This is a genomic window from Streptococcus porcinus, from assembly GCF_900475415.1.
Taxonomy (GTDB): Bacteria; Bacillota; Bacilli; order Lactobacillales; family Streptococcaceae; genus Streptococcus; species Streptococcus porcinus.
Genome location: NZ_LS483388.1, coordinates 420,001 through 477,671, shown reverse-complemented (window position 1 = coordinate 477,671; position 57,671 = coordinate 420,001). Strand labels below are relative to the sequence as shown.

Genomic DNA, 57,671 nt, shown 5'->3' with positions numbered 1-57,671 from the left:
TTCTAAAAAGTTATAAACCCCATATCGCATCGCTTTCTTAGCGTTTTGAAAATCACTAAAAGATGATAAGACAAGCTTTTGATAAGGTGTCTTTTGGGTCGCTTCAAACATATCAAAGGCCGTTTTTCTAGGCATCATGATATCCGTTAGAACTATATCAGGTTGATACTGTTCAATCGCCTCTATTCCCTCTTGACCATCACGGACACAAGCAAGCAAATCAATCCCCATTTGTTTATAATCAATGACTTGACTCAACCACTTCCTAATTAGATGCTCATCTTCGACAATAATCATTCGTAACATGCTTGCTTCCTTTCAAATTGTAGTAAAATACCGTTCAACATATCGACTTGGCAAAGCTGGATAGTCGTGCTTGGATAGAACATGGCTAAGCGACTGTAAGAATTCACTAATCCGTGTTCCGTATGACCAGCTTTTAAATAACGAGCAAAGTTATCTTTAAAGGATTGACTAAAACCTGGACCATTATCTAAAACATAAATCTGGATGTGTTTGTCTATCATTTTAAGATCTACCCTAAGGGTTAAATCATGCCGATATTGCATGCCATATTTAATGGCATTCTCAACCAAAGGTAATAAAAAGAGCTTAGGAATTCGCAGTTGCTGCAGTTCATCAGGATAAGATAAACTAAAGTGAAAATCTTCAAAACGCACTTGATTAACCTCTAAAAAGTCCTCTAAGATATCAAAATCAGAAGCTAAAACGGCATATTCTGCTTGAGAGGTAATGCTATAACGCAGAACTCGATTAAGGGCTAAAATCATCGCTTGTGCTTTATGAGGGTTAAAATGAATTAAAACTTTAATGGATTCCAAGGAATTATAAAGAAAATGAGGGTGAAATTGAGCTTCCAAAAGTTTACGTTCGACAGTTGATTTTTCTTGTTCCAAGGTTAGCATCTGTCGAAATAAACGGTCTAAAGTATTAATTAAACTATTTATTTTTTCTGCCAAATAACCAAACTCATCTTCTGACCTAACACCAACTTTATATTGATAACCACCAACAATTAAATCCAAATCCTCAACGAGAATAGCAACACTGTCACTACTATGACTGGAAATACGTTCAGAAAGTTGTCTTGCTAAAACAATTAAAAGAAGCATAATAACAAAAACAAAGAAACAAGTAAAAAGTAACAGATAAGATAAGGGAAGCACCAAGATCGAAGTATACAAAAAAAGCTCTTGACCCAAGGGTTTCCACTGGTGTAAAATTAAACTTCCATTCCTTATACTCATCCTTTTTTTAAGCTGATTACTATTAATTTTTTGCCAAGAGAGAGTTGTATCTTGTAAACTATTTGAAGTAAAAAGATGATTAAAACGATCCGCAATCACATACTGAGTCGCATCAACCTTTAGACCAGACTCAAAATCATTCCCATCAATGTAAAGCACCAAATAACCTGTCTTAATTCCTTTTGACCAGATAGCTTTCATTTTTAAGAGAAAAGGATTCCCCTGATAGTCTTTCATCAATCGGTACTCAGATTTATTTTTGATGTGAGACAAAGCAATTTTAACAAAAGCATCATCACGAAGACCATCCCGATTAGGAAGGCGCGTGCTCAAAAGCAACTGTCCCTTAGGATTATAGATAGAAATAGCCGAGCGAAAAGGTAAACGACTCGATTCTTGATAGACCTGTCTGTACATCTCACGTTCACTAAGATGCCCCGACAAGAATTTATTGAGACTACGCTTCTCAAGATTGCTGAAAAGTCGATTACTTTTCAAATGCACAGTATCAAAATAAGTCACAATCTCATTATTCCCATGAGCCAACTGACTATACTGCACCAAAAGAATAAACAAAGTCAAAACCAAAACATAACTCAAACCAATAACCCAAGCTGTCTTCTTAAAACCAGCCAAAATCTCAAGCCGCAACTTCTCCTTAAAGGTCAGTCCAGCCACTTTCTTATCACTTTCCATCCCAAAACCTCACAAAAAAAGCATGGTAGCATGCTTTTTAATTATGACCTGATTATAGCAAGATGACAGGGGGATGTAAACGGTGTCAAGGTTGGTTAAATAAGATAGTAATCCCAAAATATGTTATGATTAATAAGAAAAATTCAAATTGAGGAGAAGAAAATGTCCCAAAAAACGATTAATGTGGTTGCTGCTGCTATCATAAAAGACGGTAAAATATTTTGTGCTCAGAGACCAGAAGATAAATCACTTGGTGGGTATTGGGAATTTCCTGGTGGCAAACTTGAAGTTGGTGAATCACCTGAAACTGCATTAAAACGTGAGATTATGGAAGAATTTAATGCAACTATTGAAGTCAAAGAATTTGTGAATGAAGCCTCATATGATTATGAGTTTGGAACAGTTGTGATGAAAACTTATCTTTCTGAACTAGTTTCAGATAAACTCGAACTATTGGAGCATCAAGATTCGAAGTGGCTCTATCCATCAGAATTCCATACACTTAATTGGGCTCCAGTGGATATCCCAGCTGTTGAAATATTAATAAAAAAATAAAGATTCAAATGAATCTTTATTTTTTTATTTTGTTAAGTAATCATATAAAATCCGTTCTATCGGATGGTCAAGCTGAAAGTGCATCCTTACAACTGGTTTTTCTGAGAGGACTTCTTCAACTGCTGAGGATTCAATATAAGTCATGTTTCCTAGATAATAAAAGTCACTTCCCTCTCCATCATCTTTTTTGACAAAAAGAGGTAATTGCATCTCTTTATCTAAAGAACTCATTATGCTCCTTACATCCGGAGAAGTTAGTCTTCTATTATTTTTTGAGAACCATTTTAAGACTGACTCACTTAAAAATTCGTCATCATATTTAGTTGTTTCAGAAATTTCATCTGATTTATGGTAAGTGATAAAGATTGGACAAGCTTTTGCTTTTTTATCGACCACATAACCACCAATATTTTGGGGTGTATTATTTTTTTCAAAATTTAATAGTTTCAAAGCATCTCTTCGAGAATATTTTTGACCAATAGTTAGAATCTCAGGGTAATGAACTGATTTTTCAAGTCCACTTATGACGATATCACTAACTAATTTTTTAAATTCACTGTTACTAATAAATGATTTATAAATATCTTTGTTCAGAACATATTCATTTTCAATTAAATCAACAAGAGGCACATCTCCAAATCGTTTCAACTCTTGGCCTTTTAAAAAGGTAAAATTTAATATCCTTTCAACAGACGATATCAATGGTTCTGAAATATCTAGATTTTCAGTTACTAGGTAATTCATGAAAAATGACTTGGAGATTTTGCCATTATTTTCCAGTAATAATTTCAGTAAAAGTAAGTCATGCTTTCTCTTTCCGTTGAGACATTCAAAAGACAGAAATTCTAGCATTGATTTCTCTAAAGTTGATAACACAATATACTTATCTGAAAACTTATTCAACACATCTACATAAGATCTGAATTGGTTATTTTCAAAAAACACCAATGGGTCAAAACTACCATGTTTTAGAAAATCAATTAAATATGGAGTCTTGCCTAGTTTATTTCTCAGCTCTACAAAGCTATCATTCAATATTTTCATACTAGATAAGCTAGTATTAGTGATTGAATCAAAAATTTGTTTTTTGGCAATTTCTTCAAAATTAATAGTTGTTAAACCAGAAAGCAAACTTTCTGAACGAACATCACGTCTCAGATTATCTTTATTCATGGACTGATCACCATAAAGTGCTATAGGAATTAAATAATTATTTTTATAATTTCCAATAAAATCAATAATGGTAACAAATTCCTTACTTGAATGTTTACGAAGTCCTCTTCCTAACTGCTGAATGAAGATGATACTAGATTGGGTATTTCTTAACATAACAACCTGGTTTACACTTGGAATGTCAATTCCTTCGTTAAAAATATCAACAGTAAGTAAATAATCAAGCTGACCTGATTCTAGTGCTTTTACCGCTTCTTCCCTAACTTTTTGGTTATCATCTCCAGTTAGTGCCTTTGTTTTCAAACCCTGAAGATTAAATTGAATAGATAATTCACGCGCCTCATCTTTACTCGAACAGAAAATCAACCCCCTAACTTTTTGACCATCATGACCATAATATTCAATTTTATCTAGTATATGTTTTACGCGTTCTTTTGAAATTAATTTAGAGAAGGTAGTATTCTCATCAATTAACTTTCCATCAATGATGAGATCAGTGACACCAAAGTAAAGAAAAGGACATAAAAGTTCATTATCCAATGCTTCCTGTAGCCTAATCTCATAAGCTAAATTATAATCAAAAAGTTCATAGATGTTTTGACCATCTGTTCTTTCAGGTGTCGCAGTCATCCCCAATAAAAATTGTGGAGTAAAATAATCCATTACAATTTTGTAGGTATTAGCTCCTGCTTTGTGGACTTCATCAATTAATATGTAATCAAACCAGTCTTTTTCAAACTTAGCTAAATTTTCAACTTTTGAGATTGTTTGGATTGTGGCAAAAACATATTTCTTTTGAGAAATATCCATTCCTGATTTAAAAATACATGCATCTTTTCCATCAAATCCCAATACTCTTTGAAAACTCTCCAGAGACTTTGTTAGAATCTGTTCTCTGTGAACGATAAATAGAACTCTTTCAGGGTTAACTTGTTGGACATCGAAGGCTGAAAGAAATGTTTTACCTGTTCCAGTAGCACTCACAACAATAGCCTTTTTAGCTCCATTTTCTCTGACATTATTTAATCCTGCCAAAGCATTTTCTTGCATTGCATTTGGTTTTATTCGTGAAGAAAATTCAATTTGTTTTTCTTCTTCAAAAATAATTTCTTTAACAAGTGAACTTCTTCGTAATGAATAGTTACTTATCCAATCTTCATTTAAAATCGATGATTTTTGCCAAACTCTTTCAAATTCACGTTTTGTCTCTGAAATAATATTACCATTGTCAGTAGACGTTAATTTGATATTCCACTCATAGTTTTTCTTTAAAGCATTTCCTGTTAAATTTGAACTGCCAGAAATTAGAACTCGTTTCTGCCCTTGTTCAAATAAATAAAATTTTGAATGCAATTGCATTGCATTTGGAGATACTCTAACTTCAACATTTTTTAACTTTAAAAGTTCCCTCATTGCCAAGGGATTGTTAAAATCTAAATAAGGCGATATCAGAATTTTCCCAAATACATTCTTTGCCTTTAAGTCTGCTAATTGACTTTTTATTAATGCAATCCCTGATTGTGTAATAAAAGCTACAGAAAAATAAAAGCCAGTTGATTGAATTAATTCCTGATGAATATCTGATAAAACAAATTGATTTTTTTCAGGGTTATTGATAACAATTTTAGGAGAATAATTTCCTACTTCCACGGTTGATTGGTTTATAAATCCATAATGTAATGATTCTTTCAGCTGATTCTCAAAGTCAGACCTTATCATAAAAATACCTCAATATTTAATAAATCTATTATCTCTTTAAATGATCCGATGATCAAGTCTTTATTATTAATGTTCCCAATTTTTATTGTTATCCTTTCATCAATCTATGCTAAAATACTCTTGAGAATAGCTTATTTGGAGACACTATGGACAGTCAAATTCCTTTGATTGAGGCGAGTGGGAAAATTACCTTAGGAACTTATTTGGTCTTGAATCGAGCCCTTTTTGCGATGAAATTGAGAAAATTTCGACTAGGGTATTTCATTTTAATTGGTGCAAGTTTACTTTTGCTATTAGTATGGAAATCCTATGTGTTTTTCGTACTTCTGCTCCTATTTACCATTTTTTACCCTTTTCTGTTAATGTGGTTTGCGGGTTGGCGAGGAAAGAAATACTTTCTTCAAACTAAGAGTATTCAGGAAAAGGAAATACAGTATTCCTTTTTTCAAGATCACTTTAAGACCAGTCAATCAAGTGGCAATGCCACTTATCTCTATTAAGAAGTCTTTAGAATGACTATTACTGATTCTGCTTTCTATCTCTTTATTAATGATATTCAAGCTTTTATTATTGAACGCGTTTCGGTTAGTCCTGAATTACTTGATTTTTTTAAAAAGCAGAGTAGCGAATTTTTTGCTAAAAAGAATAAAGTTATCGAATTATATCATTTGCTCCTAATTCAAATAAGTATCAAAAAAGCCACTGCTGTGGCTTTTAATTTTTCTTCAATTCATCACACCTTCAGCAACAAAATATTGGCTATCAATCCGGCTGCGGTGCCCATAAGGACGATGGTTTTTCTTATATTTTCTCTGAAGGGGCATGTCACCATACGATATTGAGGATTTACCTGGAAGAACAATGTTGACTTCTGAAGGAAGCATCAATCGATCAACTCATCTAATCTATAGAAATAATAGATACAGACTTATCACTCCAATTTAAGCAGAAAGACTCCAAGATTTTCCAGATAATTAGACATCACATAAACAGCTATCTAGTGGAGAAATTATACCCGTTTCTGATAGAATGCGAATGTTCTTTATGGGAATTGCCTTAGTTAGTGACATTGTAAATGAAAGTGGAAAATTTATCGTTAGAATAGAAAAAACAAAGCAAAAATTTTTTTGCTTTGTTTTTACATATTATTTCTTTATTTTGCAACCCAACCAATGGCATCTACCGGCGGAGAAGAAAGCTGCTAAATTGTACTTCTTATCCTGCTTGGAACTTACAGAATTTGTCATGTAAGCACCTACTTTCAATTTTATGATTAACTAAATAAGGATAACATAAATTACTAAAACTAGTATTTTATCAAATCAATAAATTAAGATATATTGTTTTATCTCAAAACCCTTTGATGTATATTGTATTTGTTTTCGCGCTTGAGAAAAGCTGTTTGACCACCTTCTAAAATATCACAAACATGTTCTTTAATGCTGAATTTTTGTAATATATAATTACTTTCAGGTTTTCTAATTGAACTTTCCAAGGATCCATTAATATAATCAAATGTTAATCCATTTTCATTTTGCGAATTATTGGAATCCTTATTTGCAACAATAATGTTTTCACAGTCACCTGTCACAACAATATTTGGATTATGTGTTACAAGAATTATTTGTCGATTCAATTTTGTTTTCTTTATATATGTTGTCAACTCACTATAAATAGCACGATTATCTAAACTATCCTCTGGTTGATCAATTAATACTGGAATTTTACTTTCTGAATAATCAAGAATCAATTTTAACACAATAAAAGACTTCTTACCTGGTGACATTTGATCGAATTTATCATTTTGATATTCTATATCAAAATGATAATGATAAAAATTTTTATTTAAAAAATACTCTAGATGCGAAAAATGATTTTTATTACCGTTAAAAACCAATGAATTATCATCAAAAATGCTATCAACTACAGAATCAAAATCAGAATACATGTTTTCAATAAATAACTGTTTCGAATTTCCTCTTCCATTGATGTAGTCAAACTCAGCATATAGATCACACAAAGAAAATTTAATTGAAATGGTTAAATCATCTTCTTCATTTATTTTGAAAGAATTTTGTAAATCTTCTCTATATTTTGTATATTCCTTATACTTATCAATAATTTCTTTTTTAATATCTTTTTCCTCTTGGACTAATTGTTGTTTTTTATTTTCAAATGCATTTATTTCTGACAATATGTGATACTCTAATTTTATCAATTCTTCAAGCTTTAATATCTCAAAATTTTTTTCAAGATATTTATTATATTTTTGAATTAATGAATCGTTTTCTAATTCCTGAATTATTTTTGTATTTTCAATTAATTTTCGATTTAATTTATTTTTTAAAACAAATAATTCTGAACTAAATTTATCTGCAATTAAATTTTTGATATCTTCAATAATACTATTAATTTTTGTTTGCAAATCATTTGACGGGTTCAAAAAATTTTCAATAATGAAATTAGTATCTGAAAGTTGTAAATTATTAACGATGTTTAAATCATCATCGAGATTTTTATTTTCTTTAATTAGATGATCTAAAAGTTTTCTTTTTTCTTCTACTAAAACCCTTTCATCGTCTTTAAAAGAATCGAATTCTAACAGTTCTTTCTTTTTATTTTCATAAGCTTCAATTCTGGCTTCAGTGAGTCCTTTTTCTGCTTCTGGTGAAATTAATTCTTCTTGAAATCTCATATTTTCTTTGAAGCCATGAATCAGATTCTTTATTTCTCGTTGTAAATTACTACATTTCATTTCATAGTTTCTAAGTTGGAAATCAATTCCTTTCGATTGAATTATTTCCCCAACTAATGATTTTAACTTCTCATTATCTTTTGCTAAAGAAAACATATATTCTTGAGGAATATAATGTATTTTTCGTGAATCATCTTCTTTACCATCTCTCCAATAGACTTTAAAATTATCAATATCTTCAAAATAATAATTACCAACATCTACTGTATTTCCAAGTTTTTTAGCAATAGAATTTAATAAAGTTGATTTTCCAGTTGATCGGCCACCAATGATTGAATTTAAATTTTCAGATAAAAATAATTTTTTACCTTTATATTCTATATAGTCAATTACAAGTTCATCTTTTTTTAATGATGGTTTTTCTTTGTCTAAACAAATTCGAAATTCTGGTTCATACTTTATCTGCTTTAATCCTTCAAAAGTTAAATCAGATTTTATCCAAGAATATTTTTTTCCGATTTTTTCTATAGAATGTGCATCCGAAGACTGTAAAAGTGGTCTTACATACTTACTCCCGAGCCAAAATTCTCTATCTTTCTTGAGATTATTATGTTTACATTTCTTATCTGAACAGGTTTTCGGATCATTACAGCTGGAATGTATAATAAAGTCAGAATTTACACAAATATTTTCATAAACTGCCTGATTTTTAGAATCCTTATCACTAGTTGCACTACCATGTCCCCTCGAAAGAAAACCTTTTAGATATCTACCATTTAGTTCTTTATCACTACTCAATACTTTTATCAAATCATTAAATGAAACATTAGCCAGTTTTTCAACTTCATTATATGTAAGTGTATTAAATGATTTTTCAGTGCTTCCTATATTTGCTTTTAATTGCCCTAATAGATTTTTTATTATTTGATCATCTAATAATGGATCAAATATAACATGATAATCAAATAATTGATCTTCTTTATTTATGTTAGAAAGTCTAACTTCAAGGTTTAAGAAAGTAACTACTCCAAATCTTTCTAATTTCCGTTTTAGTTCAAAATCATTTTCTGTAAAATTGAAATAGTTCGTTAATCCTATTACATCTATTTTTTCATCTTTTATTTTTTTGATAAATTTATCAATATCTGGCGATCCATCTTCAATTTTTTCAAAATTATTATTTAAAATTGTAAATGGGGAATGTATATGTAAATCCCATTTTTTATATTCTGAACCTCTATTTATCACAACATTGTTCCTCTCTTCTAATCAAATAATTAAATAATTAAATAATTAAATAAATTGAAATTTTATATCATATCCTATCCCCCTACACCTTCAGCAACATTATATTAGCTGTCAATCCTGCTGCGGTGCCCATGAGGGCGATGGTTTGGCCGGGGTGGATCATTTGATTGTCTAGGGCGTAGGCTAGGGCGAAGGGGACTGAGACGGAAACCATGTTGCCGTAGTCTTTGACGATGTCGAGGTATTGGTCTTGGCGCAGTCCCATTTTTTTTATGATGAGTGGTAGGGCCTTGCTGGCTTGGTGGGGGATGGCGAAGTCGATGTCGGCTGTGGTCATCTGGTTTTTGGTCAGCAGTTTGGTCATTAGGGCCGGGATTTTCTTGGCTGATAGGGACAGGATGCGGCGTCCTTTCATGTCAAATTGGTAGTCGCTGGCTTTTTCAGCCACGAAATATTGGGGTGGGAGGCTGGTCAATCCGCCTCGGATTTCCGTGTCATGTGCCCCTTCGGACCAGGTGGCTTGGATAGCATCGATGATGCCTTTGTCTTCTTGGCTTTTTTCGATGATGAAAGCTGCCGCGCCATCTCCAAAGAGCTCATAAGACTCTATTTGGTCTGGGTTCAGCCCTTGGGAGCCAACTTCACTGGAGACAATCAGCACGCGCTGGTAGCGCCCTGCTTCAATCAAGTAGGAGATGGTATCCAGGGCGGTGATAAAGCTGGTGCAGGTAGAATTAATATCCAATGCTGGGATATCTGTGCCCAGGGCAATTTGTTCGTGAATCAAAGCTGCGGTGCAGGGAATAGGCTGAATGCCGACAGCGCTAGCTGAGACAATACAATCAATATCAGATATCAAGAGTTTGGCATTGGCTAAGGCTTTTTGGCAGGCTTCAACGGCTAGGGGCAACTGCTCCTTGCTATTGGCCACACGGAAACGGCGTTGGTCACCGAAGGTGATGCTGTCTGCTGGTAGGGCAGTCCCGTAACCTTTAATCGATACTTTTCTCATAACATTCGTTCACTTTCTCTTTAGGCATGGCTTGGATGATGCGGCGTAATTTTTGCTTATGAGGCTTGCTGTAAGCTGAAAATTGAAGCGTAAAGGGCTTGAATTCTTGCAGCGCAGCCAGGGACTGGAAGGCCTTCTCCAAATCTTCTTTTTTGTCAAAATGGGAAAGACCAAGGTCCAGCTGGTCTAGGCTTAGCTGACGGACTTGGTAGTCCCCTTCGAAGCCTGATTGCAGAAAACACCTTCTGATAAAATCAGGATAGATTAGGGCGACACTGCCGTCCCTTTTTTCTCCGAAGAAGAGGTCATCTGAGCGACCTTCAATTTTCTCAATAGCCATCAGGGGACTGCCACAGGGACAGGCCTCTTCTTTGATTTGCAAGATGTCATTGAGCCGGTAATTGATTATTGGCTGACTCTTGCGCAAAAGGTCAGTAATAATGGGGTAAAAGCGTTTATCATCCAGCCATTCTTGACCGATAATCAAGACGTCCTCATTGAGGTGTAAGGTCCCCTGAGGGCAGGTATAGCCAAGAAAGCCCTCGGTAGCTTGATAAATCTGGTGGATGACCTCTTGTTTGAAGGCTGATTGAATAACCTTGCGGTCGCCATCCTCCAGAATTTCTGCCACCGATATCACCTTATGCGGTGCGATGCTGAGTTGATTCTTGCTTTGCAGATGGGCTAGTTGCAGTAAGACTGATGCGGGTGCAACCAAGATACTAGGCTGCAGATCATTGAGTCGCTGGATATGTGTACTCAAGTCTCTTTCCATGTCAAAATAGGCCAAAGAAAGCAGAGGCGAATCAACCGTTTGATAGAGTTTGTTGTCGGCTCTAAGGAAAAAGGCGATTTTGTGGGGGAAGAGTTTTCCTTGGGGCAATACCTTGGCTAAGATCGTTGCGGCCCAAATCACCCGTTCTTTTTCCTGGGTCAGAAAGATGCCTCTATTACCCGAGGTGCCAGAGGAAAGCCCGACAGCAAGACCAGCCTCGTGCTGAGTGAATTGACGACTCTCTTCTTCTTGCAGTGCTAAAGCAAAAGCCTTGTCCTTGGTCATACCAACGGTGTTCAGTTGATCAAAATTTTCCATCATGAAGGCCTTGTCCATGAGAAAAGCTTCAGACAAACCATGCTCCCTAAAATAAGGAGATTCCTTTTGCATAAAAGCGATTTGTTCTTGCCAGAGCTTCTCCTGCCTTAACAAAAGGGCTCCTTCCGTTTTGGGCGCAAACCAGCGGGCTTTGATAAAAGTTTTTAAAAATAAGAGACTATTCATGCAAAATCCTCCGAATATTTTGAGGGTCCTCATGGCTGACCAAGACTTCAATGCCTTGTTTTTGAATGTCTTTTAGAAGTTCAATACTGTTTTGATAGGCCTTGAAATCGGACTGAATCAGTCTGGGAATGGTTCGCATGCGGTCAATCTTATCCAACATATCGGTCCGCCAAACTGTATCGGCTGCTAAAAAGAGCTTTTTCTCCGGTAAATGCAAACAGAGTTGCCCTTTTGCATGACCATCCAGAGAATAAGCCATGATGGAAGCATCCATAAGAAAATCTAAGCACTTTTGCCCTGGCAAGAGACTAGAATCTGTCGGAAAATCTAAGACTTGCAGACGTTTATCAAAATCTTCTGGAAAGTATTCCTGAAAAATCAGTTCGCGAAACTTAGGTTTTAAGTAGCATTGATAAGCCTTTCGACTCAGATAGAAGTCAGCATTTGGAAAAAGTTTCAAGCATCCAATATGATCAGGGTGCAGGTGTGAAATAATGATATGATTAATGTGACTGACTTTAATATCTAGCTTTTCTAATTGTCTATCAATACAATCTTCCCTTTTCAGATGAATGGGATTAGGGAGACGATATAAGAGATATTTGAGTTTTTTACTTGAAGCGACATCGACAGCGTAGCCGGTATCATAAAGAATATAGCCTAAGTCCTCATGATTAATCAGAAAAACACCCGCCGGAAAGAGCACTTCTTTTTTGGGCACCCCTTTAAAAATCATGCTCTCCTGATTAACACAGTAGCCACATTCAAAATACTTAAGACTTTTGATTTTTGACATAATTGTCAATTCCTTCCTCAAGGGTCATGATTGGTGCATAACCTAATTCTCCCTTAGCCTTTTCCACCGAAAGGGTCTGACTATAACGGACCAAATAATAAGTATAAAGGGTCATCCGTGGCTCCCCCTTGAGCTTTAAGCCCTTATAGAGCCACTCCAAAAAGGCTGCCGCACCGTAGACCGGCTGCGCCGGTATCTTGCGAAAATGAACAGGCTGACCCAATTGCTTAAAGAAATAGCTGACCAAGTCTTTAAAGACCATGGGTTGGTCATTCGTAATATTGTAAACCTGATGAATTGCCAGTGGATTTTCCAGCATCAAGCCAATCGCATAGGCCACATTTTCCGCACAGGTCAAATCAATCTGGTTCTGCCCACCATTTAAAAGCGGAATACCAATGGTTTTATTGATTTCCAATAAGCGTGGAATGATGCTGGAATCACCCACCCCAAAAATGCCACGAGGTCTGATAATCACATAAGGCAAATTAGGATAGTCCTTGAAGAGTTGCTCGGACATGAGCTTACTCTTGATATAGTTGTTAAGCTCATTCTGCTTAGGCGCAGCATCCTCCGTCACCCTAAGCTGATCCTTGGCAGAGGCATAAATGCTGGGCGAAGACACATAAACCAAGCGCGACACCTGCTTCTTCTGGGCATAATGCAAAATATTCTTAGTTCCCAGCACATTACTCCTGTAGAAGGCATCCCATTCTCCCCAAACCGTGGAAAGCGCCGCGGCGTGGATAATTTTCGTAATTGGATAGGCAAAAACCTTCTCCAAATCGACCACCTTGGTGATGTCTCCCTCAATGAAGGTCACGTTTTCACGCTCCAAGGCTTGACCTTTAGCCACATTTCGACCCATGGCCAGAACCTGATAATTACGCTTGAGGCACTCATCAATCAAATAAGAGCCCAAAAACCCGGTCGCCCCGGTAATCAAAACTAAATCTTTCATCATTTATAATCCTTTTTTGACAAGCATGGGACCGTAATAATGCTGACAGGTCCAAGCCAAAAGCTGCCAGGCCGCCCGCCGATACCAAGGCAGATGATCCACATAAACAGCCGTATATTCCAAAGTGGGTTTAGCCCCACGGTTCTTTTTAAAATCAGGTGCCCCCGCAGACAAGTTCTGCTTAAAGCCCTTTTCCAGACAATATTGGGTAATGAAGATAGACAAACGACGGTAGAGCCCCTCTGATTGTGCAAGCTCCGTCCTGTAACCCAAGAGAGGTGCAGTAAGAATCCCCTCTTCCTCAATCAGACCAAGACAGCCACAAGCCTGACCGGTCTGATTTTCCATTAGAAAGATAGTTATGGCCCCCTCTCTAACCAGTTCTTGCAAGAAAAGCGCTGTGAACTGAACATTAGAAGCTGAGTATTTGTCTAAATAGAGCTGATTGTAGAGGGAAATGACTGATTGAAAGTCGGAGAAAGTGGTTGGGGTGGTGCCAACTGATGAAGAATCAGGTGAAGAATCAGGTATGGAATTTGGCGAGAAATTAGGCGAGACATTAGGTAAGGAGTTAGGAAAGCTATCAAGCGAAGAATCATCGTCTAATTTTCTGAATTTATAACAACCATCTTCCAATAGTTTCAAATCGCGTTTACTATCTCGTTTTTTGAGAGCCTGCTCCGGTTGGTCAATCAGATAAATTTGGCGATTGACTAAAAGATGAGCTCTTGTGTTTTTCTCTAATTTTTCTATATAGGAGTCATGATGTGCTTTATTGAGCGAGCGTATCATCAAAGCTGAATTGGGATAAGCCTGTTTAGCCTTAGCAAACAAGTCAGTCGGATCCAAATCCAAAAATTCTTTAGACAAAAGACTGGTTGTCAAACAAGCATTGTCCAACCCAACAATGTCATCCATTTTAAAGAAGTCAATAAAGTGTTCCAGAACTATAATTAATAATTTAGTGACAACTTTAGAAATTCCTTTTAATTTTGACAATTCATCATAACCTGCCCCTACTATCATACTTTTGAGTGAAACAGTCCAGGTATTGTCCTGAGCTTGGTGATTGACGGAGCAAGGGAGTTTGATAGAGGATTTAGTTGATGGTTTGTGATTTGAATCACTGTTCTGATTGGTTGTTAGATTTTCAGAATTGCTAACGAACGAGTTCTTATTGTCAGACTTTATTAGTTGTGAATTCTTATTGTCTGAACTTGCAAGGTATGGATCTTTAGTGTCATAATTTGCCATCAAACTGTTTTCATCTTCTGAATTTGTAATACCTATTTTGCCATTTTCTGTAATTTTTAGGGCGTCGTTACCATTTTCTGAACTTGTAAGATCAACATTTTTATCTACAGAATTTGTAAGACTTGAATGCTCATTGACTGGACTTGTTAGTTCGACCGTCTCATTTTCTGAAACTGTTGTCTCTTCCGTCTCATTTTCTGATTTTGCCATCGTCTCAATCTCTAATAGCTCGATTGGAATTGTCAGGTTCCTAATAAGGGCTTGACTACCATATTTCTGGCTCAATGCCTGGAGGCTGCGGCTAAAGTGTGACATCTTTTTGTCCTGCCTCTCCATCGTATTGGATATCATCTGTGCTGGCCTGGGTCAGGCTGATTTTTTTCACTGCGGCGATTTTAGTGAATTCTGCCAGCGCAGCTATGAGGTGGTGCATTGGTACACCTTTTAATATACTCTCTGAACGTTTTTTGTCTCTCATCAGCTCTGCTATTTTCCCTTGCCCTAGTGCTTGCAAGCCAAAGAGGAAATACAGTCCTTTTCCCATGCTTTTAACGGGTAATTCCCCTGTTTCAGTATAGCGGATTCCTGCTTCTTCTATTCTTAATCCTTCCGAAAGGAGATGAAGGCCACTGGTTGCTCGAGGGTTACACTCTAGAAGGTAGATGTCCTGCCCATTGTCGATAAAATCAAAAGCAATTTGTCCATGGTAATTTGTTCGAGCGACAAAATCGCAAACAAAGGCATTTATTCTAGGCTCGTCATAGGCTTCAAAATATGAAGATGCCGAACCATTCAAGCAGTATTGTGCTTGGTAGACAACTTGAGCTACTACTTCGCCATGATGACAGATGGCATAGGAGCAGAGATTTTGACCATTGATTTTCTCTTGCTGCACCCATGGATAGCTGGAAGAGATTGGCTTAATTTCATAAGATTCATTATTAATATCTCTTATGACCTCCTTTCCAAAACGGGAAAAGACGGGTTTGAGAATGGTTGAGGATAGTTGAGTTTGATCCAAATCTGTCCAGGATTCTAATAATTTAGTTTTGGGATAAACTATGCCAACTGGGTTCATAATGATTTGGTAAATAGCATATTTATGATGTAATTGAAAAATTAAGTCTTTATCAGGCATCAAGCATTTAGCTCGGTTGCTTTCAGATAAGGGCACCTGTTCCAGATAAAAGATATCTTCACAGGTGGGAATAACTAAATCCATTTGTTCAATTAAGGCAGTCATGGCTTTGGCATAGGCTTTAAAGTCATAACGAGGACCAGCAATTTTATGATAAATAGGTCTTAGTCCTTGCTCATAAGTAAAAAAGGCCAAGGGCGATTCTAAACTATCTGTTAAATGTACCTCATGATTTGACCTAAGCGCTAGCCTTACCCAGTCAATGGTGACCGGTGCCCGAGGTGATGTAATCAAGACTTTCACTGCTATCCCTCAATATCCATAGAATTTCTTAATAATTCTAATTATATCATAGAATATTAGAGTAAATAAAGCGTTTACAGTCTTAAAAGGATAATTAGTTGTCCCATTGTGACCCATGTTAATGAATTACAAATCATCTTAAGAAATGAGATTATTGACAGAATTTTTAATTCACCTTCATATATTATTTGCATGTTTGTGCAAATAACTGTGATTGTTACCTATTATTTGTATGATTGTGCAAATAATTTTTCCTTAGACAGAAAAAGCCATCACATAGATGGCATGACTAGTTATGGTTTCATATTTCCCAATAGCCAATCAATAAGATTTACTTTCTCAATGCCTTCAAAATTGGCTTGGTTTTGAATCTTGTCTAATGTCAGCAGGTATTTTGGATACTGATCATTAATAGCTTGTAATGGTCTCAATTCTCTTTCCAAGGTTACTGGGTCCAAGGTGTTGAGACTAACTTGATAATAGGCATATGCCCCAAGGTCAGTTACAGCAACGAAATCGACTTCGTATTTATCAATATTGCCCACATAAACTTTATGGTAACGTCTCTTTAATTCTAGAAATACAATCGATTCAATCATATGCCCTAAATCTTCTTGGTGATCAGGTAATAATAAATTTCTAAATCCTAAATCGACGGGATAATATTTTTCTAGTCTTTGTAATAATGACCGACCTTTAACATCAAAGCGTGGTACGACATAAAAAAGCAGACTGTCTGTTAAGGTGTCCAAATAGTTATCCAATGCATGATGAGAAATTTGCGTTTGCTGACTGATAAGGGTGTTTCTGATTTTATTGGTTGAAACTTGACTACCAATACTGCTTAATAGTGTCCGGACAATTCTTTCAATCAAAACTGGACTTGGACTGCCTATTCTTGGAACAATATCATGTAAGAGGATTGAATTATATATCCCTTGTAGATAGTCAATTCTTTCCTGATAAGTTTCTGTCTGTAAGAGGTAAGGGAAAGCACTAAATAAGTAAGTATTAAATAGTTCTGTTTTACTCAATTGATTTCCTTGGAGCTCCATACCAGCAACATACTCACTAAATGATAAAGGCAAAACTTCTAACTGCACATAACGACCCGTCAAGTTTGTCGTTAATTGACTGGACATAAAATAGGCATTTGAGCCCGTTAAATAAAGATCTACATTTTCTTTAATAAAAAGACTATCAGCCACCAACTCAAACTGGTCGACATGTTGAACTTCATCAAGAAAGACGTAATTCATTTCATCTTCTGATAATCGATCCACAATATAATCATTGAGTACTTTAAAATCACGTAAATCAAAATAGGCTAGATCTTCAAAATTAATTGCAATAATTTGTTCTGGTTTTACACCAGAAGCCAAGAGCTCCTCTTTATAAAGCTGAAAAAGTACCGATTTACCTGCTCGCCTAACACCACTAACAACTTTAATTACTTGTTTCTCACGATGCCTATTTAAAAAGGCTTGATAGCTTGGTCTTTGAATATATTTCATTCGATTCACCTCAAAAACATTATATCACACCGTAAGATTATTTGCATGATTGTGCAAATAACTGTGATTTTTGCCTATTAATTGCACGTTCATGCAATTAAAAATAGAAAATCAATTTAATCTACACATGAGTATTGACTACAGGTAAAAATTAAACTTATTTATCAAAAATCAATAAAATCAATTCAAATAGAAGTTCAAAAAATCTATATTAATAAAAGCCAATCTCAATTATTTCATAAGTAATAATCAAAAAATACAATTATTTAAATCTAACCTAAAGATTATATGCTTCCTTAATTTTTGAAGGACTATTAATCAAATTTGGAGATCTTAAATACACGTCATCATAATTACTCTCAGAAATTTCATTAGTAGATAAAAAAATAAACATGTCGTCATTATACTGTGAGGTTAAATGATAGTTTGGAAATCGGATATTTAAAGTATCCACAACGTATTTTGAAACGATTTTTGATTTATTATCTATTAATTTTACGGAATATTTAATTTGGCACGGAGCATCCACTAATATATTAAATCTAATTTGATTAATTCCATCACTTAGTACTTGATTTATTCTAAAGGAAAAATTTAATTGATTATATGGTTGATATAACTCAACTATTGGAATTAAAGTTCGGTCTACTGGTGCACTACCACCCAAATTCAGAACAAACATTTTATTAGAGGAAAGGTATGGTATCTCAATAGTTGACAGAACTTTATCTTCTATATCATCTATTAAATCTAATTTGATTGACTGTTTGTAATCAGGTAGATTATTGGAAAAATAATTTAATAATCTTGGATCACTTAAATTTTTTGAAAATATTATTCTTATCTCCCCTTTTTTTAAAGCTTCTTGGTTTAATGAAAGAGTTTCAATAGTTTGAACTTCATCATCTTTTTTATTTATATAGTAAACTCTTGCACTTATACATCGGGATTTACTTGTTATATTTCCATTATTAAACACAACAAAATCGACAATTTGTTTAGGCATGTTAAATCCTCTTTGAATCAAAATATCCTCATAAAAATATTTACTGACTTTAATAACTTCAATAACTAAGTCACTTATTAATACATTATCTTTATTGTTGTTAATTATTATTTCATTCTCAACATAGTTCTTTAATTTCTTTAAATCATTTAAAACTGGTAAAGCATTACCTTGAAAAGTTTTAGGAACATTTCTAACATCAATTCTATTAATTATTACCTTTCCGCTAATTTTTTTCCAAAGCCAAATTACAGGAGAAATAACTCCAGCCGCCACTATACTTGCTATAACTCCATTAATAATGTTAGAAATATTCATAATCTCTTTAATATCCATATTTACCCCACAAAAATTTTTATTTATAAAATACAAATAGTCAAATAAAACATTAATTTGCTTTTTTATCTAATAAATCCAATTTTAATAAAATATCTCTACCCCTAAACAATAAAAAATTTATAAAGATAAACAATTTAAGGTTTTAGGATTTATAAATTACATACTTTAAATCAATAATACTAATTTCTATTTTAACAAATTTGTAAGCTGTATCAAATTTACTTTCTTAAAATTTATCAAAATCACTTCAATACGACTAAAAACCCTGTCGCTTAGACTGATGGTCTAGCGACAGGGCTCTTTTTTTATTATCACATCGACAAATAGATGTCAGAACTATAATTGTTCTAACATTCCACCCAGAGTTGAGACCAGGCAGTCCGATGCAGGCAGTACTGATAGTAGTGAAAGTCTGGCTCATTTTTATCAAAAGATTACTAAGTTAAATCCGTTAAAATCACTTCAATACGACAAAGAGCCCTATCGCTTAGACTGATGGTCTAGCGACAGGACTCCTTTTTTTTATCACATCGATAAATAGATGTCAGAACTATAATTGTTCTAACATTCCACCCAGAGTTGAGACCAGGCAGTCCGATGCAGACAGTACTGATAGTAGTGAATGATTTTAACTATTTAACAAGTTTATTCATTTCTACAATTCTCTCCTGAGTCGCATCAAATTTAGCCTGATAGTCGGCCTCTTTTTCGCGCTCTTTGGCTACGACTTCTGGTTTGGCGTTGGCAACGAAGCGTTCGTTGCTGAGTTTTTTGCCGACCATGTCTAGTTCTTTTTGCCATTTGGCCAATTCTTTGTCTAGGCGGGCTAACTCTTCGTCCACGTTGAGCAGGTCTGCTAGTGGCAGGTAGATTTCTGCGCCTGTGATGATGCTGGTCATGGCCATGTCTGGGGCTTGGAGGTCAGCTGAGATGTATAATTTTTCAGGGTTTGTAAAACGTCGGATGTAGTTTTCGTTGGCTTTGAAAAAGTCCTCTAGCTCTTTGTCTGACGTTTTAATCAAGATAGTGATGGCCTTGCTTGGTGCAACGTTCACCTCTGCACGCGCATTGCGGACAGCACGGATCAGGTCTTTCAAGCTCTCAACCCCGCGGTGGGCTACCGCATTCTCAAAAGCACCGTTAGCGACTGGGTAAGCTGCTGTAACGATTGAGCCTTGGGCATATTGAGCGAAGATTTCTTCGGTCACGAAAGGCATGATTGGGTGGAGCAGGCGCAAGATTTTGTCCAAGGTGTAAAGAAGGACTGAGCGGGTCATGACTTTTTCGTCTTCATTGTCAGAATAAAGCACTTCCTTAGTTAGCTCAACATACCAGTTGGCGAATTCTTCCCAAATGAAGTTGTACAAGATGTGGCCGGCAACACCGAACTCGAACTTGTCAAAGTTTTCGGTAACTTTGACAATAGTCTCATTGAGGTTGTGAAGAATCCATTGGTCTGTCACATTTCCTGCTTCTGAGGCTGCTACTTTAGCCACATTGTTTTCTGCTTCTTCAATTGTTAATCCTTCATTGTTCATGAGGATGTAACGGGAAATGTTCCAGATTTTGTTAATGAAGTTCCATGAGGCATCCATTTTTTCGTAAGAGAAACGAACGTCTTGGCCTGGGGCAGAGCCGTTTGATAGGAACCAACGTAAGCTATCTGCACCATATTTTTCAACAACATCCATTGGGTCAATACCGTTACCCAATGATTTAGACATTTTGCGGCCTTCTTCATCACGAATGAGTCCATGAATCAAAACATTTTGGAATGGGCGCTCATTAGTGAATTCAAGGGATTGGAAAATCATCCGTGATACCCAGAAAAAGATGATATCGTAACCTGTCACCAGTGTAGATGTTGGGAAGTAACGTTTGAAGTCTTCGGCATCTGTGTCAGGCCAACCCATGGTTGAAAATGGCCATAGGGCTGATGAGAACCAAGTGTCAAGGACATCTTCGTCCTGTTTCCAGCCATCACCTTCTGGTGCTTCTTCGCCAACGTATATGTCGCCTTCGGCATTGTACCAAGCTGGGATTTGATGTCCCCACCATAATTGGCGTGAGATAACCCAGTCATGGACATTTTCCATCCAGCTCATGAAAGTATCATTGAAGCGTGGTGGGTAGAAATCAACACGGTTGTCTGTGCCTTGGTTATCCATGGCTTGTTTAGCCAGTTCATCCATTTTAACAAACCATTGGGTTGATAAACGAGGCTCAACCACTGCACCAGAACGTTCTGAGTGACCGACTGAGTGAACACGTTTTTCGATGTTAACAAGGGCACCGAGTTCTTCTAATTTAGCAACGGTTGCTTTACGAGCTTCAAAACGGTCCATACCAGCAAATTCGCCAGCTAACTCGTTCATTGTCCCGTCGTCATTCATAACATTTACTTGTGGTAAGTTATGGCGTTGACCAACTAAGAAGTCATTAGGGTCATGGGCAGGTGTAATTTTAACAACACCTGTTCCAAATTCAGGGTCGGCATGTTCGTCACCGACGATTGGAATCAGTTTATTCACGATTGGTAAAACAACATTTTTACCGATCAAATCTTTATAACGAGGATCTTCCGGGTTAACGGCAACAGCCACGTCTCCGAACATGGTTTCTGGTCGAGTAGTTGCCACTTGTAAGCCGCGCGAGCCATCTTCCAACATATAAGTCATATGGTAAAAGGCACCTTCCACGTCTTTATGGATAACTTCGATGTCGGACAAAGCTGTGCGGGCAGCCGGATCCCAGTTGATGATGAACTCACCACGGTAAATCCATCCCTTTTTGTATAAGTCAACGAAAACCTTGCGTACCGCTTTAGAGAGGCCTTCGTCAAGGGTGAAACGTTCGCGTGAATAATCCACGGAAATCCCCATCTTACCCCATTGTTCTTTAATGGTAGCTGCATATTCGTCTTTCCATTCCCAAACCTTGTCTAGGAATTTTTCACGACCAAGGTCATAACGGGTGATGCCTTGTTCACGCAGACGTTCTTCAACTTTTGCTTGCGTCGCAATCCCCGCGTGGTCCATTCCAGGTAACCAAAGGGTATCAAAGCCTTGCATCCGTTTTTGACGGATAATAATATCTTGAAGGGTTGTGTCCCAAGCATGACCAAGGTGAAGTTTACCGGTTACGTTTGGTGGTGGGATAACGATTGAATAAGGTTTAGCTGTTTTATCGCCTGATGGCTTGAAAACATCTTCTTCCAACCACTTGTCGTAGCGACCTGCTTCAACTTCGGTTGGGTTGTATTTTGGTGATAGTTCTTTTGACATAATTGTCCTTTCTTAATTCATAAGAGATATTTGATATTTTCTGATGAGCTATTATAGAAATAAGAAAAATCTTTCTTAATATTCTATTTTCTTCATAACTTCCACTATTTCTGCCGCAACTTCTTGGGCACTTTTTTGGGTATTATTGATTTTGTAGTAATAGCGAAGCTTTTCTGGTGCTTCTTTACTGTTAAAAGTGACATAGTCCATAGTGCTGAGGATATCATTTTCTGACCAGGCAATATCTCTTTTAAAGGGTTTATGCCTCAGGCGATTTTCCGTTTTATTACGGACAAGCCGTTCTTCCAAGGAAGTTTCTAATTCTACAAAGAGAACTTCCTGATTTTCTGCTTCAAAAATATTTTGAAGAGTCTCTAAGAAGGCAACCTCAGTTGAGTCTCCAAAATCAATGACGATGGTAAAAATCATTGACCGCCCTATTTTGGCAAAAGTCTCAAAAAAGTCAAGACGAATCTTAGTAATCAAGTCCGTAGCATCTGTAGACCAAGGCATAAACTTAAGGACAAAGTCTATGGTTTCATGATTATGAAACAAGGTCAGCTCAGTCAGTTTAGCAACTTCTTGGCCGATAGTCATTTTGCCAGAAGCTTGCGCTCCTATTAAGACTAAATTCATAGGTACTTCGCCTCCCACTCACTCTTCAACAGGCCATAGCGCAAATCATCGCAACGGTGATTCTGAGCGTCTTTTCTATCGCGTACTCTTGCTTCTAGGGTAAAACCTAGTTTGTCAGCTACAGCCTGACTTTGTTTGTTATAGCTGTAGCAGGCCAATTCAATTTTGTGCAACTGTAATTTTGTGAAACCATATTCTAAAAGAGCTTCTGCTGCTTCAGGGACGATTCCCTGTCCCCAAAAGTCTGGGTGTAAGAGATAACCTATCTCAAAAACATCGTCCTCATGGCGGTGATTAAAATCGACAGAGCCAATGACCTTATCTTGACCCTTGAGCGTGATACAATACCCTGAGGGGAGTTTTTCTTTTTTTAGATTTTCTGGGTAAATGGTGCCCAGATAGTGAATTTCGTCTTCAATAGTTGCGACGGGGGGAAATCCAGCAGGATATGAGACCTCTGCCAACTTTGCAAAAGCAAAGATATCTTCCGCATCTGACAGGTGACGACCCCGAAGAATTAACCTTTTCGTCTCTATAGCTGGCAGTTGGTTATTTTCAAGCTCTCCTAGTATTTTTATCATTAACAACCTCTAACTTTCTAGGTATATTCTTTGATGACTTTGGTCGATAGTAGGATAGTGACATTGGAGTCAGCCAAAAAAACAGAAACTGTAAAACTAGTATAAGAAGGTTTAAGCATCATTTCCCTCCTATACAAAAAACCCCATCTAGCAATACTAGACAGGGACGAATTGATATATCCGCGGTACCACCCAAATTCAAATATCCTGAGACATTTGCAACTTTGTTATTCATAAGGTTTAGCCTCAGCAACACCATTTGACATCTGTACGGATTTCTCAACAACACCGCTTTCTGTAACAGATAAACTCATCTGGACTCTGATTACAATTATTCTAACAGATTAGCTTCTATAAGGCAATCCTAGATATTCATTTTCAATCAGTAAAACTATTAAAGTACTAGTAATTTCGTTTGCCAAATAAATCATCTGGCATATCATGAAAGCCCTTGCCATTATGATAGTTGGCAAATTTTCCTAAGAGAAACTGATAAGCATCCAATTTACTTTCATACCTAATAAAGGCATCTCTAGCACGTTCATCACCATCTTCTTGGGCAACTTGCTGGCTGGTAGTCATTGCTACTTGATTAACCTGAATTTGTGTTTGAACCCACGCTTCAAAATCTTTGATAAATTCTTTTTCGAAAGACATATAACCTTACTACTTCCTAAAGTGATAAGCCAATTATATCATAAGTAGGGAGTGAGTACCATTCTCCCATATCTAAGCTTAACATTTTAAAAAGACTCGTCTTCATTACCCAAAATAAGACTCTAAAAATTTTTAGAGTCTTTTGACAAAAAAGATAGGAAGCTATGTTATAATGAGATATATTACATAGGAAGCTATGAAAGGATCATTATGGAAAACGATCACATTGGTATTTTAATCAAAAAAAGCAGTCAAACCTTTGATAAAGCTGCCGGACATATCTTAGCCCCGCATGGGTTAACTCCTAGTCAATTCAAAATACTAAAGTATGTTACATTAAAACCTGAAGCTAGTGTGCGACAAATAGATATTGAAGCTTATTTCTGTATATCAAATCCGACTGTAACAGGAATTCTACAAAATCTAGAGAAAAAAGAATTGATTTATCGCCAAGCACACCCCGATGATAAGCGTTCTAAAATTATTAGACTAACTGAGAAAACAAAAAATGCACGAGACTTTATTCTAAAAACTAGTGACCAAATTGAAGCCAGTTTTACCAAAAAGCTCACAGATAATGAAAAAAACACCTTACGCCAACTGCTCTTAAAATTACTTAACAGTGACGATATTCTGAAATAAAAGGAGGAATTCATGCAAGCCAGTCATTTTCAATCAAAACCTATTCCTAAACTTCTTTTCACCATGGCAATGCCGGCTATTTTAGCTAATTTAGTCAATTCCCTTTACAATATTGTTGACCAAATTTTCATTGGGCACAGCGTTGGTTATCTTGGTAATGCTGCGACAAGTGTGGCATTCCCATTAACAATCATCTGCTTAGCTTTTGGTTTAACCTTTGGGCTTGGAGGTGCCTCAAATTTTAATCTCTCTTTAGGTCGGGGAAAAGTTGATCAAGCCAGTAAAGTTGTCGGCAATGCTATTTCCTTGTCGCTCCTTATGGGACTATTGATTGGTATTTTTGTCATTCTTTTTCTTAAACCCTTACTGCTGATTTTTGGTGCTACGGAGGCCACAATGGCCTATGCTCAAGACTATACCTCCATCTCGGCCTTTGGCATTCCCTTTTTATTATTTACTATGAGCGTCAATCCCTTAGTTAGAGCAGATGGTAGCCCTAATTATTCTATGATGGCTATTATTTTTGGAGCAGTCTTAAATACTATTTTAGTTCCTATCTTTATCTTTTATTTTGGTTGGGGGATAAAAGGTGCTGCTATAGCTACTTTAATCAGTCAAATCTTATCAGCCATCTATATGGCGCTCTATTTCCGTAAATTTAAGTCAGTTAAACTTGTAACAAATGATTTTAAAATTAATAGTGAGATTGTCAAAGCTATTTTATCTGTTGGTTCTTCCTCATTTATTTTTCAATTCTCTACTTTACTTATCCAGATTGTTACCAATAATATGCTTCGTAAATTTGGAGCTGATTCTATTTATGGTAGTGATATCGTTATTGCAGTAGCAGGAATCGTCATGAAAATCAACTCCTTATTTATTGCGATCATTATCGGACTCGTTCAAGGGGCACAACCCATCATCGGTTATAATTACGGAGCTAAAAACTTAAACCGAGTAAAAGAAACAACTAAATTACTTCTTAAAACTGCCACCATAATTTCTATTATTGCTTTTTTAAGTTTTGAAATCTTTACTAAACCTTTCCTTGAAATCTTCGGAACAGGTTCCAAGCTTTATTTCCAATTTGGAATAAAATATGTTCGTGTTTTTCTTTTCTTTGTTTTTATAAACGGCATTCAGATTGCCTCTACAACTTTCTTCCAAGCTATAGGGAAAGCAAGAATAGGTGCCTTTCTATCACTAATGAAACAAGTTATTTTCCTATTACCTCTTCTTATTATTCTCCCCCATTACATGGGCGTCGAAGGTGTTATGTATGCTGGTCCAATCTCTGATTTAATTGCTTTTCTCTCAGCCTTCTATTTCCTCAGAAGAGAATTTCAACGAATGCCTCAGGAGCTTAAGGGTGAACGATCATAAATTTAGCAAATCACATTGAGAGTTTGCTTTTTTATTTTCTAACTAGATCTATACCCTCGCCTATGTTCAAAGCGTGGACGCGATTAGGATTAACTATATCTTTGCGAAGCTGCTCAGGATTTCCATTAAAAGTATTCCATGTGGGAGCGTCAACAGATCCCCAATGAATGGTCAGTAAGTCAGCTTTTGGATAAGCATTAGCTTCTTTAATAGCTCCATCATAAGTGATATGCCACTCGTTATCACTAAAATCAAAAAGAATCAAATCCGCTGGAGACATCTCCAGATGTTCCGACATCAGTTTACTATCACTAGGCAGCCAAATACTCCCATCAACGGTATCAAACCAAAAACCGAGATATTCTTCTTCTTTCCATTCACGGTATCGATACTTTGAGATGCTATTTTGCCAGTTGTGTCTCGTTGGGGTTGTGGTAATTGTAATATCATTTATCGTAAAACGATCGCCGACGGCATATTCATTCGTTGCAAAGCCTTGCGCTATCATAATATCTGCTACATGTGCTGGAGCATGGTAAGATTTGGTAACTGCTTTGCAATTCTCCAAAGTTTCAAAACTGAGGTGATCATTATCAATATGAGAAATTAAGAGACCGTCAATTTTTGGAATAATTTTTGAGTCAATAGGCATATCGATTAGCAAGGGCATATCAAAACTATCTAAGACCGGATCAATCATCAGGATGGTACCGCGGCTATTAATCATAATTGATGCATTTCCTAACCAATAGACTCTTGTCCCTTCAATTTTTTCAAAAGCTGATAGAGAGAGGGGGATAGTTTTTTCAGGCATAGCTTGTCCAGTAGGACTAAAGATAACAGACATAACATACTCCTTAATGAGTCTTGGCTTAATTTCCGAAACACGGTGCTAGAAAGATGGATATTCATAAAAGTTAAAGGAAACGATATTTAAACCGCACGATGTCATGAGTAGCTTTTAAACTTTATATCCTGACATTATCTGCTTCGTTCCCTTCTTGATCGTAACCCAAAGTCAAAGAACAGCTTTATTTACTTTATCACAGTTAATAAATGAGAACAATTGAAGTCGCAATTCTTTGTTACCGCATTTCAAAAATAGATTACTAAAGCCTAAATAGTGAAATTCAATTCCAAGCTGAGCTATTAAAAAAGTTTTTCTCAAAAAAATAGTCTTGCACCAAAACTCATTTTATAGTATCATAGATAGAGTAGCCGCTATAGTTAAATGGTATAATAAAGCAATGGTAATGCTTCGTTCCGAGTTCGATTCTCGGTGGTGGCATAAATTATATTAACGAAACCTTATTAAATTAGGGTTTCTTATTTTTTTGTTCTGAATTTTTCTTCCGACGTGTTTTTATTAATTATTTTTACCTTTCAACATTTTTAATAACTGTTGATTTTCTTTTTTATTAACTTGCCACGGAATTGATATTTCTGCTTTGTAAGCCTATCTAATTTACTTAGGTCAATTCCCATTTGTTTCATCGCTTTGTTCAAGTTTTAGGGCTTCATATGAAGACTCTTTTTGTGCAAAACAAGGACCGCTTTTTAGTCATTAACAACAACTTTTTTTACACTCTTTGGAACTTCTTCTGAAGAAACCATTTGCTCATCTAAGATGACTCCTCCGGCATCTGTAAAGGTTACTTTAACAATATCTCCAGTTTTTGCCTTTAATTTCTCTAATTTATAAGGCCCCTTACTTCTACCATCTTCACTAAACAATTTGTTTATAGTATTTTCTTTACTAGCACGACCATAAAAATAGGCTTTTGTTCCAAAAATACTTTCCAAAGAAAAAATAGTAACTACAATGATACTAATAATAGAAACTATAATACCGAATATAATTTTAGACTTTTTTGTCATAGTATCCTCCAAAAAAATTTTTTATTATTATATATTATTTTGTTATTTTGACACAATTAAAAACTGTTAAAACAGTTTCGGTATTCTAAAAGATAATCTATTTATTTTCTTCTTTACCACGTAATATCAGGCACTTCTTAATATGATTTTTAAAACTTATAAAATGGCGACTAGAATCAAAACAATACCTGAATAAGATACATCTTCACATTTTGATTAATTGAAAAATCAGATGCTTCTAAGTCTTCACATTGAAAAATAAATCTTTTTGAGACCACTTATTTTATATCCGTGCTAATAGAGCAAAAAAGAGAAATCCTGAAAAGAATTTCTCTTTTTATTGTCTAATGTGGGCTTGAATAGTTAATAACTCTTATTGACATTATAATTGTTAAATCCCATATATATTCCTGTTTTATTCTAAAAAATAACTTTTATGATAATAAAAACTGTACGATAGAAATTCGTATATATGAAATACCTTCAATCTAAAATCTAGCTATTACCCCATCTACCTAATTTGACACATCAGCTTAAAATATCGTCTACTACAATTTGGAGATCGCTTCTAGCATCTCTTTCCTTCATTCCATTCTTCACATCTAAAACAAAGTCGGTAATAATGGCATCGACATCACTTTTCACAAATTGATTTACTGAATCAGAGCTATTTATTGTCCATACAACCACTTTTTTACCTGCTTCATGAGCTTTTAGAATATTAAGCGTTGTCGCTTCTCTCTCTTCCATAATAAGAATATCAGCTTGTATCTCACTAATCTCACCCAGAGAAAAATAATAGAGGTAGCCAGTAGTTATTTCAGGATATTTACTTTCTATATATTTTATAAGATTTAAATCTAGGGATAATAAAGCTGTGCTGTTTTCCAACTTTTTGTCCTTAATAAGCTTTACTACATCATCTGCCATTTTTTTATTCGCAGTATCCCCTTTTAGTTCAATATAAAAGCCTATCTTCCCTTGCCCTGCTTTAATGAATTCCTCAAGTGTAGCTACTGGCTGAGCTGGTCTTTCTTTATCAAAAAGATCCTTTACCCTAAGCGATTTTATTTCCTTTAAAGTCATCTCATCTGAACTCTTATCTATTCCTGTAAGTCTCTTAAATGTTGAGTCATGATTAATAACATAATAGCCATCTTTGGTCCTTTGAACATCTATTTCAGTCCAAGAAGCACCCGCCTTTATAGCTTTTTGCATACCAGCTATTGTATTTTCAGCACCTAAGTTTCCACCACCTCTATGAGCAACGAGAGCTATTTTATTTTCTCCCTTTGCAAATTTATTGAAAAAAAGTCCATAGGCAGTACTGATTGAAGAATTTATAAGAAGGATTCCTACAAGAACTAGGAATAGTCTTGCTTTTGTCTTTTTCTTCTTTTTTGTTTTCTGAGCTTCTCTTTCATATTCTTCTATCTTATAAATCCTATTCTTTAAAGAATAGCCATCCCTTACGTTATATCTGTAAAAGAGATCAGTAACTGAATAGATAATAATCGGTACTGCCAATAATCCTAAAATTGTGAAAATCTCAGCAATGTTCAATAAAACAAACATAGCCAAGCCTGGTCCAATTTTAAATTTGTCTAAAATTAAAATAATGCTTAAAACAATTAAATAATAAAGAAAGGAAAAAACTGCATATCTAAGTCCAATTTTTAAAAAAAAGTCTTTTATAAAGGATTTCCAATGTCCTTTCATTAAGTGTGACGCTTTTTGCAGAGAATCTTTAATAGATTCTCCCTCTAATAGACAATAATGAAAAAAGAAAAAATATTTTAAAGTAATAAAAGTAAATATCAAAAGAAATCCACAGTAGGCTACTAAATAGATCGGAGTACCGTAAATAACATCTGTAATAAAATTAGGAATTGTAAAATTGCTCATAGGGGAAATGGTAATTCCTATACCTATTAGCGGGATAATAACAGCCACATAAATCAAAATTAACAGCCCTTGAGGTTTTAAAAAATTTTTTATTGATTTAAAACTAATGGCAAGCATTCGTAATAGCGGAATATCAGGGCTTCCCTTCCGTGCCAAGGCACTAATAATAATAAAGGCATTAATATCAAAGGCAACCAAAATAACTAAAAGTATCAGGGCTAAAATAAAAATTCCTGCTCCTTGTAAACTAAAAAAAGTTGACACAAAATCTCCACTTGAGAGACTCGATTTTCCACTTGATTTAAGTAATAGTTGCAAAATCTCTTTAGATAGCGGAAAAACCGCTAAAAACAATATACCTTTTGTTGTTATTTGAAATTTCATTAACGACCAAAAGAATCTAAAATAAAATGAAAAAGCTTCTTTCTTAAATGTCATAAGTTCTCACCTGTTCAGAATTTTATAGTTTTATGTATAATAGTATATCATTATTTTAATACTTTTATAAAGTAAGTTTAAAGAAAAACTCACTCTATCATTAACCCAAATAGAAACGGCAATCCATATGGGTTCATATTAACAACCCACTGTTAACTCTCATGTGGCAATTTGTAAATACCTAATTACGAGATATATGAAAAGTCTCCAAAACCTTATCTGACTTTGGAGACTTTTCTTTATTAACATGTTACCTGTACTTTCCTAGCTTATTATTCATAATCTCCTTTTATGTTCTGTCCACGGAGTTGATTTTCGATGAAATAAGCCTAGTCTAAACCTATACTATCCCCTTTCGTTTATTCAATTAAACTCCTGAGGCTAGCTCGGCCTTTGACTTTCTCAAAAATCTAGTGATATAAACATAAACAAAACTAAAACTTCAGGCTTCTACAAACTATTATCAGTAAACAGTTAATATTCAAATAACCTTAATTAATCTTGTATTTCTGCACTATAGATAGTTCGGCCATTTTCTGTAGAGACCTCAACAGGAATACCAGGAATGTTAAGAGAATCTGATTTGATAGTTAGCTTACCATTTTTGATTTCATATTTTCCAGTTAAAGGTATTCTAATGTATTGTTTTACCTGATTATAGCCACTGAGAATAGCTATGTTTTTGATCTCTATCGCTTTATTATTCACATTAAATCGATTGCTATATCCTGACATAACAGGCATATTTTGATAACTAAACATCTGTTGAGCAGTAAAACTTTTAGATCCTTTAGAGACATCTAAATGAAGGAATGGAATAGCTGTATCTTTGTTTGCTGCAACAATATCCTTCAATTTAACTTTGATATCTTTGTTAGTCTTTGTTACTTTTTTTGTGATCCTTGTCTCAATTTTGTTATCAGGTCTGTCAGGCACGGCAGTAATACCTTCCAACAACACTTCTTCTATCCCTTTATTTTTTGAATAGAAACTATTTTTCCAATTTGGATCTTTTTCATCTAGAATAAGAGCAGCAACATAGCCAATTTCATAGCTTTCTTTATCTGCAGCTATAAAAATCTTATCTTTTTTAATAAGTTTTTCTGCTTCTTTTCGAGAATCTGCTTTAGATAAGTTCTTACCAATAAAGCTACCTAGACTTTCTGTATACCTTGCAGTACCTTCAGCAATATCTGTTACCCTTATACCATCAGCTTCCTTTTTAAACTCAGTATGATACTTTTCTAACCAATATTTAGCTTTAGCTAGGTAATCGTCTTGTTTTTCAGGGTTTTCAAAAGCCTGTATTAAACGACTATAGAGCATTCTTCTGGCAATCCTTGGCCCACTTTCAATAGGGTATATCTGATTTCTATCCGCATTACTTGATGCTTTTATTTCCCCTTGATAATAGAAATGAACCATTTCATGTGTTGCTGTTTTATATAATTCTTGAACGGAGTCTTTAGCTTCCATTACTCTATCATCCACACTCATAGCAATAGACTGCTTATCCTGAAATTTTACGTTAATATAACCTTGTGGAGTTGGAGCAGGAATTTGTTTATATTCCTCTTTTTTGAGTTTTCTATTCTCCTTGACATTTAACAATCTAGCTTCTTTCACATCACCTTCGTCATTAACATAAAAGATTAAGAAATTATGTTTATTATAATTATAAGTAGGCCACACCTTATCCATAGATGGCCAATTCAGCTTAACTAACTCACTAACCTTATCCACATATGTGCTAAAATTTGGTTTTTTAGCTACTTGATGTTCCATTTTTGTACTCGTTCCTTTATTTTTAGAAACCTCTGTACACGCAGTCAATACAGCACCTGTCACTAATAGGGCCACTAACGAAAGATAAATTGGTTTTCTCCTCGTCTTCACTCTTATTTCCTCACTTTCTAGTTTCCAATATTAAACCTATTAATTAGGAATTTTAGTTATATTATCACGCCAAAATATTGACAAGAGTCTCAACTCATGACTATTCTGGGCATGATAAATCATTGCCTTTTATTATATTATATTAATTATTTTAAATTATTTCAAATCATAACATAATAATAACTCCAAAAATATTACATTATATGCTTGATAATAGCAATCCTTATAAAAATAACTTTATTAAGTAAAGGTTTCTTTTTACTTCCAATCGAGCGCTCATTTGACTATTGCAAATCACTCCGCTAATAATGACGAAGAGGCTTAGCCTCGTGTTTTTATTTCAAGGCCTACAATATGACTTTATGTACCTCAAAACCCAAGTTCTCAATAAAATGTATAATATCCTCAGTTTTGACAAAGATTGTCTTTGTATTGTCATTTGGATGGAAAGTCTGAACTGGCTTACCTAAAATATCCTGATCAAAGTAAACTTGAATGTCCTTTTCTTGATTATTTAAAAGGCCAAATGGGGAAACAGAGCCTGGAGTTAGCCCCATTTTTTGCTGTAAGCTCTCTACTGAAGCCATTCTAATACGATTAGTATGAACTATATCTTTAAAAGAATCCATATCTAATGACTTAGCATCATCCATGATTACTAAATAGTAACTTGTTTTCTTCTTATTGGTTAAAAACATGGACTTGGTTCTTACTCCTTCATAGCCTTCAATATAACGGTCTGCCTCCTCCGTTGTAAAAACAGCTGGATGTTCAACAACATCGTAAGCAATCCCTTCTTTTTTTAGATAAGTTGCTAATTTTTCATAAGCATCCATAGACTTTTCCTCTTTCCTATTTTTACTGGTATTGTAAATAAAATAAAAGTCTAGGTCAAGCCTTTTAGAAAAGGTTTTCATTGTTGACAAATAAGAGAATAAAAAGAAAGGCTATCACTAGCCTTTCTTTCTATTTATTATTAAGATGACGTTTTATAGCTACAAAAATGATGGGTAATATAGATATGAAAATAATAGCTAACATTATCATTTCAAAATGAGTTTGAACAAATGGAATGCTACCAAAGAAAAAGCCTGCTAAAATTCCAATAAGCACCCAAGAAAGACCACCAATACAGTTATAAATTAAAAATTGCTTTTGATCCATACGTCCAATACCTGAGATAAAAGGAATAAAGGTACGAACAATGGGAACAAAACGCCCTAATGAGATCGCAAGATTACCATACTTAACAAAAAACTGTTCTGTCTCTGCAATATGACTATCCTTAATAAACTTCCCCAAAAACGGCACTTTCCGTAATGACAAACCATATTTTTTCCCAAGGCTATAGTTAACATAATCGCCGATTATCGCCGCACTAGCCAACAAAATAATAAAAGGAATCGGATTATAACCACTTTTAGCAATAGAAGCTCCTGTCATAAATAAGAGGGAATCCCCAGGTAAAAAAGGGAAGAAGACTAAACCTGTCTCTATAAAAATAATAACAAAAATAATAGCAAAAGCGTAGAGACCATAGTTGGTCAAAATGGTATTAATAAAATCAGTAAACATAACTTCCCTTTTTAGATGTAAAATTTTTCTCTAAGTCATAGCATAGCAAAAAAACTAATCTATTACCAGAAAAGATTTCTAAAAATGACTTGAATTAAGCTTTTCTTAAGCTTTGCTGACAGAATGAGCCTTCATCAGGAAGAAAAGGTGGTTAGAAGAAAATCAGCAACAATTACTAGTGCACTAATAGTAGCTGTGAAAATACACCACTCAACATACCCCTACATTCCTTTTAAGATTAAATGAGATACCTGTTATAACATCTACACTTGAAAAAGAGAATTAAAAAGCTCAAATGACAGAGTCACCTGAACTTTTTAATTAGAGGAAACGAGTTAATTATTTGCTACTAAATTTTCTGCTGCAAGTTTACCAGATGTCAATGCCCAAGCGTTATTAGCTCCTGATGGTGAGTCTGTTCCCATAACACCACCAACAACTTCTCCTGCCGCATAAAGTCCTTGAATCACATTACCTTTATTATTTTCAACTTCAAGTTTATCATTAACCACTAAGCCACCCATGGTTGTCGCAAAACGTGGACGTTGTTCAATCATATAATAAGGACCTTGCCCAACTTTTTCTTGGAGAAAGCGTTCTTCCCTATGGAAGTCTAAGTCCTCTCCATTATCAACAAAAGTATTATAACGAGCAACTGTTTCAGCTAAACTATTAGAGTCCATACCAGCTAATTCAGCCAGTTCTTCTAAAGTATCTGCATGGAAGAGATATGGTCTTGTTTGGCCATTTGCTTCAAGCCATGATGCTACTTCTGCTTCTGAAATTCCTCCTTCAGCAATTTCCTTACGGAAAATATCAAAATGATTTTGGTCTAACAATAAGTAAAGTAATTTGGTTTGTTGTTCCATTAAAACTTCTAAGATATCGTGGTTACTAGCACGTTCGTTAACCACGCGCCGACCATCAGTATTGACTAATAAACCATTTTCCTTAAGAACAACTAAGTTCCCACCAATGGTTGATTTAGCATATCCTGGTGCCACTTCCACTCCATTGGGATAGATTTTACCATAGGCCATTAATCGGCTTGCCGCATCAATTTCTGGCACTTGTGCCATAAGAAGACCTTCACCCATTGAAGAGCTTGTCCCATAGAAAAGAACATCTTTAAGCTCATCAGTTAAAAGAGCTTTGTTATTACCATAGCCACCTGTAGTCAGAATAACGCCTTTTGTTCTAATACGGTGAGTTTTTCCAGTTTCTTCTACCGCAACAAGACCTGTTACATTTCCTTGATTGTCATGTAAGAGTTTCTCTGCTTTTGTTTGTAATAGTAAGGTGACCCCTGATGCTGCCATTTTAGTGCGAACAGTGTCAGCGAAGCCATGACCTCCGTGAGAATAAGCTAATTCTCTGTCTTTACGATACTCAGCTAAGACATGCAAGCCCTTATCGTATTGAACACCAATATAATCGTGAACCCAATCCGTAGCTTGACCAACATTTTCCGCCAATAGGGATAAGAGTTCTGGAATATTTTTATGATTTCCATTTTCCATGAAATCTTCATACATGAGTTCAGGAGTATCATCTATCACGCCTTCTTCTTTTTGAAGTCTTGACCCCATAACAACTTGATTTCCACCAGAGACAGATATAGCACCACCAATAAAACTTAGTTTTTCAATTAGGGTTACATTGAAGCCAAGTTCATCTGCCCGCAAAGCAGCAGCAATTCCGGCCGCGCCACCACCCACAACAACAACATCTGTCTCTTCCTCAATTACTTCTGTTGAACGAACCACAGTAGGTTTTGGCCGAGCTTTCAAGACATCTACTGCATCCTGGCCACTAGCTTCTAAAACTGCTGCTGAGACTCCATCAATAACACCTTGACTAGTTGAAGATGCACCTGAGACAGCATCAACATTTAAGGTTTGGAAATCAATAATTTGTTTTGGCATTTTTTCAAAAACTAAATCCGATAGACCAGCTGATTCCCCAGCACTATCAATTTCAATTGCGGTGATTGCAGTGTCGCTAAAGCTTACCTTCATTGGAAGTTCACTATTGTGCCCATGTGCCATCACTCGATATTGTCCAGCTTTATACTCTAAAGGTTTAGTCATCAGTCCTTTTAGCCGCTCTGCCTTTTTGGCTTCCGCAAGTGTATCTTTTACTAAAAAGAAAGTATCATCCATAAACTTCCATAAAGGGGTTGGAATCACCAATTTTTCACGATCGTTAACATCTGCAAATGCTGGGATAAGGTGATCCCCCATGACTGCCTGTGCCCAGTCATTTTGCACTAGAAAACCTTTTGCTACTGCTACTAAATCATAACCAACTTCTAATGCTTCTTCTGCGTCAGCTTTTTGTAAAATACTTCCGACACCTACTACTGGCACAGTAGCTAAGCTTTCTGATTTCAGAGCATGATACTTGCTAATAAGTGGTTCTATATCATTAGTGTCGACGATAGATGTTCTTAGGTAATCACTCATTGAGAAATGAACATAATCTAGACCTACTTCGGCTAAAGAGTTAAGAAGATACATACTGTCCTCAAAACGAATCCCTGGTTCTTCTAATTCTTCAGGGGAGAACCGATAGCCTATGATAAAATCCTTTGTCTCTTCTTCTTCAAGAACCGCACGGACAGCCTTTAAAACTTCTTTGGGGAATTTAGCTCGTTTTTCTCGGCTGCCACCCCAAGTGTCTTGACGACGATTTGAGTGTGGAGAGAAAAACTGCTGCAAAAGATAAGTATTTGCACCATGTAGTTCAACACCATCAAAGCCTGCCTTGATAGCGCGACGAACTGCCTCCGCAAACTGCTCAATCATTTCCAGAACAGCTTGATGTGTCATTTCGCTAGGAACAGGTGCGTTAGGACGAAGGGCAGCAACTGCTGACGCAGAAATAGGTTTTGCCCCTCCATTCATCTCTGGCCAAGCCATACGTCCAGCATGGTAAATTTGAATGAGTGCCTTTGAACCTTTATTCTTAATTGCTTTTGCAATGCGACTCAATCCTTCAATTTTATCATCATGATCGATACCAAGTGCACCAAAGAATCCACGTCCCTTATCTTCGACAAAGGCGCTTTCCACAACGATTGTTCCAGCTGTTCCTGATCGTTCTGCGTAATATTTAATAAGTTCTTCAGTCACACTACCATCAAAATAGGCTGATTGTGTCGTCATTGGAGCCATCACAATCCGATTTTTTAATGTTAAACCGTTGGGTAATGTCAAATGATTAAGTAATTCTCTCGTCATGTCCTATCCTTTTCTTAATTTCCTCTAAATGTCCTTAAAATCTCTCGTAGTAAGGTTACTGGAATTTGCCCTGGAGCTGATATCTCCTGTAGAGCTCCAAAAGTAGCTGTGGAGCCAAGCATTTCACCAGCAATACGCGTTACCATACCTAATGATCCCATTGACATAGTAATTAAAGGTTGTTGTAATTCTTCACGTGCTTGAATGGTAGCTTTCATAAGCGTTAGTACATCCTGACTGCTTTGAGGCATTACAGCAATTTTACAAATATCAGCACCCTTTTCTTCCATCTTTCTTAAACGTTCAACAATAATTTCTTGACTAGGTGTCTTATCAAAATCATGATTGCACATAATGATTTTAATGTCCTTGTCATGTGCCTTTTTGATTATGTTTTGAACCCCTTCTTCAGGCATAAACAATTCAACATCTAATAAATCCAGTTTCCCTATTTCAATTAATGTTTCGTATAATTCGAAATAACTTTTATTGATTAAAGGACTAACCCCTCCTTCTTTGTACGTTCTAAAGGTTACCAAAAGTGGCTTTCCCAGAAGTTCTCTCACTACTTTGGATAAGTCTGCAACGGCTACAAAGTTCATGACTTCTTCAAAATGATCTATTCGCCACTCTACAAAATCACAATCAATGTGACTGATTTCTTTGGCAGCTTGGATAATAGCTTCTGCACTTTTAGCGACGATGGGCACGATAATTTTAGGTAGACCTTGGCCAATTGTTATATCCCCAACTGAAACTGTTTTTACCATTTAATACGTTTACCTTTCTCAAATTTTACTTTCATTTTTAATTTTCTGACATATTCCAATACAATTAAGTAGAGAAAATGTGATGTTTTTCACTATAAGTATAGCATGAGAATTTTCCTAAATCTAATGCATCTTTTTTTGTGAATCAATAGATAAATTTTATAGGTTATCCATAGAACAAACCATTTTAAATAGCAAAAAAAACAGTAAGACAAACCTCACTGTTCTTTTGAAAATCTTTATTTTTCTTCATTAAAAAGAAGATCCTTAATGTATTCTACTGGCATTTCTTCACCTGTGAATAATTTGAAGGCTTCGGCACCTTGATAAAGCATCATCCCTAAACCATTAATAGTTTTTTTAGCGCCATGTTCTTTTGCAAACTTCAATAATTTTGTTTCAGCTGGGCTATAAACCACGTCAAAGACAACTAAATCTGGACGAATAACTTCTGGATCATTTATTAAACTAAGATTCTCAAGCGGTTTCATACCAACACCGGTTGCATCAATGTAGATAGAAGATTCAGCAATTGACTTTTTGAAAGCTTCGTCATCTGCTAAATCAGTCACTGTAGCTTTAGTATTTGTTTTGCTATTAAGTTTTTCCACAGTCTTTTCTGCATTAGTGTAGGCAGCATCTTTAGGATTAAAGATACGGACCTCTTTAGCACCATCTAAGCCAAGTTGGACAGCAATTGCAGTGCCTGCGCCACCCGCTCCTGCTAAAGTAATAATTTGACCTTTAATATCAACACCTTCTTCTGCTAAAGCACGAACTGCCCCTGTTCCATCTGTAATGTGCCCTACCAAGTGACCTTTACCATCTTTGTTGACTACCGTATTTACTGCTCCTACAAGTTCTGCAGCAGGTGAAATCTCATCAAGATAAGGAATAATCGCTTGTTTATTTGGCATGGACACATTTGAACCACGAATTCCCAAAGCACGGATTCCTTGAACCGCATCTGCTAGTTCCTCATTACCTACTTCAAAAGCAAGGTAAGCATAATCCAACCCCAATTTAGCAAAAGCTTCATTATGCATTTTAGGTGACAGACTATGGCGTATGGGTGTTGCAATTAAGGAAATAAGTAATGTATGACCTGATAAACGTTCTGACATAATAATACCTCTCTTTTTAATGAATACTAATAATGTTTGTTTCTGATAAGAAAACTTTTTTATAACGATAAGCAACAATTGATAATGCAATACTTCCTAACACTGCTAATGCTACTACTAAATAAAATACTAATGCAACTCTCTTCTCTGCAAGAATACCTGTTATATAAGGAGAGCCCATTACAGATACCGATGTAGCTAGGGAATAGTAACTAGTTACAAGTCCTCTTCTTTGTGGGAAAAAGTCGAGTAACGTTGCTAATCCTAATTGCCATATGCCACCAGCTGCAAAGAATCCAATACAAAATGTTGCAAACACTAAGCTATAAATGTTTGGCATTACTAACATGCCCATAATCGCGAGTGCTGACATACTAGTACAAAAAATCATAAATGATAACACATTTACTCCACGCTTAACAATAGCAGATGTAATAAAAACTGAAACAAAGGAAAAAATACTGTACAGACTGACAAACATGAGACTCGTTGTTCTTGCTATTCCGATAGCACTTTCCGCAAAACTTGGAATCCAAATAATAAAAATGTTAAATAGGGAAACAGAAACAAGTGAAAAGATTAATAGGCAAAGACCTTCAATCGCAAAGTTAGACTGATTCCATAAAGGTTTAATTTCTGTTGAAAATTCAGCGTCTACAACAGGTTCAGTTGCCTTATTTTTTTGATATTTAGGAAACGGTAACTTAAAAATAAAGAAAGTGTTGACTACTAAAAACAAACTAGAAGCAATGAAAGTCCATCCAAAATAGAAATGATGACGTAATAAAAAGCTAGTGATAATGGGCAGTAAAAATTGGCCGATAGAGATAAAAGCCTTATTCAGTACACTTAGGGCACTATTACTACTATGCTCCTCAAAAGCTTCCACAACCACGGGATAAGTAGCTGTGTCTAAAAAAGAATTACCAATACCAGCAAAGATGGCAAATATAAATGCAATCATATAATTACTAGCAAAAACTAAACCTAGATAAAAAATAATATAGGCTAAAACTCCCAGAAGTACTGCTTTTCGCCGACCGAGAGCATCTGAAATCAAACCGGCAATATTAACACTTAGAATACGACCAAAACCAATGGCACTGATTACTAAAGTAATCTGACTAATAGAAGCCTGCCATCTTCCTTCCAATACAGCCATATTCTGTGAAATAATAATTGCAGCGATTCCTTGAAAAATATAGTTAATATAAAGTGCGCCAATAGTCGGCACATACTTATTTTTCATTGAATGATACTCCTTATATATTTTTATCAATTACAGAGAAAATCATTATCCTCTCTTTTATCTAGTTCCTTTCAGTCTTTGTTGTGTTAGAGAAGACTGATACTCCAAAAATATGGCCATAACGTTTTCCAGCAAACATCATTAAGGCTGCAGAAGCAAATCCACAAAGTGATACAAATAACATAATCAAATCTGCACGATTTGCCGCAATTAATTTGGAAGCTAGCATTGGAACAATATAGGAACCTAGAGCCATTACAAAATAATAAATACTTGTATTACGACCTTTGTTTTTATCAAAGAATTGGTTTAAAACTGCATTCCCCATTTGTAAGAGTCCTCCAGCCGCAAAGAATCCAATAATGATACCAGCAAAAGTTAATGTAGCAGCAGTTGGAATAAAGTAAACCAGAAGACCTGCTAATCCTGCAAAAATTGGACTAATAACGAGTAATGCAATATCACGAATGCCACGAGCCATCAAAAAAGCAAAGACAATTGTCGCAATCAAACCACCAAGTTGATAATAAGAAGTCACAGCTGCTGCACTTGTTTCTGACATGTGAATAACATTTTGAGCATACAATTTAGAGGCTTGTTGAAACAAGTAAAAAGTCGAGTAAATGGTAAAAGCAAAAGCAGACAGAACAACACCATCTATAGCAAAATTTGCACTTTTTTTATTTGGAGATACTTTAGAACTTGTAACAACGTGATCAGTACTTTGTCTAGCTTCTAAGATTTTGATTGCTTCACTGGCAGAAACATTTTGCTCTTTACGAATATCATTATCAGGGAACCTCGAAATAAGAACACCAATTAAAACTAGGATACTAAGAACAAAGGGAACAATAATACCAATCTCAATTGCCATTTTATGACTTACTAAGTAAGCTACAAATAATGGGTAAAGCATTGAAGAAACCGAAATGAATGCCTTACTAAAAATTGATGCCGTTGACTTATTTTCAGGATACATTTCAAATAAAGCTGGATTAATAGCACCATCATAAAGTGAGGTCATTGCTCCACCAATAAAAGCGAGAATATTAGCCATCCAAAGGTTTGTTGCCACTAAAAATGAACCAAACATAATAACATAACCAAATAAACCTAAGGCAATCAATGGTTTACGGCCAATTTTATCCGAAAGTGGTCCAGAAAAAGTTAAGAAAGAGATTTTTCCTAAACCAGTCCAAGCAATAACTGCGAAAACTGCTGCTGCTTCTACTTCCCATTTATTTGCAAAGAAGTTAGCATTTTGTGAAATGATAATAGCCTGAATACCATGACAGAAATAGGTCATCCAGAGCAAAATCGCAGTAAAATTGTATTTATTGTTTTTAAACATAAGTTCCCCTTTTTAAAGATAATCCTAATAATCCTCTAGCTTTTATTAGCTATTTCCCTTGACTCTTTCAAGATAAGCTTTATGTTCTTTCTCTGCATAATGACGGCGACCGCCTGGCTTTGGAGTTTGATCCCCCATCATAATGCCAAAACCACCTTCAACACGTAATTCATGTCCATTTGTATAATCAGAACGATCACTTGCAAGATAAAGTACTGCATTAGCAATATCCATAGTATTGCCAATCCGTTTGTTTGCAGTTAAAGCCTTACGACCTTTTTCTACATCTGGATCAGCATAGAAAGCTTCAGATAACGGCGTTTTAACAAAACATGGCTGAATACAATTACTACGCACCCCAAATTGACCCCACTCTGCTGCCATCTGACGAGACATCATATTTACACCCGCTTTTGTTGAACTATAAGCTGCAGAGTAGGTCTCAGGAAACACAGAAGCAATCGTTGATACATGAACCATATTCCCTTTTCCCTGTTTAATCATTTGACGACCAAACCGTTGCGATACTAGGAAATAACCTGTTAAGTTAATATCTACCGTTTGCCGCCATTCTTCCAAAGGTAAGTCTTCAAGCGGGCATGCTCGTAGCATAGCGGCTGTATTAACTAAAATATCAACACGACCGAATTTTTCAACTGTCTTCCTCACTGCATTTTCAACTGCTTCTTCTGATGTAGAATCAGTCACAATGGCTAAAGTATCAACACCATAAGTCGTCCTTATTTCTTCAGCATAAACATTTAAGTCATTCTCTTTAATATCGAGGAGGACAATATTTACACCTTGTTTAGCAAATTCTTGAACAATTGTTTTCCCCATACCTCCAACTGCTCCTGTAACGACTGCAACCTTTCCATCTAGGCCTAACCATTCTTCCGTCATTTTCCACCTATCTTTCTATTATATCGTAAATTATTTCTTTCACTTACTTTTGTTAAAAAATCAACAAACTCATTAGTATAATTGCTCTGGCCAAGCTTCTTCAAGAACCTTGACCGTATTTTCATATGTATATCGAGAAGCATAATCTAAACCTTGAGCCAAAATAGCATCTGAAATCACTTCAACACCTATAACTTTAGGCCGAATGCCTGCTTCCTTAATCATATTAATAAAACCAACAGTGTCCTTGACTCCTGTTCCCGGTGCTAAACGATCATGCATTGACTCATCTCGGAGAATTGCTGACGCATATGGTCGTTCATAGGCATCATTGATTTGAATAGAAACAACTTTTGCTGCTTGTTTAGCTGTGAGTTGACGATAAGGTTGATCAGCCCGAACCCAGTGCCAAGTATCAAGGATCAACATGGCGTTATCACAACCAGAGGCTTCAACAACAGCATAAGCCTTATCAAAATCAGGAAGTCCACTATATGGCATCGGTTCAACACCTATAATTAGGTCACCAGCACGCTCGCAAAGTTCTTTTAATTTTCGAGCTGTGTAATCAATAGAATAACTTTCCATAAGACCACAGTTGATATGAGCAACATCAAAAAGTCGACACATGTGAAAACATATCTGTTCCTTATATTTCTGCTCATAGGAACGGTTTTCTTCTGCCCACTGAACAATATATTCAACTTCAGTTACTTTAATATCATATTTATCTAAAATTGTTAAAATATCATGATCTGTTAAACCTTCATTTAAGGCGTCAACATAGGTTTCTGAGCGAAGTCCAATGCCTTGATATCCTGCATTTTTGGCTGCCTTAACCCGATCTTCAAAGCGACAAGTATCTCCTAAGGTCCAGGAACTAATAGTAATTGGTGATTCTTGTGACATTCTACATCCTCCCAAAAGTTTGTTAATTTTTTAACATTCAGTTACAAACTCATTATAAGTTAAAGAAATCACAAAATCCAATTGAATTTTGAAAGGCTTTCCATAGAAAAAATTTATAGTTCATGATAGAATAAGAAAAACATTACGGGGAGTTGATTATGAATTTACAACATCTAAGATATTTTATTACGCTTGCAAGTGTAGAGCATTATACTAAAGCTGCTGAACAATTACATATTACACAACCAACCTTAAGTCATGCTATTACAATGATTGAGAATGAGCTAGGACTACAACTTTTTGAAAAGCAAGGACGTAATATTGTACTTACAACTAATGGTAGAAGATTCGCAAAAGATATTCAAAAAGCGTTAAAGATTATTGATCAAAGCGTATCACATCTTCAAGCAATCAGCCAAGACAAACTTGATATTAATATTGCCTTACTACGTATTTTAAGTCACCGTATTGTCCCAAACCTAACGCGACAGTTTCTTACCCAATATCCCCAATCCCCAGCTAATTTTATTTTTTACAATGATAGCGGAATGACTGCGGATTTGCTTAAAGGGCTAACAGATGGTAAATATGATTTAGCCTTTTGTTCTAAAATTGAGAGCAACCCCCAAATTACTTTTATTCCTATTGCTATACAAGATATGGTTATTGTTGTTCCAAAAAACCATGAGCTAACAAAATTAGAAGAGGTAACTTTAGAAGATACACTTCCCTATTCACAAATTTGGTTTTCAAAGAAAAGTGGTGTTCGACCAGTAATTGAAGAACTGTACAAAAATTATAAAAACCAGATTAATATTACCTTTGAAATTGAAGAGGATGAAACGATTGCAGGTTTAGTTGCTCAAAATTTCGGTATTGCTATTCTGCCAAAATTAGAATTTTTAAAGACATTAGATGTCGACATCATTGAGGTAAATGCCCTAAAAAACTCCCGTTACTATTATATGGCTTACCTAAACAGCACAACACATGCTCCAGCCATACAAGACTTTATCAACTACGTTTCCAAGCATTACCATATCGAACAAATGAGCCAATCTTGATTGAAAGGCTCATTTTCTATAGTTAGGTTCCTCTTCTAATTCTGAAAAGTATATTTACTTATTCATGACTGGGTTCATTTTTTAGTGACAAGATTTTCCTAGAAATAGATTAAATGGACTATTTATCCCCCTTATCTTAGGTGCAAAATTCCGAATGGGGTTAAAACCTTTCTACTAGCTAAATTAGACATCTAAAAACTAACAACAGCTGAGCTATTTATCTTGGCATGTTAACTAGACTCCTAACATCACACAAAAGCTTATTTTCTTATGATAAATACTGTGCCTTGCCTTGGCTAACCAAAATATCTCCATCCAAAATCTCAAGTTCTTTAGTTAGGATGATTTCAGCTGAATCTTTGAGGTATTTTTTAAAATGCTCACTCTCAATATGCTTCTGATAAGCTTCTTGATTTTGATAAACTTCGAAAAAATACCATTGACTCAAATCTTCTAAATTCCGGCCACAAAAAAGGGCTAAAACACCGCTTTCTTTAGCAATTGAAGTGGGCATTTCTTGATTTAAGATATCCTTGAAGATAGCAGCATTTTCTGGATCTAAACTTATTTTAGCTAAGCGAATATGTAATGTAGAAGCATTTTCAAAGAATTTCTTTTCAGCTTTTTCACAAAGCAACTCTGCTTGCAGTATAACAACTTTAGGACTCTTTAAGCCATCACTAGCATAATCTAAAAAGGTTTGGAAGTGGTCTGTTTGGATATGTTGCCGGTAGGCAGCTTCATTCTGATAAACCTCAAAAACCACTTGCTGATTTGAATTTTCATGATAACAAGTAACCATAACCAAAGTTCCTTCTTCTTTGTTAATAGCTTGTAAAAGATTGTCTTTCCCAACTTTCTGGAAAGTTTTCCTAGTAGATGGAATTGGCTCTAACTCAAAGAGGCGCATGATAGGGGCTTGTTTTTCTGGATTGGTCATAATGTCTCTCCTTATCAATCTAAAAAATATATTATTTGCTTGTTCTTGTAATTATTAGCGAGGTAGGTATTTTTCTCAAAGAAAAATAATTCCAAATTAAAGGAATCGGTAGCCAAACTTCAACAGATAGCCCCTAATTTCGAATTTCCTGAAGTCAAGTAATAATACTTATAGATGTTATCAATCCCTCCTTCAAAACAGGTTGTTCTGCCCACTGAAAACTCAAACTTTTATTACGGCTATCTTGCTTGAAAAGCTTCGGATAAAAGAGAGACACTATCATCATTTCTCCATCTTCTTATCTTTGAACTCTACGTAATTCATTATACCAAAATTTATTAGTAAGTTTAATAAAGCTCCTACTACTTATAATTGTTTATCAAAAAAGGAAGTTGTCTTAATGACTACAACTTCCTTTTTAATATCTATACCTAACTTTACACCTATTAAGGCCCTAATTTAAGTCAACAAAGCTACTAGTGCTTGAAAAGGTAAACTTCAACAGTTCTAAAACAGGTTTTAAGACTGACGATTTTTAAAAGTTTGGCTAAGAAGACCACCTAAACTCATGACTATAAAAATCAATGCTACCAACTTAGATTCCGCTTTTTCTCCGGTCATTGGCAAATTAACTTTTTCTGTTTTTACCACTTGCGTTGCTTGGTTATTTGCTTTATTAAAATGATTTTTATCTTCACTTTGACTCTGTTTTGTAACAAGTTTTTCTTCTTGAATAATGCTATCTTCTTCGATGATCTCATCGTCTGAGAAACCTGTCAGAACAGGTTGGCTATCTTCACTGAATTCAATTGATTCTAAGTGCATTCCAAAGTGATGAATCGGTCTTTCAGTATCTTCTTCAATGACCTCATCGCCTGAGAAACCTGTCAGAACAGGTTGGCTATCTTCGCTGAACTCTATAACCTCTGTCTGCATGCCAAATTGATAAACTGGAACTTGACTGTCTTCTTCAATGACCTCATCGCCTGAGAAACCTATCAGAACAGGTTGGCTATCTTCGCTGAACTCTATAACTTCTGTCTGCATGCCAAATTGATAAACTGGAACTTGACTGTCTTCTTCAATGACCTCATCGCCTGAGAAACCTGTCAGAACAGGTTGGCTATCTTCGCTGAACTCTATGACTTCTGTCTGCATCCCAAATTGGTAAACTGGAACTTGACTGTCTTCTTCAATGACCTCATCGCCTGAGAAACCTGTCAGAACAGGTTGGCTATCTTCGCTGAACTCTATAACTTCTGTCTGCATCCCAAATTGATAAACTGGAACTTGACTGTCTTCTTCAATGACCTCATCGCCTGAGAAACCTGTCAGAACAGGTTGGCTATCTTCGCTGAACTCTATGACTTCTGTCTGCATCCCAAATTGGTAAACTGGAACTTGACTACCTTCTTCAATGACCTCATCGCCTGAGAAGCCTGTCAGAACAGGTTGGCTATCTTCGCTAAATTCTATAATGTCTGACTGTTGTCCAGATTGATAAACTGGGATTTCAGTGTCTTCTTCAATGACCTCATCGCCTAAGAAACCATTTATATCAAATTGTGTGTCTTCTGATTCTTCAATTAAGAAGCTTTGTCCTAACTCAAGACTTGGCTCGGAATCATATGTTTCTTCATAAATAGGATCGCTATTTTCTTGAATAGAGAGAGCTCCAGAATTCGAACCGCCTATCACTTCTGTTGCTGTGTCTTCAAAAACATCGATAAAGTCACTATTACCAAAGATAAGTTCAATCTCACTCATATTGACTTGGCCGTCATCTTCTGTTGGCAGAAGACTGTCATTTATGATAGGGTCCTCTGGTAAGCTTGGATCACTTAAGTTTTCTTTAGGCCAATCTCCAGTTTCAATATCAAAAGCAGTCTCTGCTTCTAACATAGGAACTAATCTAAAACTTTTCAGACTAAGTTTAGGTTTTTCTATAGTTATTTTTTCTGGTGGTGTTGGTACTTGTGGCTCCAAGACTTGTTCATAAGTAGGGGGTTCTGGTTTAACAACCTCATTTAACTTAACTGAATTACCAAATAAAGAAAAAAGGATTCCTCCAACCCGCTTTTGTCCCGGAGCTGCTGTACTTGTTCCAGCCATTAGAGCAAGTTTTTCCTTGTCAAATTCCGCTTCTGTTAACTGTGATAATACTTCATAATTATTGTTAGTATATTGATAGTAACTTGCCTCAGTGAAATGGTGATAATTCATCTCAGTTCCTACACCTACAGCTAACATGGTTCCCTCTGGGGTTTTATCAAAGTTTTGAACATTAAAGTTAGCAGCTGACGTAAACGTTTCATTATTATTTGTAATTTTTGAGTCCTGAGGCACTGAAAAAAGTTTCTTACCATCCTTACCAAAATCAAATTGAATTTTTTGTCCGAGATCAATATCACCAATAACTTGAGTGATAAGAATTTTCGTTGGCTTATTGTTTACCAAAAATTCAAATTTAAAGCCCATATCCTTATGATTTCGATAGATAAATTCGATAGAGCCTGAAGCTTCTTTAAGCTTCTCAAACTCTTTACCTATGTAAAGAGCTTGTTCAACGGTATAGCTACCATCATCTTTTTTCTGACCATAACCTTCTCCAATTTTGGTAATAGTAACCTTTAAATCCAGTCTATCACCTGTTTCAATCTTCCCAACATTTTTTAAGACAAAGGAATCATTAATGTTATAGCCCGTTAATTTAATAGTATGACTAATACGTTTTGTTTCGTCTTTTAGCTCCGTACCTGTACTGACTTTGAAGTTACCATTTACTTTTTCAAAAGTGGTATTTTTATTCCAAGTAATTGATTCTTGTAAAGAATGAGCATCTAAGGCATCTAAATCGGCTTTAACTTTTAAGCCCTTATAGTAATCAATACTATTTTTCTTTTCTTGGTCTAATTCCCCATAAAGTTTTAAGGGGTTACTATTACCATTACTAACTGTTTTTTTATCCTCATTTGTAAATTGGTATTCCTCACCCAGATTTTTTTCAGCTTCTATATAGGCTTCTTGAGCATTCTGGTAATTAATTTTTTTCTGGTCATTAACCGCTTCAATTCGTGCTTTTTCCTTTACCTGTTCCTGATAAAGAGCAAGCTCTTCTTGATACTGCTTTTGCTTAGCTTCTTCCTCAGCTACTTTCGCATTATAACTAGCTACTTCTGCTTCTATTTGTTTTTGTTGTTGATCATAGGTCTGATTAATCTCAGTTGCTATTTTTTCAGCCGCATGAGCACCAGGATAAGATATCTCATCTTCAGTAAGACTTACTTGGAAGCCTTCTGCTTGATATTTTTCTTCTAAACTCTTAACGTCATTTGAACGATTAAGTGCTACTTCTAAGTCTTTAATCGAATCGTTGGCAAGTACTTGGCTAGAAGTATTATTAGCTACATTTGAAGATATCTCATCAGCAGATACTTGATTGGTTACTAGAAAAAAACTTAGCCATGCAACTGATAAAAGTCCAAAAGATGTTTTCCGTAAAGCGTAGCGATAATTATTTTTTAAAAAGCACATAGTTTTCTCTCTCTCTCATTACATTGTCTTAAGTGTTACTACTTTTTTAGAAAACTAAGGAGCTTTTACAAGTAAAAGAAGACTATATTTTTCCCCAAAAATATATCATTTAGTATTTCTTAATAGTTAGTGATTTATGACTGACAATGTCTATAATCATAACAAGTCTTTCTTCATTTTTCTAGTAACTTTTCCTTATTTTTTTCTCAAAAAAAAGTATTCCTAATTGGTTAAATGAGAAAAAAACGCTTACTCCCTTTCCTATAGCGAATAGTTGATTTCTCACAGTGAATGATTTATAATGGCCTTATTTAAAAACCTAGGTACTTTTTGCTGTTGATAATATGTGAGGGAATCATTTGCTAGAACATTATTTAGAAAAACCGATTATAGATAAAAAAACACTCCTAACTATGTTTTTAGATAAGAAGGAATTTTTAGTACCAGACCTTCTGACTAAAACTAAATTGTCTTACAATCTCATCAAACAGTATTGTCAAGAGTTAAATGACCAATTCCCCCAAAATCTTAAGATTGAGGTTACTCCCCAAGCTGTTACCACTACTTATAATGAGGAATTAAAGGATCACTATCTTTTTGATCTCTACGCTCAATCTAACATCTTACAACTCTTACGTTTTTTACTTTTGAATAAAGACAATCAAAAACCCTTAACTTATTTTGCTGAACGCTCTTTCATTTCAAATGCCTCTGCTTATCGTATGCGAGAAGCCATACGGCCCTTTTTAAAGGAAATAGGTTTAACCTTAAACAAAAACCTCATTGGAGGTGATGAATATCGGATTCGTTTCCTGATTGCTCTTCTACAATCTAAATTTGGCATCATCATTTATAAATTTACACAAGAAGATTTTTACCTTATCAACCAATTCATTACTAACAGTGCTTCTAGCTTAAAATTTTCAAACTTACTTGAACATTCCTTCCAATTTTACAATACTTTACTAGCCTTATCTTGGAAACGATTTGATTATCAAGTATGTCTCCCTCAATCAGATATTTTCACTGAGCTAAAACAAATCTTTATTTATCAAAAGATATCGGAAACTGTTACTGCCACTATTGAAAAAGAGATGCACCTTTCTTTTAGCACTTCTGATGTTGATTACCTTTTCCTGATCTATATCCTTGCTAACAATTCTTTTGCCAGTCAAGAATGGACTAAGGAAGAAGTTGATTTTTATATTTCCATTTTTGAACAGAATGATAATTTCCAGTTACTGCTGAATCCTTTAAAAAAACTATTTAATGTTCCCCAAAATAAAGAAAAAGAATTTTTAAGAATTGTATTAGCCTTCGCTAAAGATCACATCTATCAATTAGAACCATTTATTCCTGAAAAAAATTATTTTCTTTCAAATTATTGCTCGGAAAATAGTTTACTTAAAGAAGCTATTTTTAAGATTGTCAAAAAATGGAAAAAAGATATTAAACAAGCAGTGCAGGTCAACACACGTCACCTAAATCTCTTTTGTAATCATTTGGAACTTTTTTTGAAGAGTTACCAATCTCCTCTACAACTCGTTTTTTTATCTACTGATTTTACTAGTTCTATGACCCTCACTGATTTTATCGCCAACCGTTTTTCCTCAGATTATGTTTGTTTCCACTCTTATTATCTTTTAACAGATGATATTTATCAGATTGCTGATATTAACCCTCATTTAATTGTGACCAGCCATCAGCTTATTCCTTTTATTGAACAAGAAATCATTTCTGGAATTCCAATCCTGGACTTTTCACATAATAATCTTGAAGCCAATACCAGACAGTTACAAGATACTATTGCTAAGTTAAAAGCAGAGCAATTTTCTAATTTTTTGAAACAGCAGATTCAGTTAGCTGAGACTTAGATATATTTTAGAGTCGTATAAAAAACAAAGCCTATCTGCTTAGAGATAGGCTTTGTTTTATCGTTTACTTATTGTCTTTCTTTCCTACTTTAAATAAGGGCTTATTATTCGTCTTTGCGACGTTTAACTGCTGCAAACAGCCCTCCGCTGGCTACTAGCAAACCAGTAATCCAAAAGAGCTGACTTTCTTTCTTACTACTAGTTCCATCAGCTAAGCTTGGTAATGTTCTTGTAGTAGCTTTCGCTGCCATAGTGTCTACTTCTGAAGTCACCTGTTCCCCTTGGTAAACAAGGAATCTGGAATCTTGATGGTAAACTGGTACTACCGTATTATTATCTGTAGCTGGTCTATGACATTCACCTTCAACAAAGGCTGTTAGGTTTGTCCCAAAAATGGCATTACTTACCCAACGATAAAAATTGATTGTATGAGTCTTATTAACAGGATTACCAGCAAAGATAAACATTGGTTGCCCTTGGAATATACCACTCACAGCTACCGTTTTATTTGCCAAGCCTTCGTGTTGTGGCCACCAACCTGAGACATAGAAATCACTTGGTGAAATCTTAGCTAAGCTTATAAAGCCAACAGGAACTCCTTGAATCCAAGAACCAGAATTAGCATAATAAAGTGACTGTGCCCCATAACCACTTGTATAAGGGCTATTTGCATCAAGGTTAATCTTCATTAAACCTTCATAACTTCCTCCATCCTTTTCATTAGTCATAGCTGCATCAAATCCAGGTAAGACTCCCAGACTTTCCAGCTTAGCCATCGCCACTCCACCAAGGACGATGATTGGTTTCTTCCCTAGAAGACTAGCATCAAATTGATCATTATCTAGAATAATAACATCTGCTTGGTCTGCCGAGTTAACAACATTGAATCCCATCTGTCTTAAAGCCAAGCTGACTTCTGAAGGTGATGTGAAACCTAAGGAAGCGTTTGGATTACCGGGTGCATAGACGCTTAATGCTTTTAGACTTTGACCAATTGGTTTCAAGCAGGTTGGTTTAGCATATAACGGATAGGTTGCAACAACACTTTCATAGGTTAATTTATCCATGACGTAACCGTCATTAGTTAGATAAACCTTGTTACCAGCTTTTAAAGCTGCATTAACGGCCTGGACAGCTGCTAATGAATTATTAGAAACAATGTAATACTCTTTATCAGTTGGAGCTGTCCTAGGAGCACTTGTTAAAGTAACATGACCAATTTTACCAGCAAATAACCCTGACTGGTAAATAGCATCCGCTTTAAAACCGCGCATCGCTGGGAAATTCATAACAAGTTCAGCATACATTGCTGGCCATTCGGACTCGTTTGCACCTTTATACATAACATGGTTAGCATAGCCCCTTTTAGCTTGCGCCATATCAATCACTAAATCACCCTTATGATAACCAGCTACATCTTGAGTCAATTGACTCAAGACGACTCCATTACGACGGAAGTAGTCAATCATTTTAAAGGCTTGATCAGTATCACTTTCTGTTGAGAGCTCCATTGAGATAACATAGTAATCTGGGAAAAAGTTAGTATGCCCATCTTTAATTCTCCCCTTAACGGACCCATCAACTGTAACCAATTCATCGTTAGCGGCAGCCACCTCTGCTTTATGAATACCACGTGAGTAAAATGCTAAACGATTCTTCATCAGCTGGTCACTATTTTGCAAATCATAATTAATACCTGCCAAAACAGCATAGTATCCTGCTTTATAAGACTCTTCATTAGTTTCAGGAATTTCTATAGTATGGCCTAAAATACCATGATAGAGACCATATACTGCTGTATATCCTGAGAATGAATCATCCCAGCCGGAACCGTAATCAAATTTTGGGATAATGTAACTATCATAATTCGAGTTTGTAATACCCGCATTTCCCATGGCGCGCGCTCCCTCAACTAAGCTATGATCAAATAAATCATATTCAAAGTTGGGATCATGTGGTGGTGTACATGGTTCTATTAAAAACTCCTTAACAAAGCCATGCACATCGAAAATTGCAATAGGGTTCCATTTATTGATTTGTTCAACAATGGCACGTGTTTCAGGATTTGTCTGATAACCGGTGTCTCGGTTAGGGTCTAAACCATTATTGAGAGCACGTGTATTAGCAATGTCTCCATCTGGATTTTCCGTAAAATCAAATAATAAGATAACTTTTTCTAATAGAGCCGGAATATCAATTTTAACCGATATGGGATTTTTATCAGCATCAACGGTTTGATAATCGATACTTGTTTGTCTTGCAAAAGCTTCAAAAAGTCCCCTGACAATATCAATACCTGGTTGCTCATCCGCATGCGTATTATTGATAAGAATAGGCAATTGGTAATCAAACTTTCCTTGAGCTAATAGTTTTAAGGCTTGGTCAGGCTGCATTAGCATCATTGGTGTTGTGCGGTTAAGATATTTATCAAGAGTAGCTTGATCTTTTGCCACAATACCCATTTTGATATCATTACCAAGAGCACTTTTACCAATAGTTTCTACTTCTACAAGACGATCCGCCGCATGATTTACTTGAACATCTTTTAAGGTATTAAGTAACTCTTCATGAGTTTGGTAACTTTCATAAGGTCGTAAGATCAGCTCTTTTGTAATAATTGTTAAGCCATCTTGACTAATACCTTGAAGGCTATAAGTTCCCATATAGTCACGATAAGTCCGACGAATATTATTAGGCCAACGCAGGCTTAGATCTGACCCAAAAAGTGGATCAATTTTAATTTGGTAGGTGGTACCACCTGTTGTCGCTATACTTTCTACCGTCACTGTTGGTTGCCCAGAAAACTGACCTGTTTTGATATCATAGGCATTAGCAGGCAAATTTGGAATTGTCCAAGTCACAGGACTCTCCGTTGCCACAGTTACATCAACCTGATTAGACTTATCCATATAGATAGTTTGAGGCTTTTCAACTTGTGTCGTTGCGCTCGGAGTGGCTTGAGAACTAACTGAAAGAGCAGTTGTCTCGTTAACACTAGCTTCTGTTGCTACTGATTCTGTGTTGACCTCAGGATTTATTGAAGCCTCATCCCCTATAGCTGCCGAGGGTGTCGGGACTGCTATCTCTGTTCCTACTGTCGTATTTTCCGTCAAAGATGCATCTGTGGCAGTGCTTGCAGGAGCAGTTTGACTACTTGTTGGGACAAGGGGCTCCTTCAAAGAAACAACATCTGCTTTGGCTTGTTGAGCTAAGGCAAGACTACAAAGTATTAAGCATGATGCTGACAAACCTTTGATAACTCTATCAGCATAAGTTGAATGACTAGAATTGATTTTAGTCATATAGGCCTCCTAAATTAGAATAATTACTCATTTTTCTTATTTCGCCATCATTTTATCATTTTGAACGATTTTTTGCAAACGCTTCCATATCTTTTAACTATTCTAAAGAGTGATACTATTATCATTTTATGTTAATACTGAACAAACTAAATCTATCCCGTTATTTATAATAATTTTTATTCTTCTTATTTATGGATATTTATTGGTTAATATCCATATATTATTAATAAATATTTATTTGAATCCTGTTTTATAATTATTTTACTATTTGCATATTGATATTTTCTCGATAGATTATTCCTATTAAAGAATATTTATTCTTAAAAAAATCAAAAAAGAGCACAATTGTGCTCCTAGACTGACTTGTTTATTTCTTTTGTAATTTAACCACTGCTTCAGTCCTTGCCGTGTGAGGAAACATATCTACTGATTGGATATATTCTACTTGGTAAAACTTGGCTAAAGTAACCAAGTCACGTGCTAAAGTTGAGGTATTACACGAGACATAAACCATTTTTTCAGGCTGATACTTTACTACTGTCTCTAATAATCTTTCATCTAAACCTGTTCTTGGCGGATCAACAATAATAGCATCGGCCCGATAGCCCTCCTGGTACCACTTGGGAATCAGATCTTCTGCTTTACCAGTTTCGTAGTAAGTATTAGTAAAGCCCATTGCTTTAGCATTCTTTTTTGCATCAGCAATTGCTTCTGGAATAATATCCATCCCTCGTATACTTTTCACATGTTTGGCAAAAGCAAAGCCAATTGTGCCAACACCACAATAGGCATCTATTATTTGATCATTTTCAGAAACTTCTAAAGCTTTAACAACTTCTGAATAGAGAACCTCTGTTTGTTGAGGGTTTAATTGATAAAATGCTCTTGGTGATAAAGCAAAGCTATAGTCTAAGACATCTTCATTGATTGTCTCTTTGCCCCAAATGATTTCTGTCCGTTCACCATAAAGACCACTTGTTTTTGATCTATTATAATTAATAGCTACTGTCTTTATCTCCTCAAAGTTAGCCACTAACTCTTTAACTAAGGGAGCAATATGCAATTCTTTACTTGTTACAAAAATAAGTTGAACTTGACCACTTGATTGACCTTTTCGAATCATGACTGTACGTAAACCGGCAATGTGACGTTCGTTATAAATAGGAATCCGATGTCGCTCTAGCAGGCAGACAATATCGTTAATAATTGCTTGAGTAGTGCTATCTTGGACTAAACAATTTTCAATACTAATCAAACGATGACTGCCTTCAGCAAATAAACCGGCATGCACCTTTCCCCCAAACGATCTCGTCTGAAACTGCAATTTAGCCCGATAATGCCATGGTTCAACCATACCAATAGTATGCTTGATGGTAAAGTTTTCAAATCCCTGAGGCTGAAACTTTTTAAGGCTCTGACGAATAACATCATCTTTAAAGTCCAACTGCTTAGGGTAGGCTAAGTGCATAATTTGACAGCCTCCGCAGTCTTCATAAATAGGACATGGAGGTTGAACTCGATCTTTAGAGGCTTTAAGAATTGTTACTAACCTAGCATAGAGAAAACGCTGATTAACTGAGATGACTTGGCAAAGAACTTCTTCTCCCTTTAAGGCACCTGGTATAAAAACCAAGGTCCTTTTATAAAAACCAATCCCTTCACCGTTAATCCCCATTCGCTTTATCTTTAGTTTAATTTTTTGTTTTTCTCTGATCCCCTGCATATAACCTCTTTTCCCATCTGCTTAGAAATTCTTAAAATGTTAGTGAAAATCCTTTTCTACTATTTTACCATTTATTTGTTATAATGATTAATATGAAAATAAGCAAAATTGAAAAGAAAAAACGGCTCTATCTACTTGAATTGGATTATAGTGAAAAACTATATATTACTGAAGACACTATTGTTAAATTTATGCTATCCAAGGATATGGAGATAAGTCCCGAGCAACTAAATGAGATAAAAGTATTCGCTCAATTTTCACATGGTAAAAATCTTGCCCTTTATTACATTTCATTCCAAGTTAGGACTAAAAAGCAAGTAATTGATTATCTTCACAAAAATGAGATTGATAAAATCACAATCAACCGTATTATCAAGGATTTAGAAGAAAATAACTGGATTAACGATACTCAGTATATTGAGACTTATCTCAGACAAAATATATTATCTGGGGATAAAGGCCCCCATGTTCTAAAGCAAAAACTTTTACAAAAAGGGATCTCTCCATCACTAATTGATCAGTACCTCACTAATTATGATTATTCTCCTCTTGTAGAAAAATTAGTCAAAAAATTGCTTTCTAAATATCAAGGAAAACTACCCGAAAAAGCATTAAAAGATAAAATCATTCAATCCATTATTACTAAGGGATTCTCCTATGATTTGGCGAGGGCCGTTGTAGGAGATCTCGAGTTGGAACAAGCTCAGGAGCTCAGTAATCATCTATTAACAAAAGAATTGACAAAGCAGTATCGCAAATTCAGTAAAAAGTGGGACGGCTATGAACTTCAACAAAGACTTTTTCAAGCACTCTATCGTAAAGGATTTGATTCTGATGCTATTAATCAAGCTTTAAGAGAATACCTGTAAGTCACTCAAAATGAGTGATTTTATTCTTTTTTTGTGATAGAATATATCAGATAAGTTTAATTGTAGAAAGTTGGTAAGGCATGAAATTACCTAAGGAAGGCGACTTTATTACAATTCAAAGTTATAAGCATGATGGTAGTTTGCACCGCACTTGGCGGGACACTATGGTACTAAAGACAACTGAAAATGCTTTGATTGGGGTAAATGATCACACGCTAGTCACAGAAAGTGACGGTCGGCGCTGGGTCACTAGAGAACCAGCCATTATTTACTTCCATAAGAAATACTGGTTTAACATCATTGCAATGATTAGAGATAATGGAATTTCTTATTATTGCAATTTGGCTAGTCCTTTTATTTTAGATGGTGAAGCATTAAAATATATTGACTACGACCTAGATGTTAAAGTATTTGCAGATGGTGAGAAAAGATTATTAGATGTGGATGAATATGAACTTCACAAAGAAAAAATGCAGTATTCTCCTGATATTGACTTCATTTTGAAAGAAAATGTAAAAGTCCTAGTCGATTGGATTAACCATGAAAAAGGACCTTTCTCAAAAGCATATATCAAAATTTGGTACAAACGTTATCTTGAACTGAAGAATCGTTAATAAAAGTCAGGCACTCCCATCGGAGTGCTTTACTTATCATTTAGAAAGGAAATAGCTATGGCTTTTCAAAACACTCGAGAACGATATGCAAGCTTTGGTGTAGCAACCTCAATACCACCAGAAATTATTGATATATTCTGGCACATCATTGATGAGAATTTAAAAGGGGTCTTCCCTTTAGATCGTATCTTGCTTTTCGCGTTAGTAAAAAATAGCAAAAATAATCTTTCTATTGAATACCATGATAAAAAGAAAAACTTACTAATCGTTTTTGACTATGACTATCCTTATGATCCTTTTCTACCAAAGTATGTCTATGCTATTGATAATGATGGTCTTGAAACAATCCTCTTAAAACATGAAATCAGTTGA

At 35.5% G+C, this 57,671-nt stretch carries 42 protein-coding genes, 1 tRNA gene and 1 pseudogene (1 of these 44 running past the window's edge); 11 read left to right on the top strand and 33 right to left on the bottom strand.

From position 1 onward, the window contains the following. A protein-coding gene (locus DQM45_RS02440) for a response regulator (RefSeq protein ID WP_003082873.1) crosses the window boundary here: on the bottom strand, positions 1-306 show its 5' end (the start). It extends 462 nt beyond the left edge of the window; 306 of the gene's 768 nt are visible here — the first part of the coding sequence; its start codon is at positions 304-306; its stop codon lies off the left edge, out of view. Next, positions 294-1,964 carry a sensor histidine kinase gene (locus tag DQM45_RS02435; RefSeq protein ID WP_003086087.1) on the bottom strand — a complete coding sequence of 557 codons (1,671 nt, stop codon included), beginning with the start codon at positions 1,962-1,964 and terminating at the stop codon, positions 294-296. Before DQM45_RS02435 ends, DQM45_RS02440 begins: the two co-directional genes overlap by 13 nt. Before the next feature lie 162 nt (positions 1,965-2,126). Between DQM45_RS02435 and DQM45_RS02430 the strand changes: the two genes are divergently transcribed. After that, on the top strand, positions 2,127-2,519 hold the full coding sequence (locus DQM45_RS02430; RefSeq protein ID WP_003083380.1) for a (deoxy)nucleoside triphosphate pyrophosphohydrolase: 393 nt from the start codon (positions 2,127-2,129) through the stop codon (positions 2,517-2,519). Positions 2,520-2,543: 24 nt separating this feature from the next. Here DQM45_RS02430 and DQM45_RS02425 read toward each other — a convergent pair whose 3' ends face one another. Then, positions 2,544-5,411 (bottom strand): DUF3427 domain-containing protein, encoded by a 2,868-nt coding sequence (locus DQM45_RS02425; protein WP_003084744.1) that lies wholly within the window; start codon positions 5,409-5,411, stop codon positions 2,544-2,546. Between the two features lie 146 nt (positions 5,412-5,557). Between DQM45_RS02425 and DQM45_RS02420 the strand changes: the two genes are divergently transcribed. Both DQM45_RS02420 and DQM45_RS10240 read left to right on the top strand, forming a co-directional pair. Next, entirely contained in the window at positions 5,558-5,911 is a 354-nt protein-coding gene (locus tag DQM45_RS02420; protein WP_003082946.1) for a hypothetical protein, read from the top strand. 290 nt (positions 5,912-6,201) lie between these two features. Then, positions 6,202-6,518: pseudogene (locus DQM45_RS10240) on the top strand (DNA (cytosine-5-)-methyltransferase); the annotation flags it as partial. Between the two features lie 238 nt (positions 6,519-6,756). On the opposite strand, the gene DQM45_RS02410 reads toward DQM45_RS10240, so the two are convergent. The 13 genes from DQM45_RS02410 to DQM45_RS02350 form a co-directional block, all read right to left on the bottom strand. After that, a complete protein-coding gene (locus tag DQM45_RS02410; protein ID WP_003084925.1) occupies positions 6,757-9,354 on the bottom strand; it encodes a TrlF family AAA-like ATPase in 2,598 nt (865 codons plus the stop codon). 82 nt (positions 9,355-9,436) lie between these two features. Further along, entirely contained in the window at positions 9,437-10,366 is a 930-nt protein-coding gene (locus tag DQM45_RS02405; protein WP_003082830.1) for a 3-oxoacyl-[acyl-carrier-protein] synthase III C-terminal domain-containing protein, read from the bottom strand. Next, entirely contained in the window at positions 10,347-11,645 is a 1,299-nt protein-coding gene (locus DQM45_RS02400) for a F390 synthetase-related protein (RefSeq protein WP_003084346.1), read from the bottom strand. Before DQM45_RS02400 ends, DQM45_RS02405 begins: the two co-directional genes overlap by 20 nt. Further along, positions 11,638-12,441 carry an MBL fold metallo-hydrolase gene (locus tag DQM45_RS02395; RefSeq protein ID WP_081461247.1) on the bottom strand — a complete coding sequence of 268 codons (804 nt, stop codon included), beginning with the start codon at positions 12,439-12,441 and terminating at the stop codon, positions 11,638-11,640. The genes DQM45_RS02400 and DQM45_RS02395 overlap by 8 nt, the downstream gene beginning before the upstream one ends. Then, positions 12,419-13,405, bottom strand: coding sequence for an NAD-dependent epimerase/dehydratase family protein (locus DQM45_RS02390; RefSeq protein WP_003085829.1), 987 nt, complete (start codon positions 13,403-13,405; stop codon positions 12,419-12,421). The genes DQM45_RS02395 and DQM45_RS02390 overlap by 23 nt, the downstream gene beginning before the upstream one ends. Next, entirely contained in the window at positions 13,406-14,971 is a 1,566-nt protein-coding gene (locus DQM45_RS02385) for a hypothetical protein (protein ID WP_003085500.1), read from the bottom strand. Further along, complete coding sequence (locus DQM45_RS02380; RefSeq protein WP_003083606.1) at positions 14,958-16,097, bottom strand: ATP-grasp domain-containing protein; 1,140 nt, start codon at positions 16,095-16,097, stop codon at positions 14,958-14,960. The genes DQM45_RS02385 and DQM45_RS02380 overlap by 14 nt, the downstream gene beginning before the upstream one ends. Before the next feature lie 293 nt (positions 16,098-16,390). Next, positions 16,391-17,611 carry an ATP-binding protein gene (locus tag DQM45_RS02375; protein ID WP_003085405.1) on the bottom strand — a complete coding sequence of 407 codons (1,221 nt, stop codon included), beginning with the start codon at positions 17,609-17,611 and terminating at the stop codon, positions 16,391-16,393. 277 nt (positions 17,612-17,888) lie between these two features. Further along, a complete protein-coding gene (locus tag DQM45_RS02370; protein ID WP_003083404.1) occupies positions 17,889-18,953 on the bottom strand; it encodes a hypothetical protein in 1,065 nt (354 codons plus the stop codon). Positions 18,954-19,588: 635 nt separating this feature from the next. Beyond that, a complete protein-coding gene (locus DQM45_RS02365; RefSeq protein WP_003085117.1) occupies positions 19,589-22,240 on the bottom strand; it encodes a valine--tRNA ligase in 2,652 nt (883 codons plus the stop codon). Positions 22,241-22,315: 75 nt separating this feature from the next. Next, positions 22,316-22,876 carry a hypothetical protein gene (locus DQM45_RS02360; RefSeq protein ID WP_003083166.1) on the bottom strand — a complete coding sequence of 187 codons (561 nt, stop codon included), beginning with the start codon at positions 22,874-22,876 and terminating at the stop codon, positions 22,316-22,318. Continuing rightward, positions 22,873-23,457: a GNAT family N-acetyltransferase gene (locus tag DQM45_RS02355; RefSeq protein WP_003083765.1), complete on the bottom strand. Its 585-nt coding sequence runs from the start codon at positions 23,455-23,457 to the stop codon at positions 22,873-22,875. Before DQM45_RS02355 ends, DQM45_RS02360 begins: the two co-directional genes overlap by 4 nt. Before the next feature lie 402 nt (positions 23,458-23,859). Next, positions 23,860-24,114 carry a DUF1912 family protein gene (locus DQM45_RS02350; RefSeq protein ID WP_003084298.1) on the bottom strand — a complete coding sequence of 85 codons (255 nt, stop codon included), beginning with the start codon at positions 24,112-24,114 and terminating at the stop codon, positions 23,860-23,862. A gap of 210 nt (positions 24,115-24,324) precedes the next feature. Between DQM45_RS02350 and DQM45_RS02345 the strand changes: the two genes are divergently transcribed. Next, on the top strand, positions 24,325-24,756 hold the full coding sequence (locus tag DQM45_RS02345; protein ID WP_003084603.1) for a MarR family winged helix-turn-helix transcriptional regulator: 432 nt from the start codon (positions 24,325-24,327) through the stop codon (positions 24,754-24,756). Positions 24,757-24,768: 12 nt separating this feature from the next. Continuing rightward, positions 24,769-26,139 (top strand): MATE family efflux transporter, encoded by a 1,371-nt coding sequence (locus DQM45_RS02340; protein ID WP_003082941.1) that lies wholly within the window; start codon positions 24,769-24,771, stop codon positions 26,137-26,139. 31 nt (positions 26,140-26,170) lie between these two features. On the opposite strand, the gene DQM45_RS02335 is transcribed toward DQM45_RS02340, so the two are convergent. Further along, positions 26,171-26,986, bottom strand: a complete 816-nt coding sequence (locus DQM45_RS02335) for an MBL fold metallo-hydrolase (RefSeq protein ID WP_003084606.1) — start codon at positions 26,984-26,986, stop codon at positions 26,171-26,173. A gap of 370 nt (positions 26,987-27,356) precedes the next feature. On the opposite strand from DQM45_RS02335, the gene DQM45_RS02330 reads away from it, so the two are divergent. Further along, a tRNA-Thr gene (locus DQM45_RS02330) sits at positions 27,357-27,427 on the top strand. 269 nt (positions 27,428-27,696) lie between these two features. Here DQM45_RS02330 and DQM45_RS02325 read toward each other — a convergent pair. From DQM45_RS02325 to DQM45_RS02270, 12 genes are all read right to left on the bottom strand, one after another. Then, positions 27,697-28,017, bottom strand: a complete 321-nt coding sequence (locus tag DQM45_RS02325; RefSeq protein WP_003085576.1) for a hypothetical protein — start codon at positions 28,015-28,017, stop codon at positions 27,697-27,699. 528 nt (positions 28,018-28,545) lie between these two features. Next, entirely contained in the window at positions 28,546-30,360 is a 1,815-nt protein-coding gene (locus tag DQM45_RS02320) for a glycerophosphodiester phosphodiesterase family protein (protein WP_003084995.1), read from the bottom strand. A gap of 495 nt (positions 30,361-30,855) precedes the next feature. Next, on the bottom strand, positions 30,856-32,208 hold the full coding sequence (locus DQM45_RS02315) for a hypothetical protein (RefSeq protein WP_241761060.1): 1,353 nt from the start codon (positions 32,206-32,208) through the stop codon (positions 30,856-30,858). Positions 32,209-32,603: 395 nt separating this feature from the next. Next, complete coding sequence (locus tag DQM45_RS02310) at positions 32,604-33,092, bottom strand: prolyl-tRNA synthetase associated domain-containing protein (RefSeq protein ID WP_003085755.1); 489 nt, start codon at positions 33,090-33,092, stop codon at positions 32,604-32,606. A gap of 130 nt (positions 33,093-33,222) precedes the next feature. Continuing rightward, on the bottom strand, positions 33,223-33,831 hold the full coding sequence (locus tag DQM45_RS02305) for a VTT domain-containing protein (protein WP_003083665.1): 609 nt from the start codon (positions 33,829-33,831) through the stop codon (positions 33,223-33,225). Positions 33,832-34,166: 335 nt separating this feature from the next. Then, positions 34,167-37,073, bottom strand: coding sequence for an NADH-dependent flavin oxidoreductase (locus DQM45_RS02300; RefSeq protein ID WP_003085297.1), 2,907 nt, complete (start codon positions 37,071-37,073; stop codon positions 34,167-34,169). Between the two features lie 14 nt (positions 37,074-37,087). Further along, on the bottom strand, positions 37,088-37,843 hold the full coding sequence (gene aroD / locus DQM45_RS02295; protein ID WP_003083798.1) for a type I 3-dehydroquinate dehydratase: 756 nt from the start codon (positions 37,841-37,843) through the stop codon (positions 37,088-37,090). Between the two features lie 239 nt (positions 37,844-38,082). Next, positions 38,083-38,967, bottom strand: coding sequence for a shikimate dehydrogenase (locus tag DQM45_RS02290; RefSeq protein WP_003085369.1), 885 nt, complete (start codon positions 38,965-38,967; stop codon positions 38,083-38,085). 16 nt (positions 38,968-38,983) lie between these two features. Continuing rightward, a complete protein-coding gene (locus DQM45_RS02285; protein ID WP_003085014.1) occupies positions 38,984-40,216 on the bottom strand; it encodes an MFS transporter in 1,233 nt (410 codons plus the stop codon). A 61-nt stretch (positions 40,217-40,277) separates the two neighbouring features. After that, the gene (locus DQM45_RS02280) at positions 40,278-41,567 is read right to left on the bottom strand and encodes an MFS transporter (protein ID WP_003082987.1); all 1,290 of its coding nucleotides are present in this window, start codon (positions 41,565-41,567) and stop codon (positions 40,278-40,280) included. A gap of 45 nt (positions 41,568-41,612) precedes the next feature. After that, complete coding sequence (locus DQM45_RS02275) at positions 41,613-42,470, bottom strand: SDR family NAD(P)-dependent oxidoreductase (protein ID WP_003084354.1); 858 nt, start codon at positions 42,468-42,470, stop codon at positions 41,613-41,615. Between the two features lie 72 nt (positions 42,471-42,542). Beyond that, positions 42,543-43,379, bottom strand: coding sequence for a sugar phosphate isomerase/epimerase family protein (locus DQM45_RS02270; protein ID WP_003084055.1), 837 nt, complete (start codon positions 43,377-43,379; stop codon positions 42,543-42,545). A 158-nt stretch (positions 43,380-43,537) separates the two neighbouring features. Here DQM45_RS02270 and DQM45_RS02265 point away from each other — a divergent pair, with 158 nt between their 5' ends. Then, entirely contained in the window at positions 43,538-44,443 is a 906-nt protein-coding gene (locus DQM45_RS02265; RefSeq protein WP_003086098.1) for a LysR family transcriptional regulator, read from the top strand. 268 nt (positions 44,444-44,711) lie between these two features. Here DQM45_RS02265 and DQM45_RS02260 read toward each other — a convergent pair whose 3' ends face one another. Beyond that, positions 44,712-45,383 carry a putative quinol monooxygenase gene (locus DQM45_RS02260; protein WP_003084235.1) on the bottom strand — a complete coding sequence of 224 codons (672 nt, stop codon included), beginning with the start codon at positions 45,381-45,383 and terminating at the stop codon, positions 44,712-44,714. Between the two features lie 519 nt (positions 45,384-45,902). Beyond that, complete coding sequence (locus DQM45_RS02255; RefSeq protein ID WP_003085217.1) at positions 45,903-48,917, bottom strand: fibronectin binding protein; 3,015 nt, start codon at positions 48,915-48,917, stop codon at positions 45,903-45,905. Between the two features lie 359 nt (positions 48,918-49,276). On the opposite strand from DQM45_RS02255, the gene DQM45_RS02250 reads away from it, so the two are divergent. After that, positions 49,277-50,791: a helix-turn-helix domain-containing protein gene (locus tag DQM45_RS02250; protein ID WP_003084495.1), complete on the top strand. Its 1,515-nt coding sequence runs from the start codon at positions 49,277-49,279 to the stop codon at positions 50,789-50,791. 104 nt (positions 50,792-50,895) lie between these two features. Here DQM45_RS02250 and DQM45_RS02245 read toward each other — a convergent pair whose 3' ends face one another. Next, complete coding sequence (locus DQM45_RS02245; RefSeq protein ID WP_003083403.1) at positions 50,896-54,093, bottom strand: M14 family metallopeptidase; 3,198 nt, start codon at positions 54,091-54,093, stop codon at positions 50,896-50,898. A 367-nt stretch (positions 54,094-54,460) separates the two neighbouring features. After that, a complete protein-coding gene (gene rlmD, locus DQM45_RS02240; protein ID WP_003084294.1) occupies positions 54,461-55,816 on the bottom strand; it encodes a 23S rRNA (uracil(1939)-C(5))-methyltransferase RlmD in 1,356 nt (451 codons plus the stop codon). Between the two features lie 92 nt (positions 55,817-55,908). Between rlmD and recX the strand changes: the two genes are divergently transcribed. From recX to DQM45_RS02225, 3 genes are all read left to right on the top strand, one after another. Beyond that, positions 55,909-56,685 carry a recombination regulator RecX gene (gene recX, locus DQM45_RS02235; protein WP_039984989.1) on the top strand — a complete coding sequence of 259 codons (777 nt, stop codon included), beginning with the start codon at positions 55,909-55,911 and terminating at the stop codon, positions 56,683-56,685. A gap of 80 nt (positions 56,686-56,765) precedes the next feature. Continuing rightward, entirely contained in the window at positions 56,766-57,299 is a 534-nt protein-coding gene (ntdP, locus tag DQM45_RS02230; protein ID WP_003085242.1) for a nucleoside tri-diphosphate phosphatase, read from the top strand. Positions 57,300-57,356: 57 nt separating this feature from the next. Further along, positions 57,357-57,671, top strand: a complete 315-nt coding sequence (locus DQM45_RS02225; protein ID WP_003084098.1) for a DUF960 domain-containing protein — start codon at positions 57,357-57,359, stop codon at positions 57,669-57,671.

Bases quoted from the DNA above. Each gene is read 5' to 3' on its own strand.
- DQM45_RS02420 (WP_003082946.1), top strand. From the start codon at position 5,558: ATGGACAGTCAAATTCCTTTGATTGAGGCGAGTGGGAAAATTACCTTA.
- DQM45_RS02335 (WP_003084606.1), bottom strand. From the start codon at position 26,986: ATGTCTGTTATCTTTAGTCCTACTGGACAAGCTATGCCTGAAAAAACT.
- aroD (WP_003083798.1), bottom strand. From the start codon at position 37,843: ATGGTAAAAACAGTTTCAGTTGGGGATATAACAATTGGCCAAGGTCTA.
- DQM45_RS02300 (WP_003085297.1), bottom strand. From the start codon at position 37,073: ATGACGAGAGAATTACTTAATCATTTGACATTACCCAACGGTTTAACA.
- DQM45_RS02390 (WP_003085829.1), bottom strand. From the start codon at position 13,405: ATGATGAAAGATTTAGTTTTGATTACCGGGGCGACCGGGTTTTTGGGC.
- DQM45_RS02435 (WP_003086087.1), bottom strand. From the start codon at position 1,964: ATGGAAAGTGATAAGAAAGTGGCTGGACTGACCTTTAAGGAGAAGTTG.
- DQM45_RS02280 (WP_003082987.1), bottom strand. From the start codon at position 41,567: ATGTTTAAAAACAATAAATACAATTTTACTGCGATTTTGCTCTGGATG.
- DQM45_RS02375 (WP_003085405.1), bottom strand. From the start codon at position 17,611: ATGAAATATATTCAAAGACCAAGCTATCAAGCCTTTTTAAATAGGCAT.
- DQM45_RS02345 (WP_003084603.1), top strand. From the start codon at position 24,325: ATGGAAAACGATCACATTGGTATTTTAATCAAAAAAAGCAGTCAAACC.
- DQM45_RS02350 (WP_003084298.1), bottom strand. From the start codon at position 24,114: ATGTCTTTCGAAAAAGAATTTATCAAAGATTTTGAAGCGTGGGTTCAA.
- DQM45_RS02430 (WP_003083380.1), top strand. From the start codon at position 2,127: ATGTCCCAAAAAACGATTAATGTGGTTGCTGCTGCTATCATAAAAGAC.
- DQM45_RS02305 (WP_003083665.1), bottom strand. From the start codon at position 33,831: ATGTTTACTGATTTTATTAATACCATTTTGACCAACTATGGTCTCTAC.
- DQM45_RS02310 (WP_003085755.1), bottom strand. From the start codon at position 33,092: ATGGATGCTTATGAAAAATTAGCAACTTATCTAAAAAAAGAAGGGATT.
- DQM45_RS02360 (WP_003083166.1), bottom strand. From the start codon at position 22,876: ATGAATTTAGTCTTAATAGGAGCGCAAGCTTCTGGCAAAATGACTATC.
- DQM45_RS02260 (WP_003084235.1), bottom strand. From the start codon at position 45,383: ATGACCAATCCAGAAAAACAAGCCCCTATCATGCGCCTCTTTGAGTTA.
- DQM45_RS02225 (WP_003084098.1), top strand. From the start codon at position 57,357: ATGGCTTTTCAAAACACTCGAGAACGATATGCAAGCTTTGGTGTAGCA.
- DQM45_RS02370 (WP_003083404.1), bottom strand. From the start codon at position 18,953: ATGGATATTAAAGAGATTATGAATATTTCTAACATTATTAATGGAGTT.
- DQM45_RS02285 (WP_003085014.1), bottom strand. From the start codon at position 40,216: ATGAAAAATAAGTATGTGCCGACTATTGGCGCACTTTATATTAACTAT.
- DQM45_RS02365 (WP_003085117.1), bottom strand. From the start codon at position 22,240: ATGTCAAAAGAACTATCACCAAAATACAACCCAACCGAAGTTGAAGCA.
- DQM45_RS02425 (WP_003084744.1), bottom strand. From the start codon at position 5,411: ATGATAAGGTCTGACTTTGAGAATCAGCTGAAAGAATCATTACATTAT.
- recX (WP_039984989.1), top strand. From the start codon at position 55,909: ATGAAAATAAGCAAAATTGAAAAGAAAAAACGGCTCTATCTACTTGAA.
- DQM45_RS02320 (WP_003084995.1), bottom strand. From the start codon at position 30,360: ATGACATTTAAGAAAGAAGCTTTTTCATTTTATTTTAGATTCTTTTGG.
- DQM45_RS02340 (WP_003082941.1), top strand. From the start codon at position 24,769: ATGCAAGCCAGTCATTTTCAATCAAAACCTATTCCTAAACTTCTTTTC.
- DQM45_RS02405 (WP_003082830.1), bottom strand. From the start codon at position 10,366: ATGAGAAAAGTATCGATTAAAGGTTACGGGACTGCCCTACCAGCAGAC.
- DQM45_RS02395 (WP_081461247.1), bottom strand. From the start codon at position 12,441: ATGTCAAAAATCAAAAGTCTTAAGTATTTTGAATGTGGCTACTGTGTT.
- DQM45_RS02275 (WP_003084354.1), bottom strand. From the start codon at position 42,470: ATGACGGAAGAATGGTTAGGCCTAGATGGAAAGGTTGCAGTCGTTACA.
- DQM45_RS02255 (WP_003085217.1), bottom strand. From the start codon at position 48,917: ATGTGCTTTTTAAAAAATAATTATCGCTACGCTTTACGGAAAACATCT.
- DQM45_RS02400 (WP_003084346.1), bottom strand. From the start codon at position 11,645: ATGAATAGTCTCTTATTTTTAAAAACTTTTATCAAAGCCCGCTGGTTT.
- rlmD (WP_003084294.1), bottom strand. From the start codon at position 55,816: ATGCAGGGGATCAGAGAAAAACAAAAAATTAAACTAAAGATAAAGCGA.
- DQM45_RS02385 (WP_003085500.1), bottom strand. From the start codon at position 14,971: ATGTCACACTTTAGCCGCAGCCTCCAGGCATTGAGCCAGAAATATGGT.
- DQM45_RS02265 (WP_003086098.1), top strand. From the start codon at position 43,538: ATGAATTTACAACATCTAAGATATTTTATTACGCTTGCAAGTGTAGAG.
- DQM45_RS02290 (WP_003085369.1), bottom strand. From the start codon at position 38,967: ATGTCAGAACGTTTATCAGGTCATACATTACTTATTTCCTTAATTGCA.
- DQM45_RS02245 (WP_003083403.1), bottom strand. From the start codon at position 54,093: ATGACTAAAATCAATTCTAGTCATTCAACTTATGCTGATAGAGTTATC.
- DQM45_RS02270 (WP_003084055.1), bottom strand. From the start codon at position 43,379: ATGTCACAAGAATCACCAATTACTATTAGTTCCTGGACCTTAGGAGAT.
- DQM45_RS02325 (WP_003085576.1), bottom strand. From the start codon at position 28,017: ATGACAAAAAAGTCTAAAATTATATTCGGTATTATAGTTTCTATTATT.
- DQM45_RS02355 (WP_003083765.1), bottom strand. From the start codon at position 23,457: ATGATAAAAATACTAGGAGAGCTTGAAAATAACCAACTGCCAGCTATA.
- ntdP (WP_003085242.1), top strand. From the start codon at position 56,766: ATGAAATTACCTAAGGAAGGCGACTTTATTACAATTCAAAGTTATAAG.